At 56.4% G+C, this 48,909-nt stretch carries 54 protein-coding genes and 1 pseudogene; 28 read left to right on the top strand and 27 right to left on the bottom strand.

The window, feature by feature from the left end; genetic code table 11:
* The 5 genes from DEO48_RS02485 to DEO48_RS02465 form a co-directional block, all read left to right on the top strand.
* A partial coding sequence (locus DEO48_RS02485; protein ID WP_181366953.1) for a hypothetical protein occupies nt 1–72 on the top strand: 72 nt, incomplete at its 5' end.
* Between the two features lie 27 nt (nt 73–99).
* Entirely contained in the window at nt 100–1,416 is a 1,317-nt protein-coding gene (gene paaK, locus DEO48_RS02480) for a phenylacetate--CoA ligase PaaK (protein ID WP_109844268.1), read from the top strand.
* 133 nt (nt 1,417–1,549) lie between these two features.
* The gene (paaX, locus tag DEO48_RS02475) at nt 1,550–2,485 is read left to right on the top strand and encodes a phenylacetic acid degradation operon negative regulatory protein PaaX (RefSeq protein WP_021241337.1); all 936 of its coding nucleotides are present in this window, start codon (nt 1,550–1,552) and stop codon (nt 2,483–2,485) included.
* 9 nt (nt 2,486–2,494) lie between these two features.
* Complete coding sequence (paaY, locus tag DEO48_RS02470) at nt 2,495–3,091, top strand: phenylacetic acid degradation protein PaaY (protein ID WP_109844267.1); 597 nt, start codon at nt 2,495–2,497, stop codon at nt 3,089–3,091.
* Between the two features lie 100 nt (nt 3,092–3,191).
* Nucleotides 3,192–3,935 carry an SDR family oxidoreductase gene (locus DEO48_RS02465; RefSeq protein ID WP_109844266.1) on the top strand — a complete coding sequence of 248 codons (744 nt, stop codon included), beginning with the start codon at nt 3,192–3,194 and terminating at the stop codon, nt 3,933–3,935.
* A 22-nt stretch (nt 3,936–3,957) separates the two neighbouring features.
* Here DEO48_RS02465 and DEO48_RS02460 read toward each other — a convergent pair whose 3' ends face one another.
* Nucleotides 3,958–5,190 (bottom strand): serine hydrolase, encoded by a 1,233-nt coding sequence (locus DEO48_RS02460; protein WP_109844265.1) that lies wholly within the window; start codon nt 5,188–5,190, stop codon nt 3,958–3,960.
* A gap of 135 nt (nt 5,191–5,325) precedes the next feature.
* On the opposite strand from DEO48_RS02460, the gene DEO48_RS02455 reads away from it, so the two are divergent.
* Both DEO48_RS02455 and DEO48_RS02450 read left to right on the top strand, forming a co-directional pair.
* Complete coding sequence (locus DEO48_RS02455; protein WP_109844264.1) at nt 5,326–5,808, top strand: glutathione peroxidase; 483 nt, start codon at nt 5,326–5,328, stop codon at nt 5,806–5,808.
* A gap of 435 nt (nt 5,809–6,243) precedes the next feature.
* On the top strand, nt 6,244–7,329 hold the full coding sequence (locus DEO48_RS02450; protein WP_109844263.1) for a hypothetical protein: 1,086 nt from the start codon (nt 6,244–6,246) through the stop codon (nt 7,327–7,329).
* Between the two features lie 310 nt (nt 7,330–7,639).
* Here the strand turns inward: DEO48_RS02450 and DEO48_RS02445 are convergent, their stop codons facing one another.
* A complete protein-coding gene (locus tag DEO48_RS02445) occupies nt 7,640–8,077 on the bottom strand; it encodes a VOC family protein (protein ID WP_109844262.1) in 438 nt (145 codons plus the stop codon).
* 82 nt (nt 8,078–8,159) lie between these two features.
* Complete coding sequence (locus DEO48_RS02440) at nt 8,160–9,317, bottom strand: MFS transporter (RefSeq protein ID WP_109844261.1); 1,158 nt, start codon at nt 9,315–9,317, stop codon at nt 8,160–8,162.
* Between the two features lie 133 nt (nt 9,318–9,450).
* Here DEO48_RS02440 and DEO48_RS02435 point away from each other — a divergent pair, with 133 nt between their 5' ends.
* Both DEO48_RS02435 and DEO48_RS02430 read left to right on the top strand, forming a co-directional pair.
* Complete coding sequence (locus DEO48_RS02435; RefSeq protein ID WP_109844260.1) at nt 9,451–9,987, top strand: MarR family winged helix-turn-helix transcriptional regulator; 537 nt, start codon at nt 9,451–9,453, stop codon at nt 9,985–9,987.
* Nucleotides 9,988–10,011: 24 nt separating this feature from the next.
* Nucleotides 10,012–10,935: a LysR substrate-binding domain-containing protein gene (locus tag DEO48_RS02430; protein WP_109844259.1), complete on the top strand. Its 924-nt coding sequence runs from the start codon at nt 10,012–10,014 to the stop codon at nt 10,933–10,935.
* Nucleotides 10,936–10,982: 47 nt separating this feature from the next.
* Here DEO48_RS02430 and DEO48_RS02425 read toward each other — a convergent pair whose 3' ends face one another.
* Entirely contained in the window at nt 10,983–11,453 is a 471-nt protein-coding gene (locus tag DEO48_RS02425; protein WP_109844258.1) for a hypothetical protein, read from the bottom strand.
* A gap of 266 nt (nt 11,454–11,719) precedes the next feature.
* On the opposite strand from DEO48_RS02425, the gene DEO48_RS02420 reads away from it, so the two are divergent.
* Nucleotides 11,720–12,196, top strand: coding sequence for a WbuC family cupin fold metalloprotein (locus DEO48_RS02420; protein WP_014883727.1), 477 nt, complete (start codon nt 11,720–11,722; stop codon nt 12,194–12,196).
* Nucleotides 12,197–12,260: 64 nt separating this feature from the next.
* On the opposite strand, the gene DEO48_RS02415 is transcribed toward DEO48_RS02420, so the two are convergent.
* From DEO48_RS02415 to DEO48_RS02385, 7 genes are all read right to left on the bottom strand, one after another.
* The gene (locus DEO48_RS02415) at nt 12,261–12,800 is read right to left on the bottom strand and encodes a cysteine hydrolase family protein (protein ID WP_109844257.1); all 540 of its coding nucleotides are present in this window, start codon (nt 12,798–12,800) and stop codon (nt 12,261–12,263) included.
* Between the two features lie 337 nt (nt 12,801–13,137).
* Nucleotides 13,138–13,737: an NAD(P)H-dependent oxidoreductase gene (locus DEO48_RS02410; RefSeq protein ID WP_047741998.1), complete on the bottom strand. Its 600-nt coding sequence runs from the start codon at nt 13,735–13,737 to the stop codon at nt 13,138–13,140.
* Nucleotides 13,738–13,810: 73 nt separating this feature from the next.
* Nucleotides 13,811–14,404 carry a TetR/AcrR family transcriptional regulator gene (locus DEO48_RS02405; RefSeq protein WP_109844256.1) on the bottom strand — a complete coding sequence of 198 codons (594 nt, stop codon included), beginning with the start codon at nt 14,402–14,404 and terminating at the stop codon, nt 13,811–13,813.
* A gap of 34 nt (nt 14,405–14,438) precedes the next feature.
* Nucleotides 14,439–17,528, bottom strand: coding sequence for an efflux RND transporter permease subunit (locus tag DEO48_RS02400; protein ID WP_109844255.1), 3,090 nt, complete (start codon nt 17,526–17,528; stop codon nt 14,439–14,441).
* Complete coding sequence (locus tag DEO48_RS02395; RefSeq protein ID WP_063408872.1) at nt 17,525–18,634, bottom strand: efflux RND transporter periplasmic adaptor subunit; 1,110 nt, start codon at nt 18,632–18,634, stop codon at nt 17,525–17,527. The genes DEO48_RS02400 and DEO48_RS02395 overlap by 4 nt, the downstream gene beginning before the upstream one ends.
* A gap of 74 nt (nt 18,635–18,708) precedes the next feature.
* Complete coding sequence (locus DEO48_RS02390; RefSeq protein WP_109844254.1) at nt 18,709–19,323, bottom strand: TetR/AcrR family transcriptional regulator; 615 nt, start codon at nt 19,321–19,323, stop codon at nt 18,709–18,711.
* A 169-nt stretch (nt 19,324–19,492) separates the two neighbouring features.
* On the bottom strand, nt 19,493–20,326 hold the full coding sequence (locus tag DEO48_RS02385) for an SDR family oxidoreductase (protein WP_109844253.1): 834 nt from the start codon (nt 20,324–20,326) through the stop codon (nt 19,493–19,495).
* 96 nt (nt 20,327–20,422) lie between these two features.
* Here DEO48_RS02385 and DEO48_RS02380 point away from each other — a divergent pair, with 96 nt between their 5' ends.
* Nucleotides 20,423–20,791 carry a MerR family transcriptional regulator gene (locus tag DEO48_RS02380; RefSeq protein ID WP_109844252.1) on the top strand — a complete coding sequence of 123 codons (369 nt, stop codon included), beginning with the start codon at nt 20,423–20,425 and terminating at the stop codon, nt 20,789–20,791.
* 44 nt (nt 20,792–20,835) lie between these two features.
* On the opposite strand, the gene DEO48_RS02375 is transcribed toward DEO48_RS02380, so the two are convergent.
* Both DEO48_RS02375 and DEO48_RS02370 read right to left on the bottom strand, forming a co-directional pair.
* Nucleotides 20,836–21,150 (bottom strand): PTS sugar transporter subunit IIB, encoded by a 315-nt coding sequence (locus DEO48_RS02375; RefSeq protein WP_109844269.1) that lies wholly within the window; start codon nt 21,148–21,150, stop codon nt 20,836–20,838.
* A 113-nt stretch (nt 21,151–21,263) separates the two neighbouring features.
* Nucleotides 21,264–22,175: a LysR family transcriptional regulator gene (locus DEO48_RS02370; RefSeq protein WP_109844251.1), complete on the bottom strand. Its 912-nt coding sequence runs from the start codon at nt 22,173–22,175 to the stop codon at nt 21,264–21,266.
* A gap of 99 nt (nt 22,176–22,274) precedes the next feature.
* Between DEO48_RS02370 and DEO48_RS02365 the strand changes: the two genes are divergently transcribed.
* The 3 genes from DEO48_RS02365 (at nt 22,275) to DEO48_RS02355 (ending at nt 24,710) form a co-directional block, all read left to right on the top strand.
* Nucleotides 22,275–23,390, top strand: coding sequence for an alkene reductase (locus DEO48_RS02365; protein ID WP_109844250.1), 1,116 nt, complete (start codon nt 22,275–22,277; stop codon nt 23,388–23,390).
* A complete protein-coding gene (locus DEO48_RS02360) occupies nt 23,387–24,106 on the top strand; it encodes an SDR family oxidoreductase (protein ID WP_109844249.1) in 720 nt (239 codons plus the stop codon). The genes DEO48_RS02365 and DEO48_RS02360 overlap by 4 nt, the downstream gene beginning before the upstream one ends.
* A 64-nt stretch (nt 24,107–24,170) precedes the next feature.
* Nucleotides 24,171–24,710: an ester cyclase gene (locus tag DEO48_RS02355; RefSeq protein WP_109844248.1), complete on the top strand. Its 540-nt coding sequence runs from the start codon at nt 24,171–24,173 to the stop codon at nt 24,708–24,710.
* Between the two features lie 39 nt (nt 24,711–24,749).
* Here DEO48_RS02355 and DEO48_RS02350 read toward each other — a convergent pair whose 3' ends face one another.
* Nucleotides 24,750–25,217: a DUF1348 family protein gene (locus DEO48_RS02350; RefSeq protein WP_063408878.1), complete on the bottom strand. Its 468-nt coding sequence runs from the start codon at nt 25,215–25,217 to the stop codon at nt 24,750–24,752.
* A gap of 103 nt (nt 25,218–25,320) precedes the next feature.
* Between DEO48_RS02350 and DEO48_RS02345 the strand changes: the two genes are divergently transcribed.
* Complete coding sequence (locus tag DEO48_RS02345; RefSeq protein WP_109844247.1) at nt 25,321–25,899, top strand: TetR/AcrR family transcriptional regulator; 579 nt, start codon at nt 25,321–25,323, stop codon at nt 25,897–25,899.
* Between the two features lie 51 nt (nt 25,900–25,950).
* On the opposite strand, the gene DEO48_RS02340 is transcribed toward DEO48_RS02345, so the two are convergent.
* Entirely contained in the window at nt 25,951–26,730 is a 780-nt protein-coding gene (locus DEO48_RS02340; RefSeq protein WP_109844246.1) for an SDR family oxidoreductase, read from the bottom strand.
* Nucleotides 26,731–26,820: 90 nt separating this feature from the next.
* Between DEO48_RS02340 and DEO48_RS02335 the strand changes: the two genes are divergently transcribed.
* Both DEO48_RS02335 and DEO48_RS02330 read left to right on the top strand, forming a co-directional pair.
* Nucleotides 26,821–27,159, top strand: coding sequence for a helix-turn-helix domain-containing protein (locus DEO48_RS02335; protein ID WP_023311611.1), 339 nt, complete (start codon nt 26,821–26,823; stop codon nt 27,157–27,159).
* Between the two features lie 68 nt (nt 27,160–27,227).
* On the top strand, nt 27,228–27,629 hold the full coding sequence (locus DEO48_RS02330) for a VOC family protein (protein ID WP_109844245.1): 402 nt from the start codon (nt 27,228–27,230) through the stop codon (nt 27,627–27,629).
* A gap of 79 nt (nt 27,630–27,708) precedes the next feature.
* Here DEO48_RS02330 and DEO48_RS02325 read toward each other — a convergent pair whose 3' ends face one another.
* Nucleotides 27,709–28,485: a hypothetical protein gene (locus DEO48_RS02325; protein WP_109844244.1), complete on the bottom strand. Its 777-nt coding sequence runs from the start codon at nt 28,483–28,485 to the stop codon at nt 27,709–27,711.
* A gap of 1 nt (nt 28,486) precedes the next feature.
* Complete coding sequence (locus DEO48_RS02320; RefSeq protein WP_023311615.1) at nt 28,487–28,684, bottom strand: hypothetical protein; 198 nt, start codon at nt 28,682–28,684, stop codon at nt 28,487–28,489.
* 256 nt (nt 28,685–28,940) lie between these two features.
* On the opposite strand from DEO48_RS02320, the gene DEO48_RS02315 reads away from it, so the two are divergent.
* From DEO48_RS02315 to DEO48_RS02280, 8 genes are read left to right on the top strand one after another with little or no spacing between them, the layout of a single operon-like run.
* Nucleotides 28,941–29,375, top strand: coding sequence for a nuclear transport factor 2 family protein (locus tag DEO48_RS02315; RefSeq protein WP_109844243.1), 435 nt, complete (start codon nt 28,941–28,943; stop codon nt 29,373–29,375).
* The gene (locus tag DEO48_RS02310; protein ID WP_109844242.1) at nt 29,372–30,091 is read left to right on the top strand and encodes an SDR family NAD(P)-dependent oxidoreductase; all 720 of its coding nucleotides are present in this window, start codon (nt 29,372–29,374) and stop codon (nt 30,089–30,091) included. The genes DEO48_RS02315 and DEO48_RS02310 overlap by 4 nt, the downstream gene beginning before the upstream one ends.
* Nucleotides 30,088–31,347: an NAD(P)/FAD-dependent oxidoreductase gene (locus DEO48_RS02305; protein ID WP_109844241.1), complete on the top strand. Its 1,260-nt coding sequence runs from the start codon at nt 30,088–30,090 to the stop codon at nt 31,345–31,347. Before DEO48_RS02310 ends, DEO48_RS02305 begins: the two co-directional genes overlap by 4 nt.
* 1 nt (nt 31,348) lies before the next feature.
* On the top strand, nt 31,349–32,071 hold the full coding sequence (locus DEO48_RS02300; protein WP_109844240.1) for a DUF1365 domain-containing protein: 723 nt from the start codon (nt 31,349–31,351) through the stop codon (nt 32,069–32,071).
* A complete protein-coding gene (locus DEO48_RS02295) occupies nt 32,068–33,288 on the top strand; it encodes a cyclopropane-fatty-acyl-phospholipid synthase family protein (RefSeq protein ID WP_045354881.1) in 1,221 nt (406 codons plus the stop codon). The genes DEO48_RS02300 and DEO48_RS02295 overlap by 4 nt, the downstream gene beginning before the upstream one ends.
* Nucleotides 33,285–33,770: a DUF2878 domain-containing protein gene (locus tag DEO48_RS02290; RefSeq protein ID WP_023311621.1), complete on the top strand. Its 486-nt coding sequence runs from the start codon at nt 33,285–33,287 to the stop codon at nt 33,768–33,770. Before DEO48_RS02295 ends, DEO48_RS02290 begins: the two co-directional genes overlap by 4 nt.
* Nucleotides 33,767–34,291 carry a hypothetical protein gene (locus tag DEO48_RS02285; protein WP_109844239.1) on the top strand — a complete coding sequence of 175 codons (525 nt, stop codon included), beginning with the start codon at nt 33,767–33,769 and terminating at the stop codon, nt 34,289–34,291. Before DEO48_RS02290 ends, DEO48_RS02285 begins: the two co-directional genes overlap by 4 nt.
* Nucleotides 34,288–34,815 carry a DUF3833 domain-containing protein gene (locus DEO48_RS02280; protein WP_063408889.1) on the top strand — a complete coding sequence of 176 codons (528 nt, stop codon included), beginning with the start codon at nt 34,288–34,290 and terminating at the stop codon, nt 34,813–34,815. Before DEO48_RS02285 ends, DEO48_RS02280 begins: the two co-directional genes overlap by 4 nt.
* A gap of 108 nt (nt 34,816–34,923) precedes the next feature.
* On the opposite strand, the gene DEO48_RS02275 is transcribed toward DEO48_RS02280, so the two are convergent.
* Nucleotides 34,924–35,379 (bottom strand): DMT family transporter, encoded by a 456-nt coding sequence (locus DEO48_RS02275; protein WP_109844238.1) that lies wholly within the window; start codon nt 35,377–35,379, stop codon nt 34,924–34,926.
* A 4-nt stretch (nt 35,380–35,383) separates the two neighbouring features.
* Nucleotides 35,384–35,818: a DMT family transporter gene (locus tag DEO48_RS02270; protein WP_032657293.1), complete on the bottom strand. Its 435-nt coding sequence runs from the start codon at nt 35,816–35,818 to the stop codon at nt 35,384–35,386.
* Nucleotides 35,819–35,912: 94 nt separating this feature from the next.
* Between DEO48_RS02270 and DEO48_RS02265 the strand changes: the two genes are divergently transcribed.
* Complete coding sequence (locus DEO48_RS02265; protein WP_109844237.1) at nt 35,913–36,845, top strand: LysR family transcriptional regulator; 933 nt, start codon at nt 35,913–35,915, stop codon at nt 36,843–36,845.
* Between the two features lie 5 nt (nt 36,846–36,850).
* Here DEO48_RS02265 and DEO48_RS02260 read toward each other — a convergent pair whose 3' ends face one another.
* Entirely contained in the window at nt 36,851–37,879 is a 1,029-nt protein-coding gene (locus DEO48_RS02260) for a methionine synthase (RefSeq protein ID WP_023311627.1), read from the bottom strand.
* Between the two features lie 23 nt (nt 37,880–37,902).
* Nucleotides 37,903–38,877, bottom strand: a complete 975-nt coding sequence (locus DEO48_RS02255) for a DUF1852 domain-containing protein (protein WP_109844236.1) — start codon at nt 38,875–38,877, stop codon at nt 37,903–37,905.
* A 352-nt stretch (nt 38,878–39,229) separates the two neighbouring features.
* Here DEO48_RS02255 and DEO48_RS02250 point away from each other — a divergent pair, with 352 nt between their 5' ends.
* A complete protein-coding gene (locus DEO48_RS02250; protein ID WP_023311631.1) occupies nt 39,230–39,769 on the top strand; it encodes a DUF2058 domain-containing protein in 540 nt (179 codons plus the stop codon).
* Between the two features lie 7 nt (nt 39,770–39,776).
* On the opposite strand, the gene DEO48_RS02245 is transcribed toward DEO48_RS02250, so the two are convergent.
* Together DEO48_RS02245 and azoR are read right to left on the bottom strand one after the other, a co-directional pair.
* Nucleotides 39,777–40,463: an RluA family pseudouridine synthase gene (locus DEO48_RS02245; protein ID WP_023311632.1), complete on the bottom strand. Its 687-nt coding sequence runs from the start codon at nt 40,461–40,463 to the stop codon at nt 39,777–39,779.
* Between the two features lie 89 nt (nt 40,464–40,552).
* Nucleotides 40,553–41,158 (bottom strand): FMN-dependent NADH-azoreductase, encoded by a 606-nt coding sequence (gene azoR / locus DEO48_RS02240; RefSeq protein WP_008502313.1) that lies wholly within the window; start codon nt 41,156–41,158, stop codon nt 40,553–40,555.
* Nucleotides 41,159–41,363: 205 nt separating this feature from the next.
* Here azoR and hrpA point away from each other — a divergent pair, with 205 nt between their 5' ends.
* Nucleotides 41,364–45,266 carry an ATP-dependent RNA helicase HrpA gene (gene hrpA, locus DEO48_RS02235; RefSeq protein WP_109844235.1) on the top strand — a complete coding sequence of 1,301 codons (3,903 nt, stop codon included), beginning with the start codon at nt 41,364–41,366 and terminating at the stop codon, nt 45,264–45,266.
* Between the two features lie 48 nt (nt 45,267–45,314).
* On the opposite strand, the gene DEO48_RS02230 is transcribed toward hrpA, so the two are convergent.
* The 4 genes and pseudogenes from DEO48_RS02230 to DEO48_RS02215 all read right to left on the bottom strand — a co-directional run.
* Entirely contained in the window at nt 45,315–45,974 is a 660-nt protein-coding gene (locus tag DEO48_RS02230) for an O-methyltransferase (protein WP_109844234.1), read from the bottom strand.
* A gap of 75 nt (nt 45,975–46,049) precedes the next feature.
* Nucleotides 46,050–47,429, bottom strand: coding sequence for an efflux transporter outer membrane subunit (locus DEO48_RS02225; RefSeq protein ID WP_109844233.1), 1,380 nt, complete (start codon nt 47,427–47,429; stop codon nt 46,050–46,052).
* Entirely contained in the window at nt 47,426–48,508 is a 1,083-nt protein-coding gene (locus tag DEO48_RS02220) for an HlyD family secretion protein (protein WP_109844232.1), read from the bottom strand. The genes DEO48_RS02225 and DEO48_RS02220 overlap by 4 nt, the downstream gene beginning before the upstream one ends.
* 22 nt (nt 48,509–48,530) lie before the next feature.
* Nucleotides 48,531–48,909, bottom strand: a pseudogene (locus DEO48_RS02215) (MFS transporter); the annotation flags it as partial.

Below are 48,909 nucleotides of genomic sequence, written 5' to 3'. Positions count from 1 at the left end.
GGGCGCTACGCGCTGTGTACGATGTGCATCGGTGTGGGTCAGGGCATTGCCATGATCCTTGAGCGTGTTTGAGCATAAAAACAATGTGAGTACCCTACAATGACAAATACAACAAAGCTTGATCCGATTGAAACGGCCTCCCTTGACGAGTTACAGGCGCTGCAGACCGAGCGTCTGAAATGGACGCTGCATCATGCCTATAACAACGTGCCGATGTACAAACGCAAGTTTGACGCCGCAGGCGTTCACCCTGACGATTTCAAAGAGCTGGCGGATATCCGCAAATTCCCGTGCACCACCAAGCAGGACCTGCGGGATAACTATCCGTTCGATACCTTTGCCGTGCCGATGGAGCAGGTGGTGCGCATTCACGCGTCATCCGGCACCACCGGCAAACCGACCGTTGTCGGCTATACGCAGGGCGACATCGACAACTGGGCCAATCTGGTGGCCCGCTCCCTGCGCGCCGCGGGCGGCAGTGCGAAGGACAAAATTCACGTGGCGTATGGCTACGGCCTGTTTACCGGCGGGCTGGGGGCGCACTACGGGGCCGAGCGTTTAGGCGCGACGGTGATCCCGATGTCCGGCGGCCAGACGGAGAAACAGGCGCAGCTGATCCGCGATTTCCAGCCGGACATGATCATGGTGACGCCATCCTACTGCCTCAACCTGATTGAAGAGCTGGAGCGCCAGATGGGCGGCGATGCCAGCGGATGTTCCCTGCGCGTGGGCGTCTTCGGCGCCGAGCCGTGGACGCAGGCCATGCGCCGGGAAATTGAAAAACGCTTAGGCATTACGGCGCTGGACATCTATGGCCTCTCCGAAGTGATGGGGCCGGGCGTGGCGATGGAGTGTATCGAAACCGTCGACGGCCCGACCATCTGGGAAGATCATTTCTACCCTGAGATCGTCAACCCGAACGACGGCACGCCGCTGGATGACGGCCAGCAGGGCGAGCTGCTGTTCACCACGCTGACCAAAGAGGCGCTGCCGGTGATCCGCTACCGCACCCGCGACCTGACGCGTCTGCTCCCGGCCACCGCGCGCAGCATGCGCCGTATGGACCGGATCAGCGGCCGCAGCGACGATATGCTGATCATCCGCGGCGTCAACGTCTTCCCGTCGCAGCTGGAAGAGGAGATCGTGAAGTTCGAACATCTTTCGCCGCACTACCAGCTGGAGGTGAACCGTCGCGGGCATCTTGATTCACTTTCAGTGAAGGTGGAGCTAAAAGAGAGCAGTCTGACGCTGACGCACGAGCAGCGTTGTCAGGTGTGCCACCAGCTGCGCCACCGCATTAAGTCAATGGTGGGAATTTCCACCGACGTAATGATTGTTAACTGCGGCAGCATCCCGCGCTCGGAGGGCAAAGCCTGCCGGGTGTTTGATTTGCGTAAAGTCGCAGCTAACGGTTGAGTTTCCCTCACCCCAGCCCTCTCCCAAAGGGAGAGGGTGTAAAAAATTCCCTCTCCCTTTGGGAGAGGGTTAGGGTGAGGGGCTATCCCAGAATCCTGTGCTATGATTCATCCAGGATAAAAATAACAACAGAATGAATCACATGAATAAACTCGACGCCTTTATCCAGCACGCGGTCAGCTCCGTACCCGTCAGCGGGACCTCTCTCATCTCCTCGTTATACGGTGACGCGCTTTCCCATCGCGGCGGTGAGATTTGGCTCGGTAGCCTGGCCGCCCTGCTGGAAGGCATGGGGTTTGGCGAGCGCTTCGTGCGCACCGCGCTGTTTCGCCTCAACAAAGAGGGCTGGCTGGACGTTTCCCGCATCGGGCGTCGCAGCTTTTACCGCCTGAGCGATAAAGGGCTTCGCCTGACGCGTCGCGCGGAGAATAAGATTTACCGCGCGGAACTGCCCGCCTGGGACGGCAAATGGCTGCTGCTGCTCTCCGAAGGTCTCGATAAAACCACCCTTGCCGACGTCAAAAAACAGCTGATCTGGCAGGGGTTTGGCACGCTGGCGCCGAGCCTGATGGCCTCGCCGTCGCAGCATCTGGCGGACGTGCAGTCCCTGCTTCACGATGCCGGCGTGGCGGAAAACGTGATCTTCTTTGAAGCCCACTCGCCGCTGGCGCTCTCCCGCGCCGCGCTGCGTTCGCGGGTAGAAGAGTGCTGGCAGTTAACCGAGCAAAACGCGATGTACGAGTCGTTTATCAACTCGTTCCGGCCGCTGCTGCCGCTGCTGAAAGAGGCCGCGCCCGAGGAGCTGACGCCGGAACGCTGTTTCCAGATCCAGCTGCTGCTGATTCACTTTTATCGTCGCGTGGTGCTGAAAGACCCGCTGCTGCCGGAAGAGTTGCTGCCCGCGCACTGGGCGGGACAAAGCGCCCGACAGCTCTGCATTAATATCTATCAGCGTGTCGCGCCGGGGGCGCTGGCGTTTGTCAGCGAGAAGGGCGAAACCTCCGTGGGCGAACTGCCCGTGCCCGGCACGCTTTACTATCAACGCTTTGGTGGTCTTACAAGCGCATAAGGAGCGAAGATGCCAGTTTATCAAATTGACGGTCTGACGCCGGTCGTGCCGGACGAGAGCTATGTTCACCCGACGGCGGTGCTGATCGGGGACGTGATTCTGGGTAAAGGCGTTTACGTCGGTCCCAACGCCAGCCTGCGCGGTGATTTTGGCCGTATCGTGGTGAAAGACGGCGCCAACATTCAGGATAACTGCGTGATGCACGGCTTCCCGGAGCAGGACACGGTGGTGGAAGAGGACGGGCATATCGGCCACAGCGCCATTCTCCACGGCTGCGTGATCCGCCGCAATGCGCTGGTGGGCATGAACGCGGTGGTGATGGACGGCGCGGTCATCGGTGAAAACAGCATCGTCGGCGCGGCGGCGTTCGTTAAGGCGAAAGCGGAGATGCCCGCCAACTATTTGATTATCGGCAGCCCGGCCAAAGCGATTCGCGAACTCAGCGAGCAGGAGCTGGCGTGGAAGCTGCAGGGCACGCGGGAGTATCAGGTGCTGGTGGAGCGCTGCAAGCTCACTATGCACCAGGTGGAGCCGCTGCGCGAGGCTGAGCCTGACCGAAAACGGCTGACGTTTGATGAGAATTTAAGGCCGAAGCCGGCGGTGTAGGACGGGAAGTTCGCGCCACGGCACTAACGGGAAGATGTTACCCGCCTCATCATGCTATTAATCCTCGATACAGACTCATCACGACAGAGGACGCAGAGTTATGCTGAGGGGTAAAAGAGCTGTTATCACGGGTGGCGGCGGGGGATTTGGTCAGGCGCTGTGCGTCTGGCTTGCCCGAGAGGGCGTTGAAGTGGATTTTAGCGCCCGTCGGGCGGTGGATATTCAAAAAACCTGCAGCCTCATCGCGGCTGAAGGTGGTGAGGCGAAAGGGTATCTCTGTGATTTAGCCCTGCCGGAATCCGTTTCTCAGTTCTCTTCACAGGTCTTACGTTCAGACAGGCCAATCGATATTTTAATTCTGAATGCTGCTCAGTGGTTGTCAGGGACAATAGACGAACATTCGAGCACAGAAATCGTCAGTACCGTCAGTTCAGGCCTGACAGGTTCAATCCTGCTAACCCAGGCAATGCTTCCGGGTTTAAGACGCTCAGACAGTGCAGACATCATTGCAGTTATCTCTGCGTGCGCTATTCCGAACTTTACAGATTCGATTGCCCATCCCGCTTTTTTTGTCAGCAAACACGGGCTCAGCGGCTTTACAACGAAACTGTCAGAACACTTATCTAAAGAAAACATTCGGGTAACCGGATTATATCCGCCTGATTTTGAACTGACCGGTTTAAATGCGCATATCGATAATCAATCAAGGATGGGGGAGCGTCTGGTGAATGGATGGTCAATCTGGGAAACGATTCGCTTTGTACTGTCTCAGCCTCGAAGTTGCCATATTAGTACTATCTACTTTCAGGGGCCGACTCGCGAAGATCTTGCGCATCAGACCTAAATCTGACGGCGGGCGTTCACTACTATTGCTGATAAACGCGTTTTGGAATCCCATTAATCGCAAAGCGGCTGCCAGGGCTCTGGCTGTCTTTTTTAGCCATATCCATTAATAGCGCGATGCCAATGTAATTACTCCAGTTAAAGGTATTTTGCAGCACCACCACCGCATTGCCTTTTTCTTTGTCATAGCCGATAAAGCTGGAGTAACCGCCGATATAGCCGACCTGATAGGTGATTTTTTCCAGACCGATAAAGTCGGTGGTCCAGGCAATACCCTGTACCCCATCGGGACGTTGAATATCGGTATTTCTCACTTCGGCAAAGACTCTGTCCAGCAGGGGACTGTGGGTCGTCGATACGTGATAGCGGGCATAGGTCGCCAGATCTTCGGCGTTGCTGTACAAGCTCGCTGCCGCCACCATGTTGTTGGAAAAATGCCAGTCCGGGGTGAGCTGCCCGCGCGGGATAAATTTCGGCTGATCGCCCGCGTGGCCGAGCGCACGCTCCGGGTATCCTTTTAGCTGCTGGGGAATAAAGCTGCTGTTAGCCATTTGCAGCGGACGGAAAATATAGCGCGAGGCTAAACTCTGGATATCTTCGCCGGTTTTGTGCTTCAGGATATAGCCGATCAGCGCGTAGCCGGTATTGGAATATTGCGGCACTTTATCCTTTGGCGCCCGCCAGTCGGCGAGGTAGCGCAGCACGTTATCGCTGTCCAGCTCGCTATAGAAATTTTCGCCCGTGCTTAAATAGCCGATGAATTTCCCAAGCATCGGAACATCCATATTCTGACGCGGCAGGCCGGAAGTGTGGGTAACCAGTTCAAGCAGGGTAATTTTTTGTGCATCCGCGCTAAGCGGCGTCCCCGGCGGAAGCAATGTCGCCAGGTTATCGTTCCAGTTCAGTTGCCCTTCATTCACCAGACAAGCCACCACTTCCGCCGTGATCCCTTTGCTGAGCGAGCCGAGCGCAAACAGGGTGTCGGGCCTGACCGGATAACGATTGACCGCATCGGTTACGCCCCAGGTGTAAAACTGCGGCGATCCGTGATTATGGATCACCGCGACCGTCATCCCGGGAACGGATTTTTGCGCCATATAGTGACGCACCACGCTGTCAACGTCGCCATCCAGTGAATCATGGGTGAGAAGTTCCTGAGTACCTTCCGGGGAGGACATCTGTGAGAGCGTGCCACAACCGCTGAGGAGTGGGAGAGTAAGCAGAAGCCAGCGAATTTTTTTTGTTATGTTCTGCATACCTGATAGCGAGTGTGGTGGTCATTAGCGCGCCAGGAATGTATCACACTTAGCCTGCCTGAATGTAAACTTTCTAAACGGCGGCGGCCCTGTTGATGGTCACCGCGACTTTCGGCCTGCTTTGAGGATTTCAGTATGACTCGCTTTTATCAACTTACCGCCACCAGCCTGGATGGCCGCCTTATCTCAATGGCCGACTATACGGGAAAGGTGGTTTTGGTCGTCAATACTGCCAGCCAGTGTGGCTTCACGCCGCAATATGCGGGTCTTGAAGCGCTATACAAGCAATACGCCGATCGAGGATTAGTGGTGCTGGGCTTCCCCTGCAACCAGTTCGGCAAACAGGAACCCGGCGGCGCCGACGAAATCTCGAAAACCTGTTACATCAACTACGGCGTGAGCTTCCCGATGTTTGAGAAGGTTGAGGTTAACGGCAGCGCAGCGCACCCGCTGTATCGTTATCTGAAAAACGAATTGCCCGGCGTGCTGGGTGAGCGGATCAAGTGGAACTTTACTAAGTTTCTGATCGGCCGCGACGGTAAACCACTCAAGCGTTTTGCTCCGATGACAACGCCAGAGAAAATGCAGAGGGCGATTGTCGAAGCTTTGGGGAGGTAGGTGTTGCGGTGATTGGAACCATTTACTAAAAGATAACTTTTGGTATATTTACTATCCAAAGAATGATAGGGCCAGATTTCCGCACTTGTCTGGTCTTTGTGTCACCTTAGTGGCCATTCCGAATAACCGGATATAACCTAACTAGTATTTCGTGATTCAGACGGTGCTTGTTCATGCTGTTGGATCAACCAAAGCGAATCTTGGCTTCTTGCAATTGAAGGAGTTACCCATTTTGAACAAGCTGATACGCAGCGTATGTCTGTTCTCAGACATCACTGCTGGGACATAAGAAGAACGTCAGTAACGGGTTTGTGATTAATTCCTTTTAGGATACGCGCAAAGAGTATAAAGTAGTATGCTTAAAAAATTATTTAAACCGATGTTTTGTATCTGCACATTTTAATTCATGAAAAAACTTTAAAGGAAATTAAGTTGATGAATAAAGTAAGTTCAGAAAAAAAGAGTAGTTTGATTTTGGCTGTTGCTTTAATTTTAGGGTTGGTTATTGGCATGGTTTTGTACATGGCTTTAACAAAAATTGGCGACTATTCAAATGTTATTTCTGCTTTCGCTGGTGCTTTGGTAGCAATATTTATACCGTTATGGCAAACTTATGTTATCCAAAAATCCCGATTATCATTAGAAGTGAATGGTATTAGTCGAAAAGTTTCTGAGAAGGCAAAAATATCACTTGATGAACATTCTGAATTAGTCTTTCTTAGAAAAATAAAAGGACGAGAAGCACGCACACCTTTTTTCATAGTTGATGGCCTTCCAAAAAGAACTCCTCCAGATAGAGCTATTTCTTTAGATGAATTGGAAGATCTATTAAACAAAGCGAAACAAGAGTTGAAAGATGCGCCTGAAAAAATCGCTGAGCGCAAAGCTAATTTGGAAAAAATAAACTCTTTCACAAAAGATAATTTTACAAAATATGAATGTGGCAAACTCAATCGCCCGCTTCATCCTGAAATAGAGTACAATCCTGAAAATGTTGAATCCACTCTAGAAGAATTTAAAAAACATTTCGAAGAAAGTCTCAGTGAATTAAAAGAAAAACATGAGGAATTGCAATCATCTATCCCTGCAATTGAAAGGAAAGTTCATCAAATTAAAACGGAGCTTATTGAGAATAGATCATTTTTTGAAATATCTGCGACATTAATTAACTCAGGTAGACTTAACACATCCATTAAACGACCGGCTTTATTTCGAGTTTATATCGGGAAAGAAAATTACATTGATCTAAAATTAACGCTTAATGATTTTGAAGTTAAGTCGGAGATATCTCCTAACTCAACGGTTGTTAGCACTTTTTCCTCAACTGATATATCACAATTACCAGAAGAAGACAGGAAGCTTATCAATACATATTGGGGGCAGAGCGTTCAGTGCAAACTTTTCGTAGAAGATGTTCATGGCGAACCTTCTGGTTCAAATTCAATTGCGTTTTCAGAAGGCTTATATCAGAAAATAATCTTTGATCGTTTGGCTGTTGTCGCGACAAGTCACAGCATTTAGCATTTTTTAATTTTTTGGTGACGAAATTTTGACGCCATAAATGTCCTTTTATGGCGTTGAATATTTTCATAAAAAAATGATATTTTACATGGATAATGAATAAAATATTTGTCAAGTATCAAGTGACGCTTTTTTCATGATTTCGTCTTACTATTTGTATTTGGCTCTTTGTTACTTATGTTGTTGATAACAGAAAATGGTTAGCCAAGCCCATTTTGCTGGCGATGTGGTTGGGATTATTTATTTAGTGGCCCTCCCGCTTTCGGCGCGCGCCTACACAAGTCCACTTCCCGCCAAAAGTAAAACCCATTTACCCCCGCAGCCACGGCGTAATCGTCAGCCCGGTAAGCAAGCCTTCCGGGCTGAGCAGGCGAGTGACGGTTTGCCCCCACGGTTCCGTGCGGTTAGCCACCAGCAGCCGATAGCCTTTTTCACTCAGAACGCGGGTAGCCCAGTCCAGATCCTGAACCTCGTACTCGACCCATCCCTGCGGTATCGGGTGCTCAACTGGCCACTGTTCTTCTCCAAAACAGGACGCAGCCGCCTGTGCGAGCGGCCAGACGGCGAAATGCTTCACGCCTTCCAGCTGGCCCTCTTCAGTGAGCAGATAATCGGTATTTCCCTCCATCGGCTTCAGCGGAAGGCCGAGTGTCTGGACATAAAACGCGGTGCTGGACTCCGTATCCCGCGAAATGGGCCCGAACCCGGCGACGAACAAGACATCAATTCCCGGTAACGTCTGCGGCATATCCACTCCTGAATGAGGTGAAATTCACCCTGAATTTATCTTACGATCGGCGGAAATACGACTCTCAAATCTGGTATCGCATTCACCGTGCCTGCGCGTCCGCAACGGGTTTAAAATTCAGCGCGATGACGAGCAGCAGCACGACTCCCGCACTCATGATCAGCCATGCGCTGGTCAGCGAGACCGAACTGTCGCGAACGATCCCTGCAATTAACGGCATAAGCGCGGCAATCATGTATCCGCCGCCCTGAACTTTAGACAGTAACTTCCCGGCCTGCGCGGGCGTTCGCGCATGATCGAACGTAACGATGAGCGACAGCGGGAAGAGGGCGCCGATCCCGGTGCCAAGCAGCAGCGTGGATAACACCGGCGTCGTACCCGGCGCAAAGACCAGACACAGTAATCCTGCCAGCAGCAAAAGCAATACGGCGATCAGCGGCACGCGGCGGTCGGGAAACTTACCGATCAGCGCGGAGACGGCAAACCCGGCGACAACCTCGGTTAACGTCAGCCAGGCCAGCATGTAGCCGCTGTTGCGTGCGGACCATCCCGCCTGAATGTAAAGCGGGGGCAGCCAGGCCAGTACCAGCGTGTAGGCTCCCGTTCCCACGCCGAAAAAGATCGCCAGTAGTACTGTCCGGGAGGACGAGAGCGTGACGGTTTCGTGGGCTGTTTTTTCCCCTTGAGGATGCTTAACCAGGGTTAACCACAGTATCAGCGCAAGCAGCGCTAACAGCCCGGCCATTGCCAGCGCGGGCTTCAGCGTGAGCCATGAAAACAACGGTTCGGCGCTGGCGGCGGAGACTGCCGCTCCGGCCATAATGCCCGTGCTGAAAAGCGACATTACCGTGCTGGCCGTTTGCGTATATTCCTTTTTTATCAGGGCAGGCATTAACGCCTGGATCGTGCCTATGCTGGCCCCGCCCAGTAACGCGGTGCCCATAAGACTCTCCGGTGAGGCGCTAAAACCGCGCAGCAAACAGGCCGCAAGCAGGATAAAGAGCCCGAGCATAATTCCCCGTACGGCGCCGACTCTGGCTAAAAGCCAGGGCCCACACAGGGCGGCCAGCCCCATCATCGCGACCGGTAGGGTAGTCAGCAGGCTGAATTGCGTGGCGGTCAGCCCCGCTTCGCGCTGCAGCACGGAAAACAACGGTCCGACAGAAGCCAGAATGGGGCGCAGGTTCAGCCCGACGATAAAAGCGATAACGGCGAAGAGTAAAGGCGACGTGCGTTTCAACGTGGAATCCTTTTCGGTTGTGAATGGCCCGGGCAAATTGCTACGAGCATTTATCTTAACGTTAAGATAAAATATGTTTTTGCGTAAGATGTACCGCACAACAGGATAAATTCGCACGCCATCAGGGGTGAAAATGCAAGACCACGTAGACTTCGTTGTCGGCCAGTGGAGCCGCGCCATGCCGGAGCTGGACGCCTCGTCGATGAAAATTTTTGGCCGAATGCTCCGGCTGATGAAGCATCTGGGAAAAGAACGGGCGCAGGCCATGGCGCAGTTTGGTTTTCGCGAGGGCGAGTTTGACGTGCTCGCCACGCTCCGCCGCGCCGGTGAGCCGTACTGCCTTTCCCCCACGCAGCTGTATAAATCGCTGCTGATCACTTCAGGGGCGATGACGAACCGGCTCAGCCATCTCGAACAGCTTGGGCTTATCAGGCGAATTGCCGATCCGGATGACAAGCGCAGCACCCTCGTAAGGCTGACGCCGCACGGGCAGGAGCGCATCGAACAGGCGCTGATCGTCCATACACAAACGCAAAATGCGCTGCTGAGCAACTTATCTGACGCGCAGCGCACGCAGCTTGAGTCCCTCCTCAGGGAGCTGCTGATGAAGTTTCCGTCTGAGGACCTGAGCGACAGGTCACCGAGTGCCGATAATACAAACACTGCATAGCTAAACCTCACAGAAAGGGAACGTATGTCTTTACCGCCACTGTATGCGCTGCGCGCTTTTGAAGTTGCCGCGCGGCTGAACTCCTTCAGCAAAGCGGCTGAAGCACTGAATATCACGCCGGGCGCGGTCAGCAGGCATGTCCGGACGCTTGAACAGTGGTTCGACTGTGAGCTCTTTAAACGCCAGGGGCCGCGAGTGGAGGTCAGTGATGCCGGACGTATTCTGGCCGGACAGCTCAGCGAAAGTTTCTCCAATATTGAGTGGGCATGTCGCGCATTCAGAAGTGAAAACCACCTTCTGCGCCTCAAAGCTCCCAGCACCCTGACGATGCGGTGGCTTCTGAATGTGCTTAAATCCTTTCGTGAGAACCACGCAAAGCCAAAAATTGAAATTGCCAGCGTCTGGATGGACTTCGACACCGTTGACTTCAGCCGTGAGCCCTATGATTGTGCGATCCTGCTCGGTAATGGCTATTTCGGCGAGTCAACGGAAAGCAGGCTGCTCTTCAGTGAATGGCTCATTCCGGTTTGTACCCCGTCGTTGCTTGAATCTGCCCGGCATCAGCTTGCGCAGTGCGAGCTTATTCATCCCTCCCAGGACAGACGGGACTGGAAGCGCTGGCTGAAAAGAACGGGGTCATTCCCCGGACTCGACGTAAGTCGAGGGATAGTATTCGACACCCTGGAGCAGGGAAGCCTGGCCGCCATGCACGGTCACGGCGTGGCGATGGCCGATCTCCGCCTCACGCTCGACGCCCTGAAAAGCGGTCTGCTCGCGCTGCCCTTCAGGGAAGCTATCGCAACCGGCGATGGCTATTACCTCGTCTGGCCGAAAAACTCGCTCAGAAGACAGAGTATTGAAAGGTTGCTGGCGTGGCTTAACCTTAATGCGCCGGTGCTGCCTTCGTTGGATATCGTCTGTCTTGATTATAGCGAAAAGCGGGTTTAATAAATGGCGGAATATTTATTGAGGGATATTCCGCAGATTGAGCGTATTTATGCGTAGGGAATATTCGCCATCTGTTTATATCGCTCTGGCAATGCGCTGTTCAGGTTGAGCAATTTATCCAGAATATAAAGCGCAGGCGTCCCCTTTGCGCGTTCAGCAGCGATCAGCGCCGTGCGTAACAGATTGGCAGCCGACGTCATGTCACGGAAATACTCCTCAGATTCACGCGTCTGAGTTTCGCCTGACGCGGCGTAACGCACCTTTGGCCAGTCCGCAAAGTCTAGCAGCGGAAGGATCCCATCTTCTTTTGGCAAGTGTGCTGAGAGCAGCTCTTCGGCGTTACCCGGATTGCTTTGGGCGAAAGCCAAAAGATGCAGTCGATGGATGAAAGGCGAAAGCGCCTCTGAGCTTTCCTTTTCTGCTGAAAGTAACGTTATCAACTCATGCACATTTGCCTGGACGCTAAATTTATGAGGCGAGATGATATTCATTACAAGGAATAAAACATCGAGTGTCATAGGTGCTCCATACAGGCTTAGTATTATTTATTTTTCTATCCCAGGGGTGAGTGGATGGTATTTCAGCGCCGTCGCTTTTGAAAAACGATAAATAGTGGGAATCAATGTGAGTTTTACTCAACGTTGCGCTTTGGAGTGCGATCACGCGCATCCTCACGTTGCAGCGTTTTGTTTCACAAACGCCATCGCTCATCGACCGTCCAGAATGGTATAACGTCGTGCGGCAATCGGGTTGCCGCCCGCTGACTCCATTCACTAAGGTGTATATGAAACAAATTACGTTCAGTGACCTGCAGCAACAAAGCGAGCAGGCTGCCAATTCTCCTCGCTTACGCGCGCACCGCAATTTACATCCTGAGCTGAGCGACCCGGTACAGCGCCTGGCTATCGCGATGGAGCCTGGTACCTATGTTCGCCCTCATCGCCACCCGCACACGTTTGAACTGCTGACGGCTCTGAGCGGTCGCTTTCTGGTGTTGAATTTTGATGACAGCGGTAACGTGACCCAGCGCGTGGTGTTAGGTGAAGACTGCAAAGTGCTGGAGATGGATGCCGGTACCTGGCATGCCGTGCTGTCGCTGGATAAAGGCGGCGTCATTTTTGAGGTGAAACACGGCGGCTATCAGCCTGTTCCGGAGCATGATACCGCCCCGTGGTCACCGGCTGAGAACGCGCCCGGTAGTGCGGAGCTGATGAAATGGTACGCTCAGGCGCAGGTGGGTGACGGAGGTTTTACCCTGTAATTTTCTCTACTTTTCCCGACGCGCGGAAAGGCGCGCCGGGATAGAAAGAGACGATCCCGCTAACTCAACTGACCGTATTAAAATGCCAGCCGCTGGCAGTCGACAGCATCACGAACGGGCCGGCCAGCGTGCTGTTGTGATGCGCAATGATGTCAGTGGCGGATAAATGTGCGTTATCCATTGTGGTATGCGCATCTGAAATCAATATCGTCCTGAAGCCCACCTCCGGCGCGGCCCGGCAGGTGGTGTCGACACAAAATTCTGTTTTCATCCCGGCAATGACCAGCTGTTTGATGCCTCTCTGATTAAGTTCACGCAGCAATTCGGTATCCCGAAAACAGCTGGGATGGCGCTTGGTGAAAACAACATCCTGCTCCTTCACGTCCAGCTCGGGTATCAGCTGCGTTAACGGCCCCTTCTCTGAGAAGGGGGAGTCGTCTGATCCAACATGGCGGGCAAAAAAGACGGGTACCCGAGCGTGGCGCGCGTTGGCTATTAACAAACGGATATTTGCCAGAACGGCATCGGCGGAACAGGGTGAGACCGGGCCCCGGAAGAGGCCCTGCTGCATGTCGATAATTAACAGAGCATTGTCAGAAATCATTTTCTTTCTCCATTCAGAGGGTGGTGAACGGAGAGGTATTTCCCCGTCCAGGCTGGCGGGGATTGAGGTTCTGTTTGTCAGTAGTTCGCTACAGATACGCCTACGCCGCCGAAGGTGCCGGTGGTGGTGAGGGTGGTTGTTGGCTGAACTGACTGATACATGGAATGACCTTTGTTTATTCATTCCGCTATATGCGGAATTATCACGTTAGTTATAGCGTTGCTTAACTCATTGCTTCAAGACACCAACTTGAGTAGGGGTACGATCAAGCGGCAGGAAGCTGTCAGCAAAGGCTCGTAACCTGCTGTGCACGCCTTTGCTGACTGAATAGCCGGGATTATTTAAGGCTCTCAAGCCCCTGCAGAAAATCCTCTACCTGCTCAGGCGTCGCCGCGTCTGCCTGGTAAAGGATATCGAGCTTAACGTTCTTCAGCCCGCAGAAGCCAAACACGCCTTCGATTATCTGCGTCTGAATCGCCGTCGAATAGCCGTGTTTGTCGAATCCGGTGAGATCGCTGCCGCCGGTGGCAATCAGGCGGACGGGAACATCGCGTAAGCTGCCCACAATCCGGCCATCGTCGGCCACCTTATACGCCCAGTTCAGGGTTAATACGCGATCGAACCAGCCTTTCAACAGCGCGGGGACCGACCACCAGTACACGGGGAAAACAAACACCAGCATATCCGCTCGCTCGACGCGCTGCTGCTCGCGCAGAATATCTTCAGGAAGGGCGCTCGGATCGCCGTGATACAAATCGAGATCGGCGCGGGTCATCGCCGGATTAAACCCTTCAGCATGCAGATCGGCAATTTCAACCTGCGTACCTTGCTCGCGTAATTTTCCGGCAATACGGGCTGCCAGCGAATGGGATAACGAATTGTCGACAGGATGAGCCGTCACGATCAGTGCGTTATTTATGGCATTTGTAGCAGACATAGCGACCTCGAATGGGTGAGAATTGACGCCTATATTACTATTGGTAACTTAGGTGTCAATCCGCCCCCAGCGATCATTTTGTGCTATTCACGTAGGTCTCCAGCACGCCGGTCATGGCGCCGCTGAGCGTATCTTCCGCCACGTTCCGGGCGAGCACGCCGTTGCCAGCGGCGGTGCTGAGCGCGTCCGCGGCGCCAATAATGGCCGTCAGTACCGCTTCTCCCTGAACGCCTTTCAGAGTAACAAAAGGGGAAAGCGCGGTACGCAGGCAGTCGGCACATTCGGCCACGCATGCCTCACGAAACGTCTGCAACGCGTGGGATCCGGACAGCGCGGCAGCAATCGGCCCGGTCTCAGGCCCGGCGCTAATGGCGCAGTCGATATAGGCGGCGCTGAAAAAGCGGATCGTCTTCTCCAGCGTTTTGCTGTCGACCGCCAGCGTGTCGCGGAATTTCGCCAGCTGCCGGTCGCTATAATCCTGGTACAGCGCCATCAGCAGCCCTTCACGATCGCCAAAGTGATCGTAGGGGATAGGCTTGGTCACGTTGGCGCGTTCGGCCAGGTAGCCAAGGGTCAGCGCCTCCGTGCCTTGCTGACGTACGATTCCGCGCGCAACCTCCAGCAGCTGCACGCGGCGGTCCTCTTTTCTTAAGCGCTTAACAACCATGCTTTCCTCAGAAGTGTTATCTACTCATGGTAGTTTACACGTTTTCTGCAGGGTGCTGCACTCGTTGTTCCGCTGGGCGGATCCGGAACCAGATCGCATACATCGCGGGCAGGAAGACGAGGGTGACGATCGTCCCGCCCAGCGTGCCGCCTATCAGCGTGTAAGCCAGCGTGCCCCAGAACACCGAATGCGTCAGGGGAATGAACGCCAGCACGGCGGCTATGGCGGTCAGAAGGACCGGGCGTGCGCGCTGGACCGTCGCTTCAACCACCGCCTGGAACGGCTCGAGACCGTCCTTCTGGTTATGATCGATTTGACCGATCAGAATCAGCGTATTGCGCATAAGAATGCCGGAAAGGGCGATCAAGCCGACCAGCGCGTTGATGCCAAACGGCTGATTGAAAATCAACAGCACGGGCACTACGCCAATCAGCCCCAGCGGCGCGGTTAAGAACACCATCACCATCGCCGAGATTGAGCGCACCTGCAAAATGATGATCAGCAGCGTCAGGGCAATCATGATCGGGAACAGCGGAATCATTGCCTGCGTGGCTTTGCCCGATTCCTCAATCGAACCCGCCATGTCTATTCGGTATCCGGCCGGCAGCGCATCAACAATCGGCTGGAGCTGCTTCATGACGGCGACCGACACATCCGGTGGCTGAAGATTGTTAGCGATGTCGCCCCGCACGGTAATCGTCGGGGTGCGATCGCGGCGGCGCAGGATCGGATCTTCCATACCGATCTCAATCTTGCCGATTTGCGACAGCGGAACGCGCTGTCCCGCATTGCCGACAAGGGTGAAACCCTCGATTTTTGCCGGATCGAGACGGATGTCTCCCGCCGCGCGTCCAATAACCTCTACCGAGCGAATATCCTCCCGCACGGAGGTGACGGGCACGCCTGAGAGCAAAAACTGAAGCTGATCGGCAACGGCACTGGAGGTCAAGCCGGTCGCCTGCAGGCGGTTTTGATCGAGGGTGAAATGCAGGACGGGAACGCGTGAGCCCCAGTCGGTGTTGACGGTTCTCATCATCGGGCTCGCCTGGAGCACGGCTTTCACCCTGTCAGCGATGTCATGCACCTGTTCGACATCCGGCCCCGACACGCGCCAGGCAACCGGGAAGGGCGAGTACGGGCCAAACACCAGCTGCGTTACCCGTACGCGGGCTTCGGGGGCAAGGCCGTTGGCGACAGCTTCTCTCAGCCGGAGCTTGAGCGCCTCGCGCGATGTCTCGCTGTCCGTCAGGATCACGATTTTCGCAAAAGACGGGTCGGGCAGTTCAGGCGCCATCGCCAGATAAAAACGGGGCGAGCCCTGACCAATATAGGCCGTGACAATTTTGGCTTCGGGCTGCTGGCCCAGCCACGCTTCTATTTTTGCGGTTGCGGCGCTGGTTTGCTCAATCGAGGTACCGTATGGCATCTGCACCTCAACCAGTACTTCCGGGCGATCGGAGGTCGGGAAGAATTGTTTTTTAACCAGCCCCATCCCGAGCACGGCCAGGATGAAAATGGCGACCACCGACCCGGCCACCCGCCATTTTCTGGCGATAACGCGGGCAAGCAGCTGGCGAAAACGGTTATAGCGAGGCGTGTTATAGATGGCGGCATGACCCCCTTCTACTTTAGGGATCGCCGGCAGGATCTTCACCCCAAGATAGGGCGTGAACACCACCGCGACAAACCACGATGCAATCAGGGCGAGGCCGACAATCCAGAACATATTGCTGGTGTATTCCCCTGCGGTCGACTGGGCAAAGCCATTTGGCATAAAGCCAATGGCCGTCACCAGGGTACCGGCCAGCATGGGCGCAGCGGTATGGCTCCAGGCGAAGGCCGAGGCTTTGATTCTGTCGTAACCTTCCTCCATTTTCACCACCATCATTTCGATGGCGATAATGGCATCATCAACCAGCAGGCCGAGGGCGAGGATCAACGAGCCCAGCGTTACGCGGTCAAAGTTTATCCCCGCGGCTTTCATCACCACGAAAACGACCGCCAGCGTCAGCGGGACCGCCGCCGCAACGACAACACCCACGCGCCAGCCCATGCTGATAAAACACACCACCATGACCACAAGCAGGGCGACGAAGAATTTGATCATGAACTCATCGACCGACGAGCGAATATTCACGGACTGGTCGGTGACCTTGGTCAGGGACATGCCCAGCGGCAGGCTGTCATTTATTTTCGCCGTTTCCGCATCCAGCGCTTTCCCCAGCGCCAGACCGTTCCAGCCTTCACGCATCACGATGCCCAGCAGAAGGGCGGGCTCATGCTGATTACGTATCAGCATCGTCGGGGGATCTTCGTAGCCTCGCTCAACCGTTGCCACATCGGACAGCTTGAGCGTTTTGCCCTGAGCCACAAAAGGCGTATCGCGGATTTTCTGCAGTTCATCGAACGCGCCGTCCAGGCGGATAAAAATCTGCGCGCCTCGGGTCTCAATGGAGCCCGCCGCGGCTAACGCGTTCTGGCTGTTGAGGGCGTTGAAAATATCCTGGGGTGAGAGCCCTATCGTCGCCAGACGGTCGTGGGAGAAGGAGATGTAAATCCGCTCGGCCTGTTCGCCGATAATGTTCACTTTCTTCACGCCGGGAACGTGCAGAAGCTGCTGGCGCAGGCCTTCGGCATCGCGTACCAGCTGCCGCTGCGGTTCGCCTTTCGCTTTCAGCGCAAAGAGGGCAAAGGTGACATCCGAGAATTCGTCATTGATCACCGGGCCGATGACGCCCGCCGGAAGTCGCTGCGATTCATCTCCAAGCTTCTTCCGCGCCTGATAGAACTCCTCCTGCACTTCGGCAGGCGGGGTCTTGTCCTGCAATGACAACGTGATAAACGCCATGCCGGGACGGGTATAGGTTTCGGTACGGTCATACCATTTGAGTTCCTGCAGGCGCTTTTCCAGCGGCTCGGCGACCTGATCCTGAATTTCCTGCGCGGTGGCGCCCGGCCAGACGGTTATCACCGTCATTTGCTTTACCGTGAAGGGCGGATCTTCCGCGCGTCCGAGCCCAAAGAAGGCGTAAATTCCGGCAATCGTAACCAGAACGATCAGAAACAGCGTAATGGAACGTTCGCGGACGGCCAGCGCCGACAGGTTGAAGCGGCTTCCGCTCATGGCGTATTCTCCGCCAGGGCGGCGTTGCGTTGCTCGGCAAGCCTGACGACCTCACCTTCGTGCAGAAGATGGGCACCTAACGCAACAATCTTCTCACCGGGCTTCACGCCGCCCGTGACCTGCGCCGCATCTTCACCCACGCTCAGCACCCTGACGGGCGTCCATGCGACCTTTGCCGGCTGGGCGGAAATGCGCCAGACGCCGGGACCTTTTCCTGCATCATAGAGTGAAGCCAGCGGGACCTGCATGACCTGACCTTCCGCTTTATTGTCCTGAATGTTCAGCGTGACGGTCGCCCCCAGCGGCGCGTTCGCCAGCAGGCCATCCAGCACGTAGCGGGCTTCATACGTGCGGGTCGCGGCATCGGCCGAGTCAGACAGCAGGCGCAGCGTTGCGGTGACAGGATGTTTTTCATTGCCATACAGCGTGGCCTGCGCTTCGCTGCCGACGGCAGGACGCAGCGTTTCCGGAAGCTGGACGAGCGCTTCACGCTGTCCCGCTCTGGCGAGCCTGATCGCCACCTGTCCGGCGCTGACGACCTGACCCGGCTCGGCGAGCGTCTCCATGACCACGCCGTCTGAATCCGCCAGCAGTACGGCATAGCCCGTGGCGTTTTGCGCCACGCTGGCCTGCGCCCGGGCGGCGCTGAGATCGGCCCTGGCCGTATCGGCCGCCGCTTTGATCTGGTCATACTCCGAGGCAGACACCGCGCCGGACGCCACAAGTCCACGATAGCGCGCCTCATCGCTGGTGGCTTTGCGCGCGCGCGCCTGAGCCGCATCCACCGCGCGCTGCTGCGCTTGAGCCTGTAATTTCAGGTCAACCGGATCCAGGCGCAGCAGGGGCTGGCCCTGTTTGACGGTCTGCCCCGTATCGACCAGCCGCTCAAGGATTTTTCCCTGAACTCTGAAACCTAAATCGCTTTGCGTTCTTGCGACCACCACGCCCGTGAAGGCGCGGGCGCTATTGTTCGCTAGCTCGACGGAGGCGGATCTGACGAGCGGTGGCTTGGTGCGCGGATCGTCACTCGCGGAAATATCGCCGCACGCCACCAGGGCAAACGGCAGGAGACAAACGGCAACGCGGGCTGAAGTGAGCCTGAGCATGGGAAACCTTTTTGACGTAACAGGACGGTATCCGCATTCTCTGACTAGTGACCAAAATTGTCAATGGTCACAAATTAGGGGGCCAGGCTTCTTAAAATCAGTGAAGAGAGAAGCACCGCCGCTGTGGGGGCCATTTCGAGGTTGTACTGTAGCTGAACGGGGTTAATGTAAGGACACATCACCATGTAGACGGCACAGGTGACTTCATCCAGCGGCGTTTTTCTTTCAAACTCGCCGGCCTGCCTGCCTTCGATAATGATGCTCTCAATCAGCTTCATCAGGCTTTCTGCATACCGTTCAGTCGACGGCCACTGCTCGCGCGCCGCGACGGCGGCGATGTCGTAAAGCTTACGGTCGTGGAAAAACAGCTCGCTTCCCGCCTCGGTGAGCGCTTTGAAAAGGCGGCGGAGTTTTTCGCTTGCTGACGGCGCATCCTCAATGGCGGAAAGCACCGCCGCCATGATCAGCTCCAGGCGGTTAGCGCAGATCACCTCGCCGATAGCCTGTTTGGAATCGAAAAACTTATAAATGTAGGACTTTGAAAAACCGATGGATTTAGCCAGTTCGGCGACGGTGGTTTTTTCATAGCCGTAGTGGCCGAAGTGCTCAAAAGCCGCTTCGACGATTTGCTCTCTGACAGCGTGGTCAAGGGGGCCACGTGATGATGGGGGATTCATATTTTTAGTCATTATTTAAGCTTAGCGTGACGGGCTACGATTAACAACGAGTGACCATTTTGAGATTTGGTTACCGTCATTCATCATGAAACGTTCAGACGGGACGATCAACCAGGTGGGGTAAGTGTATCACTGTTTTTCGTGCACTATGGCATCTATCTGTCTGCGATAAGCGAGGATTTCAGCGCAACTCCCTTGCGCTGAACAGAGCCGTTTTTGCGTAAGCCGAGCGCGGGCGCAATATTTTTTCAACGATAAGCACCAGACGCCTGCGCGTCACGAACCGGTGTTGCTGCCCCAGAAGCCCGTTACCGCATCCGGTAATCAGGTAGCTACGGTTACTCTCCATGGCCTTCAACGCCAGGATGACCACCTTGTGAGCGGGCATTCGTTTACCTACCGAGGCTTCCTCAGCATTCACCACATCAAAAAAGGCCGTATCCGTTGCGCCGGGGCAAAGCGCCAGGACGCGGATGCCCCTGGAGCGATATTCTCCCCACAGCGCGTTCGAAAACGAGAGCAGAAAGGCTTTGGTTGCGCCATAAATCGCCATATAGGGATCCGGTTGCATCGCGGCCGTTGAGGCAACGTTAATAATCACCCCGGAGCCCTGCTGCAGCATTCCCGGCAGCAGGGCGTGAGTCAGCTCCACGGGGGCCATGCAGTTTACGTTAATCTCATCACGCTGCCTGTCGATTGACAGCTTTTCGAATGGCCCGTAGGTGGCGAACCCGGCGCAATTAATCAGAATGTCGGGGACGCGTCTTAAGGTTTCAAGCCGTTCCACAATGTGGGGAATGGCTTCCGGCTTCACTAAATCCTGCACGATAATCGTGATGGAGACGCCGTGCTTTCTGACCAACTCTGCGGCAAGCGCCTGCAGCTTTGGCTCGCTGCGGGCGACGAGGATCAAGGCCACGCCTCGGGCGGCGAGCTGCCTGGCAAAATCACGGCCTATGCCCGAAGATGCTCCGGTAATCAGCGCTGTTTTTCCTGTATAATCAAAAGAATTCATATCTTTAATCCCGTTTCCCTAATGTATGCCGCACAGGATAAACCGTGCACTTAGGTACACGGTCAAGCGTGATTTTTCCAGGGTGAGGGCGACGCGATGCGAATTGGTGAACTGTGTGCGAAAACGGGATTGTCGAAAGAGACGGTGCGTTACTATGAGCGACAGGGGCTATTAGAGAATATCCCGCAGCCCAATCGCAGCAATAACTACAAACTTTATTCCGCCGTCGATTTACAGCGTTTAAACATGATCAAGCATGCCAAAATGCTGGGCTTTACCTTAGCCGAAATTGCAGAGGTTTTAGCTGTCTGGGTTGACGACAAATTTACCGCTGAGCAAAAACAGGCTTCTCTGCGCCGCAAGCTGCAGCAGCTTGAAGAGAAAGAAGCGGCGTTAATTGAACTCAGAGCCAGGTTGAAAAACGCCCTAAATAAGGTCGGCCAGCCTTGCGTCGACACGTTTTGATCGCCGGGTGAGAGGAGGCCGCAAAACCGATGCGGCCTTATCTGTCAGGCAGCCAGTTCAGGCATCTGTTCCTTCACGAAATTCAATACTTTCCTCGCGTCGAGAGAGGCATAGGGCACGCTCTCAATAATGGCGAGTGAACGCGTATTGCCCACCGTTTCTTTTATCTCATCGAGTTTGTACTGAATGTGCGGCGCGATGAGGAAACCATCGAAAGCGGGAGCGACGCTGGCGAAGTTATCCAGCCCAACAGCGCTAATCATCAGCGGATAGCCTTCGCGTTCTGCCAGAGACTGCATCTTTTTGGCGAGAGAGTTTGCGGTATTACCAAACAAACAACAGATCAGAAGCTTTTTCATATTTTTTTTCTCCTGAAAACCGCACACAGAGTAGTCCTGAGGTTGTCAGCGAAATGCGCGCCATCTCTTATTTTGGCGAGAAATTAACCGCAGATGCCTGACGCGATTTAATTTTACTGCTTTTTTAGCCAGTCGAGAAAAAACTGGCTAAAAGCCGTGACCTGAAGCGGCTGCAGTTTGCGCTGGGGGTAAACAAGCTGCAGGCCGACATCTTTGCGATCGTATCGGCTAAAGCCGGTGAAGCTGTCGGCAAACAGTACCGTGAGCCTTCCGGTTTCAACATCGTCTTTGACGTCCCACCACGATTTCCCCGCGATGCCAGCTCCGCTGAGTGCCCACTGGCGAAGTAAAGCCCCGTCGTCGCACACCATGGCTGGCTCTACGCGAACGACGCTTTCCTCGCCATCTTTTTCAAAGCGCCATTCGTTCATCACCACGCCCTGAGACTCAAGCGCCAGGCATCGGTGCTGAGCTAAATCGGCAAACGTGGCGGGGATGCCGCGTTCGTTAAGATACTCCCCGGAGGCGACCAGCACCCGATGGTTCGGGCGGATGTTTCTGACGACAAGGCTGCTGTCCGGCAGGTTGCCAAAACGCACGCTCATATCCAGCCGGTTAGCGACCAGGTCCTCAATGTGTTCTCTTAACGAGATGAAAAATTTAACGTCGGGATGGCGTCGTGAGAATTCCACGACGGCGGGGCTAAGATACTGTCTGCCAAAGTCCGAGGGCGCAGAAAGGCGAATGTTGCCGCTGAGCACGCCTTCCTTTTGCGCCAGTAACGACTCGGCGTGATGCACTTCTTCCAGCACGCGCAGCGCGGCATGGTAAAACTCTTCCCCGGCGCGGGTCAGCGCGATCGATCGCGTTGAGCGGTGAAACAGGCGCGTCTGGTAACGCTCCTCAATCGCCTTCAGCCTGGCCGTCATGGTGGCGGGAGAAAGCGACAGGCGTCGCCCGGCGGCAGAAAGACCGCCAGCCTCGGCAACTTCCACCAGTAACGCCATGTCTTCGAGTTTACCCATTATTCATATTTTCCGAAAAGTGCATCTGCTTTTAGCGTAATTATCAAAACCAGATGCCGCCTGTAAAGTGATTTCATCCAAACCATAAGGGATGAAAACATGCAACGTATCTCACTTTTTGAACGCTACAGGCTGGGTCAGCAGGACCTGAAAAACCGTATCGTCATGGCGCCGATGACCCGCGCGCGCTCCCTACAGCCGGGAAATATTCCCTCGGCGCTGATGGCGGAGTATTACCGGCAGCGGGCCAGCGCCGGATTAATTATCACGGAAGCCACCCAGATTTCGCCTCAGGGCCAGGGATACTCATGGACGCCCGGCATCCATTCGCCTGAGCAGGTTTCAGGATGGCAGCTCACCACTGGCGCCGTGCATCAGGCGGGCGGGGTGATTTTTTCGCAGCTCTGGCACGTCGGGCGAATGTCGCACGCCAGTTTTCATCAGGATGGTCAGCCCGTCGCCCCGTCAGCACTGGCGCCGGACGCGCAGGTGTGGGTGGTGAACGAAAAGGGCGAAGGCCAAATGGTTGACTGCCCGCAGCCGAGAACCCTCTCGCGCAAGGACATTCACAGCATCATCGCGGACTATCGTCAGGCGGCACTGAATGCCGTTCAGGCCGGGTTCGACGGCGTGGAGGTTCACGGCGGAAACGGCTATCTGATCGACCAGTTTCTGCGTCAAACCTCCAACAAACGCACGGACGAGTACGGCGGCACGCTGGCGAACCGGATCCGCTTTGCTCAGGAGGTGCTAAGCGCCATTGCCGAGGCCATTGGCCGCGAGCGTACGGGCATTCGCCTTTCCCCGTTTATTACCCAGCGCGGGATGAACGATCCGCAGGTGACTGAAGCCATACTCGCTCTCGCGGCCTGGTGTGAACAAAAAGGGATTGCGTTCATCCACCTGGCGGAAGCCGACTGGGACGATGCGCCGCAGGTACCTGAGCAGTTCCGGCAATCGCTTCGCGAGACCTTTAGCGGAACCCTTATCGTCGCGGGGAACTATGCCCTTGAAAAAGCGGAAAAGATCCTTGCTTCCGGCTATGCCGATTTGATTGCCTTCGGACGGCCGTTTATTGCCAACCCGGATTTACCCCACCGGCTGGCGCACCAGCTGCCTCTGGCCAAGGTCCGCGACCCCGCTACGCTGTTTGGCGGCACCGCGACGGGATATACCGATTACCCCATTTACACCCAGCAGGAGGAAACGTTATGACCCGTAAAACCTTAATTATCGGCGGCGCTTCCGGCATCGGTTTCGCCGTGGGCAGCCTGCTTGCCGGGCGCGGCGAGGAGATTATTCTTGCGGGCCGCGACGGCGCGAAGCTGGACGCTGCGCGGCAACGGCTGAGCGCCCACGCCGCGTCTGTTCATACCTTCGTGCTGGATATCAGCCGTGAGGCAGAGCTTGTCGCACTCGGTGAAACGCTGGCTGAGGTCAATAATATTGTCGTTACGGCGGGTTCACAGGCTCCGGGAGGGCTTCTTTCCGGGCTGGATCTCCGCGCGGCAAGGCTGGCCTTTGATACAAAATTCTGGGGAAGCCTCAATGTTGCCCGCTATCTCGGCGGGAACATCGCCCCCCGCGGTACGCTGACGTTCACCAGCGGGTTCGTGGCGCGTCGCACCGTGGCGGGCGCCATTGTTAAAACGACGATGAATGCCGCCATTGAGGCCGCGACAAAAGTGCTGGCGAAAGAGCTTTCACCGCTGCGCGTCAACGTCGTAAGTCCGGGGCTGACCGACACGGAAGCGTATGCGGGCATGGACGCCGCCGCGCGGGAAAAAATGCTCGCTGGCGCGGCGGAAACCCTGCCGGCCAAAGCCTGGGGAAGGGCGGAGGACATCGCTCAAGGGTATCTTTTCGCCATTGATAATCCCTTTGTCACGGGGTCGGTCATTGATATTGAGGGCGGGGCGTTAATTAACTGACCCTCTCTGATTTGAACCGCAGGAAATCGACTGCGGGTAATGTAATACTCTATTGAGAGATATCATGAAATATACGACGTATTTTCATTCGGCTGTAGCGATGGTTATTTTTGCAGGTCTGTCGGGCAATGCGATTTCCGCGCAGAGGGAATGGCTGCAGCCAAAACAGCTTATTGCAGACAACAGCCTGCCGCAGGCGCAATTAAAGGCGAATGAAGCCGTCGCCAGAGAATATGCTTCATTCTGGAACACGGGTAATGAAACCCTGGCGCGTAATGCCCTGGCGGCAGGCTTTATTGATAAAACGCCTCCGGAAGGGCGTAAGCAGGGGTCGGAAGGCGCTATTTTAGCTTCCCGCGCGTTTCGTGCAGCCGTGCCTGATTTACGCTGTGACGTTGAGCAGATGATTATTTCAGGCGATCGCGTGGTTTCGCATTTGCATTTTCACGGCACCTTCACCGGAACCTTTGGCAAGCTGAAAGGACAGGGGCAGAAAATAGATTTTATCGCCACGGATATTTATGAGATTGGTGACGGTAAGATTGTGGCTAACTGGCATATTGAGGACAACCTGACGCTGATGAAACAGCTGGGCGCGCTGTAAGGTCATCACTCCGGGGCTGCCCGGAGTGATGCGAAAATCCTATAAGCCAAGATCGCTCAGCGAAGGGTGATCGTCCGGGCGTCTGCCCAGCGGCCAGTGGAACAGCCGCTCAGAGGCTTTGATCGGCATATCGTTTACGCAGGCAAAGCGGCGCTTCATCAATCCGTCCGGCTCAAACTCCCAGTTTTCATTGCCGTAAGAGCGGAACCAGTTGCCGGAATCATCATGCCATTCATAGGCATAGCGCACCGCGATCCGATTCTCCGTAAATGCCCAGAGCTCTTTAATCAGACGATAGTCCAGCTCTTTTTTCCATTTCCGCTCCAGAAACGCCTGGGCTTCTTGACGGTTGGTGGCGAACTCTGCGCGGTTACGCCATTGGGTATCCAGCGTATAGGCAAGCGCGACTTTCGCCGGGTCGCGGCTGTTCCAGCCATCTTCTGCCAGTCTGACTTTTTCGATGGCGCTTTCACGAGTGAAGGGCGGTAAAGGAGGACGTGTGTTCATTGCGATTACCTCAGCGTTATATTATGTAGACAGATCTGTCTACTTGCGCTAATCTATGCCTGTAAAATAACGCTGTCAACATTCTTTTTGAGGCAAGCCAAAAGTGAAAACAGAACCCGCAGGCAACGATACAAAAATCAGCGTCAGAGATAAGATATTACTCACGGCGCACGATCTGTTTTATTCCACGGGCTTCAGGGCGACAGGGGTGGATACGCTGATTAAAGCGTCTAAAGTGACCAAGGTGACGTTCTATCGCCATTTTCCGAGTAAGAGCTTGCTTATTCTCGCCTATTTGCACTATCGGCATGAAATATGGATTAACTGGTTTGAATCCACGCTGCGTCGACATCTCGATGAAGGCGAAATACCTGCTGATGCGATATCTGCAACGCTTTACGAATGGTTTATTTCACCTGAGTTCCACGGCTGCGCGTTTATTAACGCCAGCGCAGAGGCGAAATCGGAAGATATTGAAAGCGAGATAAAAGAGATATGCCGCAGTCATAAGTCAGAAACAAAGAAAATTATTGCCTTGCTGACGAAGAGTGCAGATGAGCGCGTCGTCAATGAAATCATGCTGCTCATTGACGGCGCAATTATTCATGCACAGATGGGCATGGATTCAGAAGCGGTAAAACATGCGTTAAAAAAGGGCCTGGAGAAACTGTCCGATCGGTGATATTCCCCGGTGCTTAATCAACTCGCGCACCGAGCCGATTAAGCACCCGCGTTACACTGTCGGAATGGTGCCGCCATCAATCACAAATTCAGTACCGGTGATACTCGCAGCATGCGATGAAGCGAGGAAGACGATGAGGTTGGCCACCTCAATCGGTCTGGCAGGGCGTCCGAGCGGTATTCCACCTAACGCCTTCATAATAATCTGCTTACCGCCTTCGTAGTCTGTTCCTGCCTGCTTTGCCAGCCTCTCCGCCAGTGCAACTGCCGCTTCAGTTTCGATCCAGCCGGGCGCAACGCGCACCACCCGAACGCCCTTCGGTGAGACTTCCTTTGAAAGACTTTTACTGTAGGTTGAGAGGGCTGCTTTAGCCGCCGCATAACCCGTTGTTGATTCCGGTAACGGCAGCTCGCGCTGAATAGACGTCACGTGAATAATCACCCCATTTCCCTGCGCGAGCATTCCGGGAAGCAGGGCGCGATCTAAGCGTACTGCAGGCAACAAATTAAGATTGAGCTCCTGCTGCCACTCTTCTTCGCCAAGCGCAGCAAAACCGCCACCCGGCGAGGTTGAGCCGCCCGCAACATGGATAATCACGTCGACGCCTCCCATCTGTTCCTGAACCGCAGCTGCGACAGCGGCACATCCAGCGACCGTCGTAAGGTCCGCGGCGACGAAAGTATCTGCTATATCTACGTCCGGCTCGTGGCGCGCCGTGGTGAATACCGTTGCACCGAGTTGTTTTAAAAGCCCGACGACCGCTTTTCCGAGCCCTTTCGTGCCAGCGGTAACAAGCACGCGTTTGCCTTTAAAATCAATGACTAATGACATAACCTTGTACTCCCGTTATTTACAGTACAGGTATATTCAACATAGACTGAGAAATTGACAAGTACGCACGAAAAAGTGAGCTACTGAATTATGAGTAAGTTATATAGTCCGGAATCTGCCGCGAGCGGCGTGGAGCAAGTGTTACGGCTGCTGGAAGGCCGCTGGAAATTAATTATTCTTTTTCATCTTTTCGACGGAAAAGTGCAGCGCTACTCTGATTTCGAAAAACTGATCCCCGGTATTTCCCAGAAGATGCTGGCGCAGCAGCTCAGGCAACTTGAATCCGATGGTATCGTTTCGCGGATGGTCTACCCGCAAGTGCCACCGAAAGTGGAGTATCGCCTCACCGATTGGGGGCAGGCATTATGTCCGGCGCTTGATGCCATGCTGAAATGGGCAGAAAAGCGCGAGGCTTACGCAAGCCAGTAAACCCGGCGGCCAGCACGCTGCAATGGGATAGCGTTGCCCGTAACCCATTTATGCAAAGGAAACGAAAAATGAGAACACAGAAGCGATGCCTTGGCTGCGTGGCTGTTGTGGTTGATGACTACGATCGTGCCATTGAATACTACACGGATAAGCTGGGTTTTACCCTTGTAGAAGATACGCCGCAACCGGGTAAACGCTGGGTGGTCGTCTCACCCAACCCGGAAAGCGACTGCAATATTTTGCTGGCTCGCGCCTCTAACGAGAGGCAGGAAAGCTTTATCGGCAATCAATGCGGCGGCAGAGTTTTCCTCTTCCTTCAGACGGACGATTTTTGGCGCGATTACCGTGCCATGAAAGATAAAGGCGTTCATTTCTGCGAAGAACCTCGCGAGGAAGAGTACGGTACGGTGGTGGTGTTTGAAGATATTTACGGCAACCGCTGGGATCTTTACCAGAATGCGCAGCCGTGAATATCACCATACATGATGTGTCATCCGCCTTTTGCCCTGCACGCTTCCCTCCAGAGCATACTCAGGATTATGGGGATATCTATTTAGAATGAGAGCTCTCGTCCCGCTGCGCCAGCGATAGCGCGCTGGCGCTGGCGGGATCGAACAGCGAGAGGCTCTCAATCTGATTGAGTAAAATCACCTTCCGGAATGACATGGCGCTGCGGGGTTCGGAGTCGAGCGTGATATCATGATCCGCATACCACCTGCTGTAGTTATTCTCGATGCGAAAGTTCATCGTCTTCGCGTCTCTGTACCCGCTTAACATTGGGATCAGCACGATATTGGCCGTTTTTTCATATTCCAGCGTCGCGGTGTGGATCATGCCGACGTAAATTCGCCTCGATCGCAGCGTGACCTGCGCCAGTTCCCCTTGCTCCATACACTGATACAGCAGCTGTTCAATACCGCTCGACTGCGCCAGACGTTTGTAGAGCTTTTTCCGGCTTTCGCCGTCCAGCCTGGCGCTGCCTGCCCAGTTAGAGCGGTAGAGGCAAAACAGGATGGCAAACGCCAGCATCACGACCACCGGTGCCTGAATGCCTAAAAAGCTCCAGTTCATAAAGTCGATTTGCCAGTCGGTATATTTCAGCGAGGCAAAGTGAAAAGCGTTGTTGGCCGCAGAAAGGGCGAGCAGGAGCAGCCAGAGCAGACCGGTGGCAATCACGCCCTGCAGAACGAAAATACAGCCGTACAGCGCCACCAGGAAATAGACGTCCCAGCCAAAGGAGCGCTTGATTTTAAAGCGGGTCGACAGGTCGCGGCTGGTGTACCAGTACCCGCATACCATCAGCACCATAAATATCGCCGTTCCCATATCAGGCCCTCTTCAGCATGTTGACGTGACGCAGAAAATCCTGCCGCACCTCGTTGCTTTTGTAGTTCACCGAGGCGTTCCCGTCCTGGTCGATAATGATGCGATCGCCATCTTCGACGGCTTCAATGATTTCCTGCTGGCTCATCACCTGCAGTAAGGATTCCGGGCTGGAGAAAAGGGAGAGAAAGAAACGTTTCATGCGGGCATCCTTATGAATAAAAAGGATAAGCCTGGAAGAAGACCGGCGAGTTTGCCTTAAGGATATCCTGAAAGTTAAAGCCGGGTGGAGACTACGCCTTACAAGGCCTACAGAATTCACTCTTTTGTCTTATTTTAACCTTATGATTTATTTATAAAATAAAAAATAAATCATCACAAACTTGGACAAATAACGTTAATTGTGTAAGTTTTAATTATGCGATTACGCCACGTTGTTTACAGCCAGGATGTGACCCATGAGCACTTTGCCCTCTGTCGTGAGTCGGTTTGTTGAGTACTACGCCGCACTGGATAGCCAGCCGCCGTCCGCGCTGGTGGGGCTTTACCATTCGAATGCCACGCTTATCGATCCGTTTGGCGAGCATGACGGGATTTTCGCGCTTCAGCGCTACTTCACCCATCTGCTGGCCAACGTCGAGCATTGCCGTTTTACCATCGATACGCCGCTGTGCAGCGGGAACCGGTTTGCTGTGACCTGGGTAATGCACTGGTCGCATCCGCGCATTGCCGGGGGAGAGCCGCTCGAACTGCCGGGATGTTCGGTGGTGGACATGGAAAACGATCTCATCACGCACCAGCGCGACTACTACGATGCTGGAGAGATGATCTACGAACATCTTCCTCTGCTTGGCTGGGCGGTACGCGGCGTGAAGCGGAGGGTCAAATCATGAAAACGGTACTGATCACCGGCGCAAGCTCGGGTATTGGCGCCGGGCTGGCGAAATCCTATGCCGCAGACGGCTACCACGTGATTGCCTGCGGTCGCGATCGGGCGCGCCTCGACGCGCTGCGCCAGATCTGCCCCAATCTCACCGTTCGCCTGTTCGATATGACCGACAGGGACGCCTGCCGCCAGGCGCTGACCGGCTGCTATGCCGATCTGATTATTCTCTGCGCCGGCACCTGCGAATACCTCGATGGGGGCGTGGTGGATGCGGCGCTGGTGGAGCGGGTGATGACGACAAATTTCCTCGGCCCGGTGAACTGTCTTGACGCGCTGCAGCCCCAGCTGACGGCTGGCAACCGCGTGGTGCTGGTGAGCTCCATGGCCCACTGGCTGCCTTTTCCACGGGCAGAGGCATACGGCGCGTCCAAAGCGGCCCTGAGCTGGTTCGCCGAGAGTCTGCGTCTGGACTGGGAGCCCAAAGGTATTGCCGTCACGGTGGTTTCTCCCGGCTTTGTTGATACGCCGCTGACGCGCAAAAATGATTTTGCCATGCCGGGCAGGGTGAGCGTTGACGAGGCGGTCAAGGCGATCCGTACCGGACTGGCGGCAGAGAAAATGCATATCGCGTTCCCCGCCGGGTTCGGCTTTATTTTGCGTGCGCTCTCCGGGTTACCGGCGTTTCTTCAGCGCGCGCTGCTGCGCAGGATGGTGCGTTCATGAACATTGCGATTATCGGCAGCGGCATCGCCGGGCTGACCTGCGCCTGGCGCCTGGCCGGGCACCATCAGGTGACCTTATTTGAAGCGGGCGCCACGCCCGGTGGCCATACCGCAACGGTTGACGTCTCAACGCCACAGGGCACATACGCGATCGACACCGGGTTTATCGTCTACAACGATCGCACCTATCCGCGCTTTATGGGCCTCCTCAGCGAGCTGGGCATCAGCGGGCAAAAAACGCAGATGAGCTTTTCGGTGCACAACCCGGCGACGGGGCTGGAGTACAACGGTCACACCCTGACGTCGCTGTTTGCCCAGCGCCGAAACCTGGTGAATCCGGCATTCTGGCGGCTGCTGGGGGAGATCGTACGCTTTAACCGCCTGGCAAAACAGGCGCTGGACGGGGAAGTGGACCCGAACGCCACGCTGCAGACGTTTCTGGACCAGCACGGCTTCACGCCGTTTTTTGCGCGCCACTACATTCTGCCTATGGGGGCCGCCATCTGGTCCTCGTCGCTGCAGGAGATGAAGCGTTTCCCGCTGCCGCTTTTCTTACGTTTCTTCCAGAACCACGGGCTGCTGGATATCACCCATCGCCCGCAGTGGTACGTGGTGCCGGGCGGCTCGCGGGAGTATATCCGCGCCATGCTCGACAAGCTGGGCGACCGTCTGAATCTGCACCTCAATTCTCCGGTGCAGCGGGTGAGCCGCCACGAGCACGGGGTTACGCTTCAGCTTGAAAAAGGCAGTCATAACTTCGATCGGGTGATTTTTGCCTGCCACTCCGCCAGCGCCCTGGCGATGCTTGATGACCCGACGCCCGCAGAGCGCGAGGTGCTGGGCGATATCGGCTGGCAGCGCAACGAGGTCGTTTTACACAGCGATCCGCGCTGGCTGCCGGTGCGGCAGCGCGCGTGGGCCAGCTGGAACTACCGCCTGAGCGCGGAGGAACAGGCCAGCGCCTGCGTGACCTACAACATGAACATCCTGCAGGGGCTGCCTGAGGGCAGTCCGCTGTTCTGCGTCACCCTCAACCCGGACGCGCCGGTAGATGAGCGCTTCGTTCTGCAACGCTTTGTCTATGAACATCCGCTGTTTAACCCGCAAAGCTGGCGGGCGCAGGCGCGGCGCGGCGAGATCAACGGTCATAACCGGAGCTGGTACTGCGGTGCCTGGTGGTACAACGGCTTTCATGAAGATGGCGTGCGCAGCGCGCTGGACGTGGTCAACGCGATAGCGGTCGGAGAGGGGAAGTGAGATGAACAGCTGCCTCTACCACGGCGTGTTACGCCACCGCCGCCTTCAGCCGAAAACCCACGAATTCAGCTACAGCGTCTTTATGGCCTGGCTGGATCTCGATGAACTGCCGCTGCTGCCGTCCGTTGGCGTGCGGCGCAATCGCTTTGCCGCCGCTTCGTTTCACGATGCGGACTACCCGCTCGGTACGCCGCTCAAAGAAAACGTGCTGACCAGGCTGGAGAGCCTGACCGGGGAACGTCCGGACGGGCGGGTCATGCTCCTGACGCAGCTGCGCTATTTCGGCTTTCATTTCAATCCGGTCAACTTTTACTACTGCTACGACGGGAAGGGGACGCTGCGCTGGGTGCTGGCGGAGGTTCGCAACACGCCGTGGAATGAACGTCATTACTATGCCGTCAACGGACTGGATGCGCAGCCGACGGAAAAAGCGTTTCACGTATCCCCCTTTAACCCGATGGACATGATCTACCACTGGCGCTTTAACGACCCGGACAACACGCTGCATATGCACATTGAAAATCATCAGGAAGCGAAGGTCTTTGACGCCACGCTGGCCCTGCGCCGGGAGCCTTTGACGCGCCCGGCGCTGCGTTCGCTTTTGGTTCGCGTCCCGCTTATGACCCTGAAAACCGTTTTTGCCATTTACTGGCAGGCGCTGCGCCTGTGGCTCAAGCGCGTGCCGCTGTATAACCATCCCGTCAGCAGGAGTGAACGCTCATGACCGATCCCGTCTTTGCGTTAGAACCCGATATCCCGCGCAACGTCCGCGTCGCGCGCTGGCTGCTGTTTCGTCTGCTAAGCGGCATTCGCGGCGGCTCGCTCACGCTGCGCGAAGGGGCGCAGACCTTCCATTTTGGTGAGTCATCCTCCGCGCTGCATGCGGATGTGCAAATTCTTTCTCCCGGCGTCTACTGGCGCGTGTTAACGGGCGGGAGCCTTGCTGCGGCAGAGGCCTGGATGGACGGCGAATGGGAAACCGCGCACCTGACGCCGCTTCTGGAGCTGCTCGCGCTCAACGGCGAGGTGCTTGGTCGTCTGGAAAACGGCTTCCGTCTGCTCGGCAGGCCGCTGGAGCGGATACGTCACTGGACGCGGCGTAACTCCCGCGCGCAGGCGCGCGAAAATATTGCCGCCCATTACGATCTGGGCAATACCTTTTATGCCCATTTTCTGGATCAAGAGCTGCTCTATTCCAGCGCGCTGTTTACTGGTGACGAGCAGGATCTCACGGCGGCTCAGCGGGCCAAAATGGCGCGCCTGTGCGAACAGCTGGCGCTGAGCCCGGGCGATCATCTGCTGGAAATTGGCACCGGCTGGGGCGCGATGGCGGAATATGCGGCCCGTCATTACGGCTGTCGGGTGACCACCACCACGCTGTCGCAGGAGCAATATAGCTGGGCGACCGAGCGGATCGCCCGCGCCGGGCTGCAGGATCGCGTTGAGGTGCTGCTCTGCGACTATCGCGACCTCACCGGGCAGTACGACAAGCTGGTCTCAATAGAGATGATTGAAGCCGTCGGGCAACGCTATCTGCCCACGTTCTTCCGGACCTGTCAGGCGCGGCTGCGCCCCGGAGGACGAATGGCGATTCAGGCCATCACCATTCAGGACCAGCGCTATCGCGACTACAGCAAAAGCGTCGATTTTATCCAGCGCTACATCTTCCCCGGCGGCTTCCTGCCGAGCATCACCGCGATGAACGAGCTGATGACGCGCCACACCGATTTCGTGGTGCGTAATCTCTTCGACATGGGGCCGGACTACGCCCGCACGCTGGCGCACTGGCGACAGCGCTTCGTGCACGCCTGGCAGGAGATTGAAAAGCTCGGCTTTGACGAGCGGTTTCGCCGCATGTGGCTGTACTATTTTGGCTACTGCGAAGCCGGGTTTAACGCCCGCACCATCAGCGTGGTGCAGCTGACCGCCGAGCGCGTATGAGACGTCATATTCAGGTCTTCCTGCTGGCCGTCGCGTTCGATCTCTACTGGGCGCTGGTGGTGCTCTTTCGCGAACAGGGCCTGATTATCTGGATCGCTCTGGCGATCCTGGCGTGCCTGCTGTTGCCGCCTGTATACCGTTTTTACGCCATTGGGCTGGCGGCGGCGGGCAGCCTGCTGGATACGCTCTGGGCGCTGACGGGGCTGATTGCCTTCACGAGCGACTCCCTGATGCCGCTCTGGATGGTGGCACTGTGGCTGATGTTCGCCACCGTCTGGACGCAGCTGACGCGCACCACCACGCTACCCGGCTGGCTGCTGACCCTGCTGGCCGCCGTGGGCGGGCCGGTGGCGTACCTGATTGGCGAGCGGCTGGGAGCCATCACATTTCTGGAGCCGACCTTTATCGTCGTGAGCTGGATGGCGCCGGGCTGGCTGGTGTTGATGCTGTTTTTCCACCTGCTGATGGGGAGACAAAAATGAGATCTGTGGTTTTGCTGCTTTGGCTGACGCTGGTTGTTCCGGTTGCCCAGGCCGCCGACTGGCTTGCCTGGCGGAAGGTGGGTGACGCCACGCTCACCTGGGGTCCGTTCACGGTCTATACCTCTCAGCTGCGCACCCCGGACGGGCGTTACGGTCGGGATAATCAGGATCAGGCGCTGATTATTACCTATGCGCGGGACATCGATCGCGATGATCTGGTTGAGGCGACCCGCGACCAGTGGCAGGCGCAGGGGATCCTGGCGCAGGAGCCTCAAAGCGAAGCCTGGCTGCGGATGCTCCGGTCCCTTTGGCCGGACGTCCGGCCGGGGTCACAGCTGGCGTTTGTGCTCGACGACGGGCAGGGGCAGTTCTGGTATCGCGCGTCAGCGGCGCAAACATCGTTTATTCCACTTGGACCGCGTCAGTCGGAAGCGTTCAGCACCCGTTTTCTGGCCATCTGGCTCGATCCCCGCACGCAATATCCTGAGCTGCGTCAGCAGTTAATCGGAGGCCAAAAATGAAACGTATCCTGATGATGGCGCTGGCATTCACGATGCTGCTGGCGGGCTGTAGCACTGAAGTGGCCGAGTATCGCCAGCAGGAGCCGCGGCTTGATATCTTCCACTACTTCCAGGGCAAAACCGAAGCGTGGGGGATGGTGCAGGATCGCAGCGGCAAGCAGATCCGCCGCTTCCACGTTGAGATTGCCGGGGACGTTATCGGCGATACGCTGACACTCAACGAGCACTTCGTTTACGACGACGGCGAGAAGCAGCAGCGGGTCTGGCATATTCGCCGCGTGGGGAACGATCGCTACGAGGGTACGGCAGGGGATATTGAAGGGGTTGCCACGGGACAGTCCGCAGGCAACGCCTTTAACTGGCATTACAGCATGAACGTGAAGGCCAACGGCAGCACCTGGCTACTGAACTTCGACGACTGGATGTACCTGCAGGATGAGACGCATCTGTTTAATAAAACCGAGATGAAGAAGCTGGGCGTCACCGTCGCCACGGTGACGCTGTTCTTTACCCGTAAAGAGTGATGATGCGAGCAGTGAACTATCCCCTCGCCCCTATGGGGAGAGGGTTAGGGTGAGGGGAACATAGGGCGGCTGTGGTCATTCCGTACACTTTTTGTTCCTCAATATTTTTTAGCTTCCGGCGCGGGATTTGCTTCCCGAATATATAAAGGTCAGAGCAATCCCCAGGCAAACAACTGCCCCCAGACGGCTCATCGAAAAGGGAATGGCCGCATTGCCCAGCCAGCCAAAGTTATCAATCAACATACTCATGGCGAGCTGGCCGAATATCACCGCCACCGTGGCGACGGCGGTGCCGATGCGCTGCACCGCCACGACCATGATCACAATGTAAGGCACGCCGAACATCGCCCCGAGGAGCTGCCATTTCGGCACGTCCAGCAGCGTGACCGCCTGCTTAGGCTCAAAGAAGAAAATGAGCAGGGCGGTCACCAGCGCGCCGACGGAAAATGTCAGAAACGCGCTTTTGAAAACGCCCACGCTGCTGCCGAGCTGCCCGTTAATCGCGGCCTGAATGCTCAGCGTTGCGCCGCCGCAGACGGCCAGAAGAATCATTATCAGCGTCATATCATCACCCCTGTGCGACCAGAACCAGTGCCGCAATAATAAAAACCAGCGCCACGATACGTTTTGCGTTTATCTTCCTGTGCGGCGTACCCAGCAGGCCAAAGTGGTCAATGATCAGGCTTTTAAAAACCTGACCAGCCAGAATGCCAATCATCGTCAGAGCGATGCCGATGGTCGGCGTGGCGATCGTCAGAATGACCACGTAAACAGGGCCAAGCACGCCGCCGAGCAGCTGCCAGCCGGGCTGGGCGAAAAACGACGGGCTGTTACGCGGGCTGAAAAACAGCATCAGCAGAAACGTCAGCGCGGCGCCGACGCCAAAAATGCTGAACGTCGCCCATAAATCGCCTACTTCTCCCCCTAATGGCCCCAGCAGCCCCGCCTCGACGGAGAGGCCCATCCCGCCGGCAATCACCAGTAAAATCAAAACAAACTGCATTAGCTTCCTCCGTTTTCTGGCGAAGAAGATTACGTCGGTAGACCCGTGAGAAAAATGCCATAATGCAGGAAACACCATTGCAGGAAATGCATTAATGCCAGATGCCGGAAGCATGAACCTTCGCTCACTGCTGCTGTTTATTGCCGTCTATGAAACGCAGAACTTTTCCGTCGTCGCGCGACGAGAGGGAATTTCTGCCTCGCAGGTGTCGCGCATTGTTCATCAGCTTGAGGACGCGCTCGGCCAGCAGCTGTTCTATCGTAATACCCGGGCGGTGATCCCCACGGAAAGCGGGCATCTGTTTATCCGCTATGCCCGGGCGATGGTCGATAACTTCGAAGAGGCGCGTCGGGAGCTGGACGAACGTTCGACCGAACCCTCCGGCACGGTCCGCATAAATGGGCCGGTATTTTTTGGACAGAGACACGTTGCGCCCGGACTGGCAGGCCTGGCCGAGCGTTATCCACGGTTAACCATAGAGCTAACGCTTACCGATGACTTTATCGACCCGCACCGGGACGCCGCCGATCTCATTTTCCGCATCGGCACGCTGACGGATTCGACGTTCCACGCCCGTGTTTTTGGGCAGCAGCGCTACCACCTCGCCGCATCGCCCGCGTATCTGCGTCAACACGGTGTCCCGACCGATCCGACCGAACTGAGCCAGCACAAATGTCTGGTCTATCGCGGTTCGTCCGGGCCTAACCGCTGGCTCGTGCGTCGCAAAGGGGAGAATTGGGTGCATTATCCCGTCGCGCCGCTGATGACGTCCAATAATGCGGAGTCGCTGCTCATTGCCGCGCTGGGCGGGATGGGGATCGTCCTGTTTCCGGACTGGCTGATTGGCGACAGGCTGAAGCGGGGGGAGCTGGTCGCCCTTATGCCGGAAATGGCGTGCGCCATCAACACGGAGCAACTCAATATTGCGGCGATCTATCCTAACGCACGTCATCCGCCCCTGAACGTCAGGGCGGTGATTGATTATTACGTGGCGTTTTTCGGTACGCCGCTCTACTGGCAAACGTAAGGCAATTACGCGCCGAGCTCCTTGCGGATAATCTCTGCGCCGGCGCTAAGCGCTTTCAGCTTGCCGTTAGCCACCTGGCGTGAAAGAGGGGCCATGCCGCAGTTGGTTGACGGGTAAAGCTTGTCGGCATCGACGAACTGCAGCGCTTTACGCAGCGTATCGGCGACTTCCTCCGGCGTTTCAACGGCGTTGGTTGCCACATCAATCGCGCCGACCATCACCTTTTTACCGCGGATCAGCTCCAGCAGATCCATCGGCACGCGGGAGTTGTGGCACTCCAGGGAGATAATGTCGATATTAGAGGTCTGCAGCTTAGGGAAGGCCTCTTCGTACTGGCGCCACTCTGAGCCGAGCGTTTTTTTCCAGTCGGTATTGGCTTTGATGCCGTAGCCGTAGCAGATGTGTACCGCGGTTTCGCACTTCAGCCCTTCAATGGCGCGTTCCAGCGCGGCGATACCCCAGTCGTTCACCTCGTCAAAAAAGACGTTAAATGCCGGTTCATCAAACTGGATAATATCCACGCCCGCGGCCTCTAACTCACGCGCTTCCTGATTGAGGATTTTGGCGAATTCCCAGGCCAGCTTTTCGCGGCTTTTATAATGCGCGTCGTAAAGGGTGTCGATCATGGTCATCGGCCCGGGCAGGGCCCATTTGATCGGCTTGTCCGTGAGCTGACGCAGGTATTTCGCATCGTCCACGAATACCGGTTTCTGACGCGCAACGGCAGAAACCACGGTCGGCACGCTGGCGTCGTAGCGGTTACGAATGCGCACCGTCTGGCGATTTTCAAAATCCACGCCGCTCAGGTGTTCAATAAAGGTCGTGACGAAGTGCTGGCGGGTCTGTTCCCCGTCGCTGACGATATCGATACCCGCGCGGATCTGCTCATCCAGGGACAGGCGCAGCGCGTCCTGTTTACCCGCCAGGAGTTCCTGATCCTGTAATTTCCAGGGGGACCAGAGCGTTTCAGGTTGCGCAAGCCAGGTCGGCTTAGGCAGGCTGCCAGCCGTTGAAGTCGGGAGCAATGTTTTCATAATAAAAGACCTTTTTTGATGTATTAAAGCGTGTAGTTATCAGACCACTGCTCAAGAATGTGTTGGTAAGGCTTAATAAAGTACGCTTCGGTAAAGCGACCCTGTTCAATCGCCAGTCGGCTACGCTCTTCCCGGTCATAAACAATTTTGGTTAAGGAGTGATCCTGCTGGTTCAGATCCGGTCGGTAGCACAGTCCCGCCGCCGAGTTTGCGTTATAAATTTCCGGGCGATAGATTTTCTGGAACGTCTCCATCGTGCTGATGGTGGCAATCAGCTCCAGATCGGTGTAGTCACTCAGCAAATCCCCGGTAAAGAAGAACGCGAAAGGCGCCACGCTGTTTTCCGGCATGAAATAGCGAACCTTCAGCCCCATCTTCGCGAAGTACTGTTCCGTCAGCGACTCGCCATCCGGCTGATATTCAATGCCCAGCACAGGATGCTGGTTACCGTTGCGGCGATAGGTGTCTTTGCTGGAGACGCTCAGGCAGATCACCGGACCCTTGCTGAAGTTCTCTTTGTATTCCGGCGAGCTCATAAAGTGGCGGAAAATATTGCCGTGCAGTTCGCCAAACTTTTCCGGAATGCTGAAGTGCTGCTGGTTCTTATTGTGTTCCAGCAGCCGCACGCTGAAATCGTAATCCCGCACGTAAGAAGAGAAGTTATTTCCGACGATGCCAGGGATACGCTTGTTATTTTTTTTGTCGACAATCGTGGTTTGCAATATCTCAATGGCCGGGAACGGTTTTTCCGCGCCAATGTTCAAGTCGACAGAAATGATTTCCAGCTCAACCGCGTAGCGATCGGCGTTTGGGTTATCCCAGCGCGCCAGGGAGTTAAAGCGGTTGTTGATCATCACCAGCGTATTGAGCAGGTTTTCCTGACGTTTTTCCCCGCGCGCCAGGTTAGCAAAGTTGGTGGTCGTACGCGTATTTTCTGACGGGTTGTAATTCTCATCGAAGCAACTGCGCTTAAGGGTATATGTGAAAGCTTTGCTCATTGTGGTTATGCATCCTAAGTTCATGTTGCTAAGAAGTTACCGATGCATAATTTATGCCTGAGCCCGCGGCGCAGGGGAAGTGACTTAATTTCAATGCAACATGAGCGAAGTTCATGAAGTGTAATGCTCGAGGTGTCGCTGCCTTCATGCCGGGTGGCGCTGCGCTTACCCGGCCTACGGTTCAGCGTCGTTTGTAGGCCGGTGTAAGCGCAGCGCCGCCGGGCGAAGCTCGTAATATGTCTGTGATATGCACTTGCCCTCGTCGTTAACCGGCTGCGTGGGAGAGGGATTTTTTATTTCCGTTCAATTCCCGCTATAATCCCCAAAATTTCCAACCGGTTTAGAAACAATCATGACAAAACTCACCTTACAAGAGCAGATGCTGAAAGCGGGCTTAGTCAGCAGCAAAAAAGCGGCGAAAGTGCAGCGCACGGCAAAGAAATCACGCGTTCAGGCGCGCGAGGCTCGGGAAGCGGTAGAAGAGAACAAGAAAGCGCAGATCGAGCGCGACAAGCTGCTGAGCGAGCAGCAGAAGCAGGCCGTGCTGGCGAAAGAGTTTAAAGCGCAGGTGAAGCAGCTGATTGAGATGAACCGCATCACCGTGGCGAAAGGCAACATCACCTTTAACTTCACCGACGGCAATCTGATCAAAAAAATCGACGTCGACAAGCAAACCCAGGCTCAGCTGATCAACGGCCGTCTGGCGATTGCCCGTCTGGTCATCAACGCCAGCGGCGACTGTGAATACGCGATTATTCCGGCGGTGGTGGCCGATAAAATTGCCCAGCGCGATGCCGACAGCATCGTGTTAAACAGCGCGCTCAGCCAGGAAGAGCAGGACGAAGACGATCCGTACGCGGACTTCAAAATCCCTGACGATTTGATGTGGTAAACCGCATTCAGAACGGGGCGGCGTGACGGGCGTTAACCGGCTCTCCGCTCACGGGATGAATAAAATTCAACTCGCTTGCATGCAGCATCAGCCGGGGCGTTTCCTCAGCCCCCAGCGCTTCAAGACCGCCATACAGGTCGCAGCCCAGAATCGGGTGCCCCAGCTGCTGGCAGTGAATACGCAGCTGATGGGTTCGCCCGGTCTCCGGCGTCAGTATCACCCGCGTTAACGGCAGTCCCGTACCCTGATAAAAACGTTCCACGACCCGATAGCGGGAGCGGGCGGGTTTTCCGTTGATGGCGCAAATCGACATCAGCGGAAACAGCGCCGGGTCTTTGGCAATCGGCGCGTCTATTATTCCCTCGTCGTTTTCCACATGGCCGCAAAGCAGGGCGCTGTAGACCTTCTCCACGCTGCGCTGGCTGAACTGCTGGCACAGCGCCGCGTTGATGGCCTTATTGCGCGCAACCACCATTAGCCCGGAGGTGCCGAAATCCAGACGGTGTACCAGCGTGCAGCCGGGGAATGTCTGGACCAGACGATAATGGACGGAATCAAGATTTTGCGGATTTTTGCCCGAGAGGCTGAGCAGACCGGAAGGCTTATCGATTAGCAGCAGATGTTCATCCTGCCAGAGGATCTGAATGTCGTCGTGACACGGTGGGGCAATAAAAGAATCAATAATCGCAGACATCAGGCCGCCCGGCTGGAGAGTGGGAGCGGATGATAACGAAATGCGGGGAAAAGAAAAACCCTCCCACCAGGCGGTGAGAGGGTGAAGTCTTAGGCTGCTACCAGGCTGTCGATAGCGGCTTTCGCATCGGTCTGCGCTTTCGTCGCCACTTCCGGACCGTAAGCGATACCTTCAGCGAACACGAAGTTCACGTCAGTGATGCCGATGAAGCCCAGGAACAGGCTCAGGTACGGCGCAACCAGGTCGGTTGGGGTGTCTTTATGGATACCGCCACGGCTGGTCAGTACGATCGCACGCTTGCCTTTCACCAGACCTTCAGGGCCGTTCTCGGTGTAACGGAAGGTTACGCCAGCGCGCGCCACCAGGTCGAAGTAGTTCTTCAGCTGGGTAGGGATGTTGAAGTTGTACATTGGGGCGTTGATGACGATAACGTCGTGCGCCTGCAGTTCAGCAATCAGCTCGTCGGACAGGGCCAGGGCTTCCTGCTGACGTGGAGACAGCGGTGCATCGCTTGGGCGCAGCGCGCCAACCAGCTCGCCGTCCAGCACAGGAATTGGGTTTGCAGCCAGGTCACGCACGGTGATTTCGTCAGCGGAATGCTGTTCACGCCACTGTTCAACGAAGTAATCAGACAGCTGACCAGACTGAGAGTACCCTGCCAGAATACTGGATTTCAAAACTAATACTTTGCTCATGGGTGATTCCTGTTTTTGCATTTGATTGAAGGGGGTTGCCCCGTTGCTTGTTGACACTCTATTCACAATCCTGCCATAGAGATAGCGCAATATATCGAAGCCTATGTTCGAATTTTTTGAATAAGGCGCGAAAGGCGTCATTGTGGTACTCTATAGCAATCATTAAAAAGAGAGTTTATCAGGGCGTGCAGTGCCCTTTAACGCTATGACAGAACAACAAAAATTGACCTTCCCGATGCTCCTGCAACAGCTCGATTCTCTGATGCTGCGCGACAAACAGCGCTTCGCCCGTCGTCTGCACGGCGTTAAGAAGGTTAAAAATCCTGATGCTCAACAGGCCATTTACCAGGAGATGGCGAAAGAGATTGAACAGGCAGCAGGGAAAGTTGTGCTGCGCGAAACCGCGCGCCCGGCGATTACCTACCCGGAAAACCTGCCCGTCAGCCAGAAAAAACAGGACATCCTTGAGGCCGTCCGCGACCACCAGGTGGTGATTGTGGCGGGGGAAACCGGCTCGGGGAAAACCACCCAACTGCCGAAAATCTGTATGGAGCTGGGACGCGGGCTAAAAGGGCTGATAGGCCACACCCAGCCGCGTCGACTGGCGGCACGCACCGTGGCGAACCGTATTGCCGAAGAGCTGCAGACGGAGCCGGGCGGCTGCATCGGTTACAAGGTGCGATTCAGCGACCATGTTAGCGATAACACCATGGTCAAGCTGATGACCGACGGTATTCTGCTGGCGGAAATCCAGCAGGATCGCCTGCTGATGCAGTACGACACCATCATCATTGACGAAGCGCACGAGCGCAGCCTGAACATCGACTTCCTGCTCGGCTACCTGAAAGAGCTGCTGCCGCGTCGCCCGGATCTGAAAATCATCATCACCTCCGCGACCATCGACCCTGAGCGCTTCTCAAAGCATTTCAACAATGCGCCGATTATCGAGGTGTCAGGACGCACGTATCCGGTTGAAGTGCGCTATCGCCCGATTGTGGAAGAGGCGGACGATACCGAGCGCGACCAGCTCCAGGCTATCTTCGACGCCGTTGACGAGCTGGGCAACGAGAGCGCGGGCGACATCCTGATCTTCATGAGCGGCGAACGCGAAATTCGCGATACCGCCGATGCGCTCAGCAAGCGCGACCTGCGCCACACGGAGATCCTGCCGCTTTACGCGCGCCTTTCGAACAGCGAGCAGAACCGCGTCTTCCAGCCGCACGGCGGGCGACGCATCGTTCTGGCGACCAACGTGGCGGAAACCTCGCTGACCGTACCGGGGATCAAATACGTGATCGACCCGGGCACGGCGCGCATCAGCCGCTACAGCTACCGCACGAAGGTCCAGCGGCTGCCGATTGAGCCGGTCTCCCAGGCGTCCGCTAACCAGCGTAAAGGCCGCTGCGGCCGCGTGTCGGAAGGGATCTGTATTCGTCTCTATTCCGAAGATGATTTCCTGTCGCGCCCGGAGTTTACCGACCCGGAAATTCTGCGCACCAACCTGGCGTCCGTTATCCTGCAGATGACCGCGCTGGGGCTGGGCGACATCGCCGCGTTCCCGTTCGTCGAAGCGCCGGACAAACGCAACATTCAGGACGGCGTGCGTCTGCTGGAAGAGCTCGGCGCCATTACCACCGACGAGCAGGCGACGGTCTACAAGCTGACGCCGCTGGGCCGCCAGCTCAGCCAGCTGCCGGTGGATCCGCGTCTGGCCCGTATGGTGCTGGAAGCGCAAAAGCACGGCTGCGTGCGCGAGGCGATGATCATTACCTCGGCGCTCTCCATTCAGGACCCGCGCGAGCGTCCGATGGACAAACAGCAGGCGTCTGACGAAAAGCACCGTCGCTTCCACGACAAAGAGTCCGACTTCCTCGCCTTCGTAAACCTGTGGAACTATCTCGGCGAGCAGCAGAAAGCGCTCTCCTCGAACCAGTTCCGCCGCCAGTGCCGCGTGGATTTCCTCAACTACCTGCGCGTGCGCGAGTGGCAGGATATCTACACCCAGCTGCGCCAGGTGGTGAAAGAGCTGGGCATTCCGGTCAACAGCGAGCCGGCGGAGTACCGCGAGATTCATATCGCGCTGCTGACCGGCCTGCTGTCCCACATTGGGATGAAGGACGCCGAAAAGCAGGAGTATACCGGCGCGCGTAACGCCCGTTTCTCCATCTTCCCCGGTTCCGGCCTGTTCAAAAAGCCGCCGAAATGGACCATGGTCGCGGAGCTGGTGGAAACCAGCCGCCTGTGGGGGCGCATTGCCGCGCGCATCGATCCGGAATGGGTGGAGCCGGTGGCTCAGCACCTGCTGAAACGCTCGTACAGCGAACCGCACTGGGAGCGCGCGCAGGGCGCGGTGATGGCGACCGAGAAGGTGACCGTTTACGGCCTGCCGGTGGTTGCCGCGCGGAAGGTCAACTACAGCCAGATTGACCCGGCGCTCAGCCGCGAGCTGTTTATCCGACACGCGCTGGTGGAGGGCGACTGGCAGACGCGCCACGCCTTCTTCCGCGAAAACCTGAAGCTGCGCGCGGAAGTGGAGGAGCTTGAGCACAAGTCCCGCCGCCGCGACATTCTGGTGGACGATGAGGCGCTGTTTGAGTTTTACGACCAGCGCATCAGCCACGATGTCATCTCCGCCCGCCACTTCGACAGCTGGTGGAAGAAGGCCAGCAAAGAGACGCCGGACCTGCTCAACTTCGAAAAGAGCATGCTGATTAAAGAGGGGGCGGAGTCGGTCAGCAAGCTCGACTACCCGAACTTCTGGCATCAGGGCAACCTCAAGCTGCGCCTGACGTATCAGTTTGAACCGGGGGCCGACGCGGATGGCGTGACCGTTCATATTCCGCTGCCGCTGTTAAACCAGGTCGATGAAGGCGGGTTTGAATGGCAAATTCCCGGCCTGCGCCGCGAGCTGGTGATTGCGCTGATCAAATCCCTGCCGAAACCGGTGCGCCGTAACTTTGTGCCTGCGCCAAACTATGCGGAAGCCTTTTTAGGCCGCGTCACGCCGCTGGAGCTGCCGCTGCTGGACGCGCTCGAGCGTGAGTTCCGACGCATGACCGGCACCACCATCGACCGTGAAGACTGGAACTGGGATCAGGTGCCCGATCACCTGAAAATCAGCTTCCGCGTGGTGGATGATAAAAACAAAAAGCTGCTGGAAGGGCGTTCGCTGAGCGAGCTGAAAGAGGCGCTGAAAGGCAAAGTTCAGGAAACGCTGTCTGCGGTGGCGGACGACGGTATCGAGCAGAGCGGGCTGCATATCTGGAGCTTTGGTCAGCTTCCGGAAAGCTACGAACAGAAGCGCGGTAACTATAAGGTCAAAGCCTGGCCTGCGCTGGTGGACGAGCGCGACAGCGTGGCGATCAAACTGTTTGATAATCCGCAGGAACAGCAGCAGATGATGTGGCGCGGGCTGCGTCGCCTGCTGCTGCTCAACATCCCGTCGCCGATCAAGTATCTGCACGAGAAGCTGCCGAACAAAGCCAAGCTCGGGCTGTACTTTAACCCGTACGGCAAGGTGCTGGATCTGATTGACGACTGCATCTCCTGCGGCGTGGACAAGCTGATCCACGAGGCGGGCGGTCCGGTCTGGACGGAAGAGGGCTTTGCTCAGCTGCATGAAAAGGTGCGCGCAGAGCTGAACGACACCGTGGTGGAGATAGCCAAACAGGTCGAGCAGATCCTCACCGCCGTGTTCAATATCAACAAGCGCCTGAAGGGGCGCGTGGATATGACCATGGCGCTGGGGCTGTCGGACGTGAAGGCGCAGATGGCGGGGCTGGTCTATCGCGGCTTCGTCACCGGCAACGGCTTTAAGCGTCTGGGCGATACGCTGCGCTATCTGCAGGCGATTGAAAAACGTCTGGAAAAAATGGCTATCGACCCGCACCGCGATCGCGCGCAGATGCTGAAAGTGGAGAGCGTGCAGCAGGCGTGGCAGCAGTGGTTAAACAAGCTGCCGCCGGCGCGCCGCGACGATGAAGACGTGCAGGCGATCCGCTGGATGATCGAGGAGCTGCGCGTCAGCTTCTTTGCCCAGCAGCTCGGTACGCCGTATCCGATTTCGGATAAGCGTATTCTGCAGGCGATGGAGCAGATTTCCGCTTAAAACTCTTGCCCGGTTTTCTCCCTCTCCCTGTGGGAGAGGGTATCATTTTCACCCGTTCACTATTGCCAGCGTAAACCCATCCCATCCCTTAACCCCCACCGTTTGCAGCGCGGTGGCGGTTAGGCGCGGGTTATCCCCAATCATCTCGATAAAACGCCGCACCCCCAGCACGCGCGCGTCGTCGCTTTGCCCGTTAATCACTTCGCCATCGCGCACCACGTTATCGCCAATGATTATCGTGCCGGGACGTGAATAGTGCAGCGCCCACACCAGATAGCCGGGATTGTTTGGCTTATCGGCATCGATAAAGATCAGGTCGAACGCCGGAACGTCACCGAAATTCTCCAGCGAGCTCAGCGCCGGGCCTTCAATCAGTTCAATGCGATCGCTCAGCCCCGCGAGGTGAATATTCTGGCGGGCCACATCGGCATGCGTCGGGTCAGCCTCGAGCGTAACCAGCTTTCCGTCCGGCGGCAGGGCGCGCGCCATCCAGATTGAGCTATAGGCACCCAGCGTCCCGATCTCAAGAATGCGTCTTGCCTGGGTCATGCGCACGAACAGCGCCAGCAGCTGCCCCTGATTGGCCGCAACATCGTGTTCGGGTAGCCCGGCGCGTTTGTTGTTTTCCAGCACCTGACTCAGCACGTCATCGTCAGGGATCAGCGAAGAAATCATGTAATTATCTACTGCAGACCATTTTTGTTGCATAGATTGACTCCTTGGATTTTTCTCCCTCTCCCTGTGGGAGAGGGTCGGGGTGAGGGCATCAGCGCGCAAGGCGGTTCACGCGCTCTCCCAGCCGCCGCCCAGCGCCCTGTACAAATCGATCTGCGCCAGCAGCAGGTTATTTTTCACCTGCACCACGCTGGTCTGCACCGAGTACAGCGTGCGCTGGGCGTCCAGCACGTCCAGATAGGAAGAGTAGCCGTTGCGATTGCGGTTCTGCGCAATGCGCAGCGTCTCCTGCGCCACCTCCTGCTGGGCAAGCAGCTCGGTCAGCTGTTCCTGATAGCGCGTAATCGCATCAAGGCTGTTGTTCACTTCGGCAAACGCGTTACGCACGGTTTTTTCATAGGCGTACAGCGCCTGGTTACGCTGGGACTGGGATATATCCACCTGCGCATTCAGCGCCTGGCGGTTCAGCAGCGGGGCGAGAATACTGCCCCCGACGCTCCAGAGCTGAAGCGGGTTGTCCAGCAGGCCGGACAGGGTGCGATCCTGTATCGATCCTGTTGCGGTCAGGTTGATCGACGGCAGCAGGCTCGCGCGCGACGCGGCAAGCGAGGCGTCAGCCGCAACCAGCTGGCGTTCGGCCTGAACGATATCCGGCCGACGGTTCAGGAGCGTAGAAGGCAGCTGTGACGGCAGCCTCAGCGGCGTTAGCGCCTCAAAGCTCTCGCTGCGCGCTACCGCGCCGGGATTGCTTCCCAGCAGCAGGCTCAGGGCGTTCTCCTGCTGTGCAATCTGATGCTGCAGCACGGGAACCTGCGCCCGCGTTGAGCGGAGTTCGGAATCCGACTGCATCAGCTCCAGACGCGAGCTGTAGCCCGTCTCAAACTGACGTTTCGCGAGGTTAAATGCCTCTTCTCGCGATTTCAGCGTGGATTCGGTCACGCGCAGCTGTTCGTCAAGCGAGAGCAGGGTGACATACCCGGACGCAACCGAAGACGCGACGGTCAAATCCGCGGCGGCAGCGGCGGCTTTTTGCGCCGCCAGCGAGGCTTCGGCGGCATTGGCCGTGCTGCGGTTGACGCCCCAGATATCTACATCGTAGCTCGCCGTCAGGCTACCTCTGTACAGCGTGCCGTAGACCGGCAGCCCGGTCGCGGCGGATTGCGAACGGGCGCGGGTCCCCGTTACGCCCGCGTCAAGCGACGGAAACAGGCTGCCGTCGGCCGCAAAGACCCGCGCCTGATACTCGTTAATCCGTTCGCGGGCAATCAGCACGTCGCTGTTGTTCTTTAGCGCCCGATCCACGTAGCGGTTGAGGTTGTTGTCATGAAAATTGCGCCACCAGAGCTGCTCCGCCGGGCTGGCAGGACCGGAATCGGCACGCCACTGCGCAGGGATTTGCAGCGTCGGCTGCGCGGGTTTTACGTCAACGGACTGGCATCCGGCCAGCATGACCGCCAGCACCAGACCGGCTATCGGGCGAAGGGTCATTGTTTGCCCTCCCGCGTATTAATGGTCACCTGCACCGACATGCCTGGACGCAGCAGGGCGGACTCCTCAGGCTTGCCGAGCACCTCGATGCGCACCGGAATACGCTGGGCGATTTTGACAAAGTTGCCGGTGGCGTTGTCCGGCGTGATGGCGCTGAACTCCACGCCGGTTGCCGGCGAGATGCTCTCCACGCGGCCCTGATACGCTTTGTTGTTCAGGGCATCGACGGTGAATTTGACGGGCTGGCCGACGCGCAGCTCCGCCAGCTGCGTCTCTTTGATATTGGCGATCACCCAGTGCTGCGGAGGCACAAGGGTGGTGAGATGGGTCCCGGCGGTCACGTACGCCCCGAGACGCACGGCAATCTGGCCGAGCTGGCCGTCGCGCGGGGCGATAATGCGGGTGTTTTGCAGGTCAATCTGCGCCAGCTCCAGCGCCGCTTTCGCATTGTCGACATCCGCCTCCAGCGCGCCGCGGTTCACAATCACCGTCTGCAGATCCTGACGCGACATCTCAAGCGAGGCTTTGGCCTGCTCGATGTCGGCGCTGCCCTGGGCCGCACTGGCAAGAGCCGCGTCGCGCTCGCGAATGGAAAGCGAGCCGTCAGCCGTCAGCTCTTTCACTCGCTTTAAATCCGCCTGGGTTTTCAGGCTCTGGGCACGGGCATTTTTCAGCGCCGCGTCGTTTTTGGCGATCGTCGCTTCGGCGCTTTTACGCTGCTGCAGGTTGTTATTGAGAGCGGCAATTTTCATCGCCAGCTGTGCCTCGGCCTGATGCACGCGCTGACGATAGATACGGTCATCAATCTGCAGCAGCAGGTCGCCTTTTTTAACCTGCACAAAGTCCTGAACCTTCACCTCGGTGATATAGCCATTCACCTGAGGACTGATGAACGTCGTCTGACCGCGCACGTAGGCGTTGTCGGTAAACTGCGCGTGGCGGGTGAACGGCGGCAGTTGCCATGCGTAAAGGATCACCAGCACGCCGACAATACCGATGGCAGCGGCGGTGAAAACGGAAACAATGCGCACATTTTTGCGGGTGTTGGCCTGCTCTTTGGCGGCATCCTGCTGACTCATAAACTCTCCAGAACTCTTTCAATTATTTGTTGCCGGTGGCGTTTTTAAGCGCCATACGGGCAGTGATGCGCAGGCGCAGCAAGCGCCATAAAATCCAGACCAGCGTGGCGGCAGCGATGCCCGCCGTCAGCAGATAAGTATCGTTGTAAGCCAGAATATTCGCCTCAAGCGTCGTCACCGTTTGCAGCTGCGTTATCGCCTGCGTTCCCAGCAGCGAACTGTCGCCAATCAGGCTCCGGTACATCTGGGTGTAAAGCTGGATACGCTCGTTGACCAGCGGGTTGAGCGTGGAGAGCTGGTCCGCCAGCAGGCTGGAGTGATACTTCTCGCGCCAGGTCTGGAAGGTTCCGAGGATCGCGGAACCCAGCAGGCCGCCGAGGTTCTGGCTCATGCCAAACATC

This window comes from Enterobacter sp. CGMCC 5087 (assembly GCF_003144775.1).
Lineage (GTDB): Bacteria > Pseudomonadota > Gammaproteobacteria > Enterobacterales > Enterobacteriaceae > Enterobacter > Enterobacter cloacae_M.
Note: the sequence above shows the minus strand (reverse complement) of the source record. Positions and strands in the feature narration are given on the sequence as shown.

Bases quoted from the DNA above. Each gene is read 5' to 3' on its own strand.
- hrpA (WP_109844235.1), top strand. From the start codon at position 41,364: ATGACAGAACAACAAAAATTGACCTTCCCGATGCTCCTGCAACAGCTC.
- DEO48_RS02260 (WP_023311627.1), bottom strand. From the start codon at position 37,879: ATGAAAACATTGCTCCCGACTTCAACGGCTGGCAGCCTGCCTAAGCCG.
- paaY (WP_109844267.1), top strand. From the start codon at position 2,495: ATGCCAGTTTATCAAATTGACGGTCTGACGCCGGTCGTGCCGGACGAG.
- DEO48_RS02375 (WP_109844269.1), bottom strand. From the start codon at position 21,150: ATGAAAAAGCTTCTGATCTGTTGTTTGTTTGGTAATACCGCAAACTCT.
- DEO48_RS02270 (WP_032657293.1), bottom strand. From the start codon at position 35,818: ATGCAGTTTGTTTTGATTTTACTGGTGATTGCCGGCGGGATGGGCCTC.
- DEO48_RS02230 (WP_109844234.1), bottom strand. From the start codon at position 45,974: ATGCAACAAAAATGGTCTGCAGTAGATAATTACATGATTTCTTCGCTG.
- DEO48_RS02365 (WP_109844250.1), top strand. From the start codon at position 22,275: ATGCAACGTATCTCACTTTTTGAACGCTACAGGCTGGGTCAGCAGGAC.
- DEO48_RS02280 (WP_063408889.1), top strand. From the start codon at position 34,288: ATGAAACGTATCCTGATGATGGCGCTGGCATTCACGATGCTGCTGGCG.
- DEO48_RS02335 (WP_023311611.1), top strand. From the start codon at position 26,821: ATGAGTAAGTTATATAGTCCGGAATCTGCCGCGAGCGGCGTGGAGCAA.
- paaX (WP_021241337.1), top strand. From the start codon at position 1,550: ATGAATCACATGAATAAACTCGACGCCTTTATCCAGCACGCGGTCAGC.
- DEO48_RS02415 (WP_109844257.1), bottom strand. From the start codon at position 12,800: ATGATTTCTGACAATGCTCTGTTAATTATCGACATGCAGCAGGGCCTC.
- DEO48_RS02465 (WP_109844266.1), top strand. From the start codon at position 3,192: ATGCTGAGGGGTAAAAGAGCTGTTATCACGGGTGGCGGCGGGGGATTT.
- DEO48_RS02330 (WP_109844245.1), top strand. From the start codon at position 27,228: ATGAGAACACAGAAGCGATGCCTTGGCTGCGTGGCTGTTGTGGTTGAT.
- DEO48_RS02420 (WP_014883727.1), top strand. From the start codon at position 11,720: ATGAAACAAATTACGTTCAGTGACCTGCAGCAACAAAGCGAGCAGGCT.
- DEO48_RS02290 (WP_023311621.1), top strand. From the start codon at position 33,285: ATGAGACGTCATATTCAGGTCTTCCTGCTGGCCGTCGCGTTCGATCTC.
- DEO48_RS02305 (WP_109844241.1), top strand. From the start codon at position 30,088: ATGAACATTGCGATTATCGGCAGCGGCATCGCCGGGCTGACCTGCGCC.
- DEO48_RS02385 (WP_109844253.1), bottom strand. From the start codon at position 20,326: ATGAATTCTTTTGATTATACAGGAAAAACAGCGCTGATTACCGGAGCA.
- azoR (WP_008502313.1), bottom strand. From the start codon at position 41,158: ATGAGCAAAGTATTAGTTTTGAAATCCAGTATTCTGGCAGGGTACTCT.
- DEO48_RS02250 (WP_023311631.1), top strand. From the start codon at position 39,230: ATGACAAAACTCACCTTACAAGAGCAGATGCTGAAAGCGGGCTTAGTC.
- DEO48_RS02445 (WP_109844262.1), bottom strand. From the start codon at position 8,077: ATGCCGCAGACGTTACCGGGAATTGATGTCTTGTTCGTCGCCGGGTTC.
- DEO48_RS02300 (WP_109844240.1), top strand. From the start codon at position 31,349: ATGAACAGCTGCCTCTACCACGGCGTGTTACGCCACCGCCGCCTTCAG.
- DEO48_RS02350 (WP_063408878.1), bottom strand. From the start codon at position 25,217: ATGAACACACGTCCTCCTTTACCGCCCTTCACTCGTGAAAGCGCCATC.
- DEO48_RS02410 (WP_047741998.1), bottom strand. From the start codon at position 13,737: ATGTCTGCTACAAATGCCATAAATAACGCACTGATCGTGACGGCTCAT.
- DEO48_RS02425 (WP_109844258.1), bottom strand. From the start codon at position 11,453: ATGACACTCGATGTTTTATTCCTTGTAATGAATATCATCTCGCCTCAT.
- DEO48_RS02380 (WP_109844252.1), top strand. From the start codon at position 20,423: ATGCGAATTGGTGAACTGTGTGCGAAAACGGGATTGTCGAAAGAGACG.
- DEO48_RS02430 (WP_109844259.1), top strand. From the start codon at position 10,012: ATGTCTTTACCGCCACTGTATGCGCTGCGCGCTTTTGAAGTTGCCGCG.
- paaK (WP_109844268.1), top strand. From the start codon at position 100: ATGACAAATACAACAAAGCTTGATCCGATTGAAACGGCCTCCCTTGAC.
- DEO48_RS02450 (WP_109844263.1), top strand. From the start codon at position 6,244: ATGAATAAAGTAAGTTCAGAAAAAAAGAGTAGTTTGATTTTGGCTGTT.
- DEO48_RS02285 (WP_109844239.1), top strand. From the start codon at position 33,767: ATGAGATCTGTGGTTTTGCTGCTTTGGCTGACGCTGGTTGTTCCGGTT.
- DEO48_RS02355 (WP_109844248.1), top strand. From the start codon at position 24,171: ATGAAATATACGACGTATTTTCATTCGGCTGTAGCGATGGTTATTTTT.
- DEO48_RS02340 (WP_109844246.1), bottom strand. From the start codon at position 26,730: ATGTCATTAGTCATTGATTTTAAAGGCAAACGCGTGCTTGTTACCGCT.
- DEO48_RS02245 (WP_023311632.1), bottom strand. From the start codon at position 40,463: ATGTCTGCGATTATTGATTCTTTTATTGCCCCACCGTGTCACGACGAC.
- DEO48_RS02220 (WP_109844232.1), bottom strand. From the start codon at position 48,508: ATGAGTCAGCAGGATGCCGCCAAAGAGCAGGCCAACACCCGCAAAAAT.
- DEO48_RS02325 (WP_109844244.1), bottom strand. From the start codon at position 28,485: ATGGGAACGGCGATATTTATGGTGCTGATGGTATGCGGGTACTGGTAC.
- DEO48_RS02265 (WP_109844237.1), top strand. From the start codon at position 35,913: ATGCCAGATGCCGGAAGCATGAACCTTCGCTCACTGCTGCTGTTTATT.
- DEO48_RS02370 (WP_109844251.1), bottom strand. From the start codon at position 22,175: ATGGGTAAACTCGAAGACATGGCGTTACTGGTGGAAGTTGCCGAGGCT.
- DEO48_RS02225 (WP_109844233.1), bottom strand. From the start codon at position 47,429: ATGACCCTTCGCCCGATAGCCGGTCTGGTGCTGGCGGTCATGCTGGCC.
- DEO48_RS02405 (WP_109844256.1), bottom strand. From the start codon at position 14,404: ATGGTTGTTAAGCGCTTAAGAAAAGAGGACCGCCGCGTGCAGCTGCTG.
- DEO48_RS02320 (WP_023311615.1), bottom strand. From the start codon at position 28,684: ATGAAACGTTTCTTTCTCTCCCTTTTCTCCAGCCCGGAATCCTTACTG.
- DEO48_RS02400 (WP_109844255.1), bottom strand. From the start codon at position 17,528: ATGAGCGGAAGCCGCTTCAACCTGTCGGCGCTGGCCGTCCGCGAACGT.
- DEO48_RS02390 (WP_109844254.1), bottom strand. From the start codon at position 19,323: ATGACTAAAAATATGAATCCCCCATCATCACGTGGCCCCCTTGACCAC.
- DEO48_RS02435 (WP_109844260.1), top strand. From the start codon at position 9,451: ATGCAAGACCACGTAGACTTCGTTGTCGGCCAGTGGAGCCGCGCCATG.
- DEO48_RS02295 (WP_045354881.1), top strand. From the start codon at position 32,068: ATGACCGATCCCGTCTTTGCGTTAGAACCCGATATCCCGCGCAACGTC.
- DEO48_RS02255 (WP_109844236.1), bottom strand. From the start codon at position 38,877: ATGAGCAAAGCTTTCACATATACCCTTAAGCGCAGTTGCTTCGATGAG.
- DEO48_RS02460 (WP_109844265.1), bottom strand. From the start codon at position 5,190: ATGCAGAACATAACAAAAAAAATTCGCTGGCTTCTGCTTACTCTCCCA.
- DEO48_RS02275 (WP_109844238.1), bottom strand. From the start codon at position 35,379: ATGACGCTGATAATGATTCTTCTGGCCGTCTGCGGCGGCGCAACGCTG.
- DEO48_RS02395 (WP_063408872.1), bottom strand. From the start codon at position 18,634: ATGCTCAGGCTCACTTCAGCCCGCGTTGCCGTTTGTCTCCTGCCGTTT.
- DEO48_RS02455 (WP_109844264.1), top strand. From the start codon at position 5,326: ATGACTCGCTTTTATCAACTTACCGCCACCAGCCTGGATGGCCGCCTT.
- DEO48_RS02310 (WP_109844242.1), top strand. From the start codon at position 29,372: ATGAAAACGGTACTGATCACCGGCGCAAGCTCGGGTATTGGCGCCGGG.
- DEO48_RS02315 (WP_109844243.1), top strand. From the start codon at position 28,941: ATGAGCACTTTGCCCTCTGTCGTGAGTCGGTTTGTTGAGTACTACGCC.
- DEO48_RS02360 (WP_109844249.1), top strand. From the start codon at position 23,387: ATGACCCGTAAAACCTTAATTATCGGCGGCGCTTCCGGCATCGGTTTC.